At 70.8% G+C, this 54426-nt stretch carries 59 protein-coding genes (2 of these 59 running past the window's edge); 21 read left to right on the top strand and 38 right to left on the bottom strand.

Annotation, left to right across the window (positions count from 1 at the left end):
* On the bottom strand, nucleotides 1-56 hold the 5' portion of the coding sequence (locus BM272_RS09055) for a molybdopterin oxidoreductase family protein (RefSeq protein WP_093428468.1). 2866 nt of this gene lie to the left of the window's left edge; 56 of the gene's 2922 nt are visible here — the first part of the coding sequence; its start codon is at nucleotides 54-56; its stop codon lies beyond the left edge, outside the window.
* A gap of 231 nt (nucleotides 57-287) precedes the next feature.
* Here BM272_RS09055 and moaA point away from each other — a divergent pair, with 231 nt between their 5' ends.
* A complete protein-coding gene (gene moaA, locus BM272_RS09060) occupies nucleotides 288-1283 on the top strand; it encodes a GTP 3',8-cyclase MoaA (protein WP_093428469.1) in 996 nt (331 codons plus the stop codon).
* Nucleotides 1284-1287: 4 nt separating this feature from the next.
* Here the strand turns inward: moaA and BM272_RS09065 are convergent, their stop codons facing one another.
* From BM272_RS09065 to BM272_RS09080, 4 genes are read right to left on the bottom strand one after another with little or no spacing between them, the layout of a single operon-like run.
* The gene (locus BM272_RS09065) at nucleotides 1288-2313 is read right to left on the bottom strand and encodes an LPP20 family lipoprotein (RefSeq protein ID WP_093428470.1); all 1026 of its coding nucleotides are present in this window, start codon (nucleotides 2311-2313) and stop codon (nucleotides 1288-1290) included.
* On the bottom strand, nucleotides 2270-3607 hold the full coding sequence (locus tag BM272_RS09070; RefSeq protein ID WP_093428471.1) for a COG3014 family protein: 1338 nt from the start codon (nucleotides 3605-3607) through the stop codon (nucleotides 2270-2272). Before BM272_RS09070 ends, BM272_RS09065 begins: the two co-directional genes overlap by 44 nt.
* 25 nt (nucleotides 3608-3632) lie before the next feature.
* On the bottom strand, nucleotides 3633-4250 hold the full coding sequence (locus BM272_RS09075; protein ID WP_240308082.1) for a penicillin-binding protein activator LpoB: 618 nt from the start codon (nucleotides 4248-4250) through the stop codon (nucleotides 3633-3635).
* A gap of 9 nt (nucleotides 4251-4259) precedes the next feature.
* Nucleotides 4260-4832, bottom strand: coding sequence for a hypothetical protein (locus BM272_RS09080; protein ID WP_093428472.1), 573 nt, complete (start codon nucleotides 4830-4832; stop codon nucleotides 4260-4262).
* A gap of 165 nt (nucleotides 4833-4997) precedes the next feature.
* On the opposite strand from BM272_RS09080, the gene ppa reads away from it, so the two are divergent.
* Nucleotides 4998-5525, top strand: a complete 528-nt coding sequence (gene ppa / locus BM272_RS09085) for an inorganic diphosphatase (protein ID WP_093428473.1) — start codon at nucleotides 4998-5000, stop codon at nucleotides 5523-5525.
* Nucleotides 5526-5707: 182 nt separating this feature from the next.
* Here the strand turns inward: ppa and BM272_RS09090 are convergent, their stop codons facing one another.
* The 3 genes from BM272_RS09090 to BM272_RS09100 form a co-directional block, all read right to left on the bottom strand.
* Nucleotides 5708-6109 carry a TraR/DksA family transcriptional regulator gene (locus tag BM272_RS09090; RefSeq protein WP_093428474.1) on the bottom strand — a complete coding sequence of 134 codons (402 nt, stop codon included), beginning with the start codon at nucleotides 6107-6109 and terminating at the stop codon, nucleotides 5708-5710.
* Nucleotides 6110-6181: 72 nt separating this feature from the next.
* Complete coding sequence (locus BM272_RS09095) at nucleotides 6182-6631, bottom strand: molybdenum cofactor biosynthesis protein MoaE (protein ID WP_093428475.1); 450 nt, start codon at nucleotides 6629-6631, stop codon at nucleotides 6182-6184.
* 4 nt (nucleotides 6632-6635) lie between these two features.
* The gene (locus BM272_RS09100; RefSeq protein WP_093428476.1) at nucleotides 6636-6863 is read right to left on the bottom strand and encodes a MoaD/ThiS family protein; all 228 of its coding nucleotides are present in this window, start codon (nucleotides 6861-6863) and stop codon (nucleotides 6636-6638) included.
* Nucleotides 6864-6935: 72 nt separating this feature from the next.
* Here BM272_RS09100 and moaC point away from each other — a divergent pair, with 72 nt between their 5' ends.
* The gene (moaC, locus tag BM272_RS09105; protein WP_093428477.1) at nucleotides 6936-7412 is read left to right on the top strand and encodes a cyclic pyranopterin monophosphate synthase MoaC; all 477 of its coding nucleotides are present in this window, start codon (nucleotides 6936-6938) and stop codon (nucleotides 7410-7412) included.
* Between the two features lie 355 nt (nucleotides 7413-7767).
* Here the strand turns inward: moaC and BM272_RS09110 are convergent, their stop codons facing one another.
* A complete protein-coding gene (locus BM272_RS09110) occupies nucleotides 7768-8052 on the bottom strand; it encodes a hypothetical protein (RefSeq protein ID WP_093428478.1) in 285 nt (94 codons plus the stop codon).
* A 97-nt stretch (nucleotides 8053-8149) separates the two neighbouring features.
* Between BM272_RS09110 and BM272_RS09115 the strand changes: the two genes are divergently transcribed.
* Nucleotides 8150-8455 (top strand): hypothetical protein, encoded by a 306-nt coding sequence (locus BM272_RS09115; protein ID WP_093428479.1) that lies wholly within the window; start codon nucleotides 8150-8152, stop codon nucleotides 8453-8455.
* Nucleotides 8456-8486: 31 nt separating this feature from the next.
* Nucleotides 8487-9152: a DNA mismatch repair endonuclease MutH gene (gene mutH, locus BM272_RS09120; protein WP_093428623.1), complete on the top strand. Its 666-nt coding sequence runs from the start codon at nucleotides 8487-8489 to the stop codon at nucleotides 9150-9152.
* A 7-nt stretch (nucleotides 9153-9159) separates the two neighbouring features.
* On the opposite strand, the gene hemE is transcribed toward mutH, so the two are convergent.
* The 12 genes from hemE to pilM all read right to left on the bottom strand — a co-directional run bounded on the left by hemE (nucleotide 9160) and on the right by pilM (nucleotide 25870).
* Nucleotides 9160-10224, bottom strand: a complete 1065-nt coding sequence (hemE, locus tag BM272_RS09125; RefSeq protein WP_093428480.1) for a uroporphyrinogen decarboxylase — start codon at nucleotides 10222-10224, stop codon at nucleotides 9160-9162.
* 384 nt (nucleotides 10225-10608) lie between these two features.
* A complete protein-coding gene (locus tag BM272_RS09130) occupies nucleotides 10609-12015 on the bottom strand; it encodes an FAD-dependent oxidoreductase (RefSeq protein ID WP_093428481.1) in 1407 nt (468 codons plus the stop codon).
* Nucleotides 12016-12034: 19 nt separating this feature from the next.
* A complete protein-coding gene (gene gltB / locus BM272_RS09135; RefSeq protein WP_093428482.1) occupies nucleotides 12035-16504 on the bottom strand; it encodes a glutamate synthase large subunit in 4470 nt (1489 codons plus the stop codon).
* Nucleotides 16505-16751: 247 nt separating this feature from the next.
* Nucleotides 16752-18929: an AAA family ATPase gene (locus tag BM272_RS09140; protein ID WP_093428483.1), complete on the bottom strand. Its 2178-nt coding sequence runs from the start codon at nucleotides 18927-18929 to the stop codon at nucleotides 16752-16754.
* On the bottom strand, nucleotides 18929-19180 hold the full coding sequence (locus BM272_RS09145; RefSeq protein WP_093428484.1) for a WGR domain-containing protein: 252 nt from the start codon (nucleotides 19178-19180) through the stop codon (nucleotides 18929-18931). Before BM272_RS09145 ends, BM272_RS09140 begins: the two co-directional genes overlap by 1 nt.
* A gap of 127 nt (nucleotides 19181-19307) precedes the next feature.
* Complete coding sequence (aroB, locus tag BM272_RS09150) at nucleotides 19308-20414, bottom strand: 3-dehydroquinate synthase (protein WP_093428485.1); 1107 nt, start codon at nucleotides 20412-20414, stop codon at nucleotides 19308-19310.
* A gap of 76 nt (nucleotides 20415-20490) precedes the next feature.
* Complete coding sequence (gene aroK, locus BM272_RS09155) at nucleotides 20491-21009, bottom strand: shikimate kinase AroK (RefSeq protein ID WP_093428486.1); 519 nt, start codon at nucleotides 21007-21009, stop codon at nucleotides 20491-20493.
* Between the two features lie 59 nt (nucleotides 21010-21068).
* Nucleotides 21069-23183 (bottom strand): type IV pilus secretin PilQ, encoded by a 2115-nt coding sequence (gene pilQ / locus BM272_RS09160; RefSeq protein WP_093428487.1) that lies wholly within the window; start codon nucleotides 23181-23183, stop codon nucleotides 21069-21071.
* A 12-nt stretch (nucleotides 23184-23195) separates the two neighbouring features.
* The gene (locus BM272_RS09165; protein WP_093428488.1) at nucleotides 23196-23729 is read right to left on the bottom strand and encodes a pilus assembly protein PilP; all 534 of its coding nucleotides are present in this window, start codon (nucleotides 23727-23729) and stop codon (nucleotides 23196-23198) included.
* On the bottom strand, nucleotides 23726-24322 hold the full coding sequence (pilO, locus tag BM272_RS09170; protein WP_159433054.1) for a type IV pilus inner membrane component PilO: 597 nt from the start codon (nucleotides 24320-24322) through the stop codon (nucleotides 23726-23728). Before pilO ends, BM272_RS09165 begins: the two co-directional genes overlap by 4 nt.
* Entirely contained in the window at nucleotides 24309-24878 is a 570-nt protein-coding gene (locus tag BM272_RS09175) for a PilN domain-containing protein (protein WP_093428490.1), read from the bottom strand. Before BM272_RS09175 ends, pilO begins: the two co-directional genes overlap by 14 nt.
* On the bottom strand, nucleotides 24875-25870 hold the full coding sequence (gene pilM, locus BM272_RS09180; protein ID WP_159433055.1) for a type IV pilus assembly protein PilM: 996 nt from the start codon (nucleotides 25868-25870) through the stop codon (nucleotides 24875-24877). Before pilM ends, BM272_RS09175 begins: the two co-directional genes overlap by 4 nt.
* Before the next feature lie 145 nt (nucleotides 25871-26015).
* Between pilM and BM272_RS09185 the strand changes: the two genes are divergently transcribed.
* Both BM272_RS09185 and BM272_RS09190 read left to right on the top strand, forming a co-directional pair.
* Nucleotides 26016-28511, top strand: coding sequence for a penicillin-binding protein 1A (locus BM272_RS09185; protein ID WP_093428492.1), 2496 nt, complete (start codon nucleotides 26016-26018; stop codon nucleotides 28509-28511).
* Nucleotides 28512-28522: 11 nt separating this feature from the next.
* On the top strand, nucleotides 28523-29158 hold the full coding sequence (locus tag BM272_RS09190) for a hypothetical protein (protein ID WP_143613217.1): 636 nt from the start codon (nucleotides 28523-28525) through the stop codon (nucleotides 29156-29158).
* A gap of 6 nt (nucleotides 29159-29164) precedes the next feature.
* Here the strand turns inward: BM272_RS09190 and rpmE are convergent, their stop codons facing one another.
* The 7 genes from rpmE to BM272_RS09225 form a co-directional block, all read right to left on the bottom strand.
* Complete coding sequence (gene rpmE / locus BM272_RS09195; RefSeq protein ID WP_093428494.1) at nucleotides 29165-29365, bottom strand: 50S ribosomal protein L31; 201 nt, start codon at nucleotides 29363-29365, stop codon at nucleotides 29165-29167.
* 116 nt (nucleotides 29366-29481) lie between these two features.
* Entirely contained in the window at nucleotides 29482-30738 is a 1257-nt protein-coding gene (gene rho / locus BM272_RS09200) for a transcription termination factor Rho (RefSeq protein WP_240308094.1), read from the bottom strand.
* A gap of 260 nt (nucleotides 30739-30998) precedes the next feature.
* Nucleotides 30999-31325, bottom strand: a complete 327-nt coding sequence (gene trxA, locus BM272_RS09205; protein WP_093428496.1) for a thioredoxin TrxA — start codon at nucleotides 31323-31325, stop codon at nucleotides 30999-31001.
* A 57-nt stretch (nucleotides 31326-31382) separates the two neighbouring features.
* The gene (locus BM272_RS09210) at nucleotides 31383-33734 is read right to left on the bottom strand and encodes an ATP-binding protein (RefSeq protein ID WP_093428497.1); all 2352 of its coding nucleotides are present in this window, start codon (nucleotides 33732-33734) and stop codon (nucleotides 31383-31385) included.
* A complete protein-coding gene (locus BM272_RS09215) occupies nucleotides 33731-34681 on the bottom strand; it encodes an ABC transporter substrate-binding protein (protein ID WP_159433056.1) in 951 nt (316 codons plus the stop codon). The genes BM272_RS09210 and BM272_RS09215 overlap by 4 nt, the downstream gene beginning before the upstream one ends.
* Nucleotides 34682-34703: 22 nt before the next feature.
* Nucleotides 34704-36764 (bottom strand): TonB-dependent receptor plug domain-containing protein, encoded by a 2061-nt coding sequence (locus tag BM272_RS09220; RefSeq protein WP_159433057.1) that lies wholly within the window; start codon nucleotides 36762-36764, stop codon nucleotides 34704-34706.
* 17 nt (nucleotides 36765-36781) lie between these two features.
* Nucleotides 36782-37480, bottom strand: a complete 699-nt coding sequence (locus BM272_RS09225; RefSeq protein ID WP_240308083.1) for an HAD-IA family hydrolase — start codon at nucleotides 37478-37480, stop codon at nucleotides 36782-36784.
* Between the two features lie 134 nt (nucleotides 37481-37614).
* On the opposite strand from BM272_RS09225, the gene nudE reads away from it, so the two are divergent.
* A complete protein-coding gene (nudE, locus tag BM272_RS09230; protein WP_093428500.1) occupies nucleotides 37615-38166 on the top strand; it encodes an ADP compounds hydrolase NudE in 552 nt (183 codons plus the stop codon).
* Nucleotides 38167-38226: 60 nt separating this feature from the next.
* Here the strand turns inward: nudE and BM272_RS09235 are convergent, their stop codons facing one another.
* A complete protein-coding gene (locus BM272_RS09235) occupies nucleotides 38227-38367 on the bottom strand; it encodes a DUF3149 domain-containing protein (RefSeq protein ID WP_093428501.1) in 141 nt (46 codons plus the stop codon).
* A 99-nt stretch (nucleotides 38368-38466) separates the two neighbouring features.
* The gene (fnr, locus tag BM272_RS09240) at nucleotides 38467-39231 is read right to left on the bottom strand and encodes a fumarate/nitrate reduction transcriptional regulator Fnr (RefSeq protein WP_093428502.1); all 765 of its coding nucleotides are present in this window, start codon (nucleotides 39229-39231) and stop codon (nucleotides 38467-38469) included.
* A gap of 145 nt (nucleotides 39232-39376) precedes the next feature.
* Here fnr and hisB point away from each other — a divergent pair, with 145 nt between their 5' ends.
* The 10 genes from hisB to BM272_RS09290 are packed head-to-tail and all read left to right on the top strand — an operon-like array spanning nucleotide 39377 to nucleotide 45607.
* A complete protein-coding gene (gene hisB / locus BM272_RS09245) occupies nucleotides 39377-39967 on the top strand; it encodes an imidazoleglycerol-phosphate dehydratase HisB (protein ID WP_093428503.1) in 591 nt (196 codons plus the stop codon).
* A gap of 3 nt (nucleotides 39968-39970) precedes the next feature.
* Nucleotides 39971-40621 carry an imidazole glycerol phosphate synthase subunit HisH gene (hisH, locus tag BM272_RS09250; protein ID WP_093428504.1) on the top strand — a complete coding sequence of 217 codons (651 nt, stop codon included), beginning with the start codon at nucleotides 39971-39973 and terminating at the stop codon, nucleotides 40619-40621.
* A 23-nt stretch (nucleotides 40622-40644) separates the two neighbouring features.
* On the top strand, nucleotides 40645-41394 hold the full coding sequence (gene hisA, locus BM272_RS09255) for a 1-(5-phosphoribosyl)-5-[(5-phosphoribosylamino)methylideneamino]imidazole-4-carboxamide isomerase (RefSeq protein WP_093428505.1): 750 nt from the start codon (nucleotides 40645-40647) through the stop codon (nucleotides 41392-41394).
* On the top strand, nucleotides 41391-42152 hold the full coding sequence (gene hisF, locus BM272_RS09260) for an imidazole glycerol phosphate synthase subunit HisF (RefSeq protein WP_093428506.1): 762 nt from the start codon (nucleotides 41391-41393) through the stop codon (nucleotides 42150-42152). The genes hisA and hisF overlap by 4 nt, the downstream gene beginning before the upstream one ends.
* A gap of 19 nt (nucleotides 42153-42171) precedes the next feature.
* Nucleotides 42172-42573, top strand: coding sequence for a phosphoribosyl-AMP cyclohydrolase (gene hisI, locus BM272_RS09265; protein ID WP_093428507.1), 402 nt, complete (start codon nucleotides 42172-42174; stop codon nucleotides 42571-42573).
* Nucleotides 42566-42913, top strand: coding sequence for a phosphoribosyl-ATP diphosphatase (locus tag BM272_RS09270; protein ID WP_093428508.1), 348 nt, complete (start codon nucleotides 42566-42568; stop codon nucleotides 42911-42913). Before hisI ends, BM272_RS09270 begins: the two co-directional genes overlap by 8 nt.
* A gap of 3 nt (nucleotides 42914-42916) precedes the next feature.
* A complete protein-coding gene (gene tatA, locus BM272_RS09275) occupies nucleotides 42917-43189 on the top strand; it encodes a twin-arginine translocase TatA/TatE family subunit (protein ID WP_093428509.1) in 273 nt (90 codons plus the stop codon).
* Nucleotides 43190-43198: 9 nt separating this feature from the next.
* The gene (gene tatB, locus BM272_RS09280) at nucleotides 43199-43630 is read left to right on the top strand and encodes a Sec-independent protein translocase protein TatB (RefSeq protein ID WP_093428510.1); all 432 of its coding nucleotides are present in this window, start codon (nucleotides 43199-43201) and stop codon (nucleotides 43628-43630) included.
* The gene (gene tatC, locus BM272_RS09285; protein WP_093428511.1) at nucleotides 43627-44538 is read left to right on the top strand and encodes a twin-arginine translocase subunit TatC; all 912 of its coding nucleotides are present in this window, start codon (nucleotides 43627-43629) and stop codon (nucleotides 44536-44538) included. Before tatB ends, tatC begins: the two co-directional genes overlap by 4 nt.
* Nucleotides 44539-44551: 13 nt before the next feature.
* Nucleotides 44552-45607 (top strand): hypothetical protein, encoded by a 1056-nt coding sequence (locus BM272_RS09290; RefSeq protein WP_143613219.1) that lies wholly within the window; start codon nucleotides 44552-44554, stop codon nucleotides 45605-45607.
* On the opposite strand, the gene BM272_RS09295 is transcribed toward BM272_RS09290, so the two are convergent.
* Entirely contained in the window at nucleotides 45544-46164 is a 621-nt protein-coding gene (locus tag BM272_RS09295; RefSeq protein WP_093428513.1) for an MBL fold metallo-hydrolase, read from the bottom strand. The two genes, BM272_RS09290 and BM272_RS09295, sit on opposite strands and share 64 nt — an antisense overlap.
* Nucleotides 46164-46865, bottom strand: coding sequence for a class I SAM-dependent methyltransferase (locus BM272_RS09300; protein ID WP_093428514.1), 702 nt, complete (start codon nucleotides 46863-46865; stop codon nucleotides 46164-46166). Before BM272_RS09300 ends, BM272_RS09295 begins: the two co-directional genes overlap by 1 nt.
* 247 nt (nucleotides 46866-47112) lie before the next feature.
* Here BM272_RS09300 and BM272_RS09305 point away from each other — a divergent pair, with 247 nt between their 5' ends.
* Complete coding sequence (locus BM272_RS09305; protein WP_093428515.1) at nucleotides 47113-47775, top strand: glutathione S-transferase family protein; 663 nt, start codon at nucleotides 47113-47115, stop codon at nucleotides 47773-47775.
* A gap of 19 nt (nucleotides 47776-47794) precedes the next feature.
* Here the strand turns inward: BM272_RS09305 and BM272_RS09310 are convergent, their stop codons facing one another.
* The 6 genes from BM272_RS09310 to lptM form a co-directional block, all read right to left on the bottom strand.
* Entirely contained in the window at nucleotides 47795-48364 is a 570-nt protein-coding gene (locus tag BM272_RS09310; protein ID WP_093428516.1) for a TIGR04211 family SH3 domain-containing protein, read from the bottom strand.
* An 88-nt stretch (nucleotides 48365-48452) separates the two neighbouring features.
* Complete coding sequence (locus BM272_RS09315) at nucleotides 48453-49376, bottom strand: AEC family transporter (RefSeq protein ID WP_093428517.1); 924 nt, start codon at nucleotides 49374-49376, stop codon at nucleotides 48453-48455.
* The gene (locus BM272_RS09320) at nucleotides 49377-49790 is read right to left on the bottom strand and encodes a secondary thiamine-phosphate synthase enzyme YjbQ (protein WP_093428518.1); all 414 of its coding nucleotides are present in this window, start codon (nucleotides 49788-49790) and stop codon (nucleotides 49377-49379) included.
* Nucleotides 49791-49975: 185 nt separating this feature from the next.
* Nucleotides 49976-50773 (bottom strand): exodeoxyribonuclease III, encoded by a 798-nt coding sequence (gene xth, locus BM272_RS09325; RefSeq protein ID WP_093428624.1) that lies wholly within the window; start codon nucleotides 50771-50773, stop codon nucleotides 49976-49978.
* A gap of 39 nt (nucleotides 50774-50812) precedes the next feature.
* The gene (lysA, locus tag BM272_RS09330; RefSeq protein WP_093428519.1) at nucleotides 50813-52057 is read right to left on the bottom strand and encodes a diaminopimelate decarboxylase; all 1245 of its coding nucleotides are present in this window, start codon (nucleotides 52055-52057) and stop codon (nucleotides 50813-50815) included.
* Between the two features lie 5 nt (nucleotides 52058-52062).
* The gene (gene lptM / locus BM272_RS09335; protein WP_093428520.1) at nucleotides 52063-52200 is read right to left on the bottom strand and encodes an LPS translocon maturation chaperone LptM; all 138 of its coding nucleotides are present in this window, start codon (nucleotides 52198-52200) and stop codon (nucleotides 52063-52065) included.
* A gap of 71 nt (nucleotides 52201-52271) precedes the next feature.
* Here lptM and BM272_RS09340 point away from each other — a divergent pair, with 71 nt between their 5' ends.
* Together BM272_RS09340 and BM272_RS09345 are read left to right on the top strand one after the other, a co-directional pair.
* Nucleotides 52272-54194, top strand: coding sequence for a sensor histidine kinase (locus tag BM272_RS09340; RefSeq protein WP_143613221.1), 1923 nt, complete (start codon nucleotides 52272-52274; stop codon nucleotides 54192-54194).
* Nucleotides 54187-54426, top strand: partial view of a sigma-54-dependent transcriptional regulator gene (locus tag BM272_RS09345; RefSeq protein WP_093428522.1) — the 5' portion only. It continues 1116 nt past the right edge of the window; the window shows 240 of its 1356 coding nt (coding positions 1-240); it begins with the start codon at nucleotides 54187-54189; its stop codon lies off the right edge, out of view. Before BM272_RS09340 ends, BM272_RS09345 begins: the two co-directional genes overlap by 8 nt.

Genomic DNA, 54426 nt, shown 5'->3' on the forward strand with positions numbered 1-54426 from the left:
TCCTCGAACTTCGGGAGGTCCTTGGCATGTACGGGGATCTCGGACAGCGAACTCATGGACGCACCTCTTCAGGGGGTTCGGGCGTCAGCCCGGACATGGATTAACGACGCAATTCTGGACGCTGCCGGCCCGATTCTCAATAAGATTCTTCTAATTCAGAGATAGAAGAAACTTATGCTTGAAAAGTGGGTTCGCCCACCCTCGGGATCGGTTTTCTCGGCAGCGCGGCTGCGCTAGGATTCGCTATGTTTCCTCATGCAGAGCGCGACCCGGTCGCGGAGATCCCCATGGAACAAGCGCAATCCCCCGCCCTCATCGACCCCTTCGGCCGGCGCATCGAGTACCTGCGGGTCTCCGTCACCGACCGCTGCGATCTGCGCTGCAACTACTGCATGCCGCGCGGCTTCCGGGACTTCGAGGTCCCGGAGCACTGGCTGACCACGGCGGAGCTGGAGCGCATAGTGGGGGCCTTCGCCCGGCTGGGTACGCGCCGGGTACGGCTAACCGGCGGGGAGCCCCTGGTGCGCAAGGAGCTCCCCGACATGGCCCGGGCCATCGCCAGCCTGCCGGGGATCCGCGACCTGTCCCTGTCCACCAACGCCACCCGGCTGCGCCGCCACGCGGAGGAGCTGCACGCGGCCGGGGTGGACCGGCTCAATGTCAGCCTGGACACCCTGGACCCGGAGCGCTTCAAGGCCATCACCGGCGGTCGGCTGGACAAGGTCCTGGACGGGCTGGAGGCGGCACGGGACGCCGGTCTGGGGCCGGTGAAGATCAATACCGTGGTCCAGCGCGGCACCAACGACGACGAGCTGGACGGCCTGGTGGACTACTGCATCGAACGCGGCTTCACCCTGCGCTTCATCGAGACCATGCCGGTGGGCGATACCGGCCGCGAGGCCACCGACGACTACGTGGACCTGGCGGAGGTCCGGCGCGGCCTGGAGCAGCGCTTCGACCTGCTCCCGGCGGCCATGCCCGGCGGCGGGCCGGCCCGCTACGTCCAGGTGGCGGGGACCGACGTGAAGATCGGCTTCATCACCCCGCTCTCCCAGCACTTCTGCGACACCTGTAATCGTGTCCGGCTGGGCGTCGACGGCACCCTCTACCTCTGCCTGGGGGACGAGGCGACCTACGACCTGCGCACCCCGGTCCGCGAGGGGGCCAGCGATGCCGAGCTGGAGGCCCACATCCACGCCGCCATTGCCCACAAGCCGGAGCGCCACGAGTTCAACGACCGGCCGGAGAAGGTGGTCCGCTTCATGTCCATGACCGGGGGGTGAGCCCTCACTCCCCGCCGGTGACCATCTCCAGCACCCGGGGCCGGACCTCGGCCTCCAGCCGCTCGGCGAGCTTGTCCAGCAGGCGCTGACGGGCGGTAGGCTCATCGGTGGCCGCGGCGCGCTCGGAGAGGGTCGCCCGGCCCCGGACCTCGCCGGCGGCATCCGCCAGGCTCAGCCCCAGGCGGCCCTCGTACCAGTGCCACCCCTCGCGCCGACCGCGGTCGGTGAGTACCAGCTCCGCCCGGAGGGTGTACTCCCCGTCCGCCGAGGTGGTGAAGCCGGCATTGCCCAGGGCGCCGCGCAGGGCGGCATCCATGCGGGCCGCCTCGTCCCCGGTCGCCACCGGGGTCAGGGTAACCGCCGCCAGGGCCTCGCGGTGGCGCGCCGCCAGCTCCGCCGTGCTCCAGGGGGAATCGACCCCGCGCCCGGTAGCCCCGACCACCCGCAGGTGGGCCTGAAGCCCCTCCCGCGCCCGCTGGCGCTCCAGGGCCCGGCCCAGGGCGGCGACCCGCTCCAGGGAGTCCCGGGCGGCTTCCGCCGCCTCGACGTGCCGGCGGATGGCGCGGTCCAGGTCGCCGATCTCGCGGCGCAGGCGCAGGGCCGCCCGATTGCGGTCCAGAACCGCCAGGGCGTGATAGGCCCCCTCTTCCGGCGCGCGCCAGGTCTCGGCGATGGTCACCCCGGTGAGGACCTCCTCGCTGCGGGTCCGGATCCGGCTCTCCGCCTCCTGCTCCAGCTCCCCGGCCTCCAGCCGGGTCACGTCACGACTCTCCGACTCCACCCGGACCCGGAAGGATCGCGCCAGCTCGGCACGGGCCCGATCCCGGGCGGCCGCCAGGCTGTCGGCGCGGCCCGTCCCGGTGAGATAGGCCTCCCGCGGATAGTCGGCGGGCTCGCCGCCATCCACCCAGCCGGGCCGCGCCTGCGGGTCGGGCCCGGAGGCACAGCCCGCGACCACCGACAGCAGCAGCGCGAGTGACCACCCGCTAACGCGAGCCGGGTTCAGCCGGCTTCTCCGCTTTGTCCCCATGTTGCATCCCTCCCACGCTCCCGGTTCCGGGGGCGATCCAGTGGTCGATAAGGAAGTAATACTCCCCCGCTCGCAGGCGGATATTCTCCACGGTCCGGCCCTCACGCCCGCCGAAGGTAGCGGTCAGGTCGTAGCGCCCCGGCGGCAGATCCAGCCAGGCCAGCCGGTAGCGCGCCGGCAGGGTCCGCCAGCTGCGCAGGTCGGCGCGCTCGCTGGCAAAACCGGCAATATTGACCGCCAGACCGGCCAGGGGGTGGGCCTCAGCGGCCTCGTCCACCGCGGCGTTCTTGGCCACGGAGCGGGCCAGGGCGCGGGCCGTGATGGCGCCCATGCGCTCCTCCAGCACCGTCCGGGCAATGGCGTCGACATCGGCGACCACCGCCGCCGGCGCTTGCTCCTCCCCGGCGGCGAGGGCGGCGCTCTCCAGCCGCCAGGGCCGGGAGCGATAGGCCGGCAGCGCGATCCGGTGGAGCTTGCCCTGGGCGTCCTGAACGTTGAGGGCGTTCTCCACCTTCACCGGCGCCAGCCCCTCCCCGGTGACGAGGATCACGTGGGCCCGGCGGGCCTGCTCCGCCATGGTCCGCCAGTCGATGTCCCCGAAGGTCCGGCGATAGCCGGCATGCTCGTCGTCCAGGCCCAGGGCGTCGGTGAGCCGCAGCAGTGCCGCCTTCAGGCTCGGCGGCGGGTGGACCCCGATGGCGGCCTCCTGGCGCCGGTAGGCACGGTAGGCCTTGCGGTAGGCGATGAGGGCATCGGAGCGCTCCCCCAGGGCCTCGAAGAGGATCCCGGAGAGGTAGCGGGCAAAGGGGTCGGCGTCGTAGACGGAGCCCTCCGCCTCCGCCGCCAGCACCTGCAGTCGCAGGTCCACCTGTAGGGCCTCCACCCGCGCGGCGTCCCGCTGGCCCAGGTCGAGGTAGTTGAAGGCCTTCACCAGATGCAGCAGCACCTGCTCGTGGGGGGCGCCGACGTAGCTGGTCACCCCCTCGGCCATGGTGAGGCTGCCCAGGGTCTCGCTGACGCTGGTCACCCCCAGCTCCTCCATGAGCCCCTTGGCCCGCTCCAGGTCGGCATTGCTGCCGCGGTAGTCGCCGGTCATCCGCCGGAGCATGCCGCGCTCCAGGTGGTAGAGGATGGTGTCGGCCTCGCGCCCGCCCAGGGCTCCGTCTACCGCCTCCAGGGCCTGTTCCGGCTCGCCGGCGAGCAGGGCCTCTTCCACGGGCCCAAAGCGATCCGAGTGGGTCGCGCAGCCGCCGATGAACAGGACCGCCGCCAGCAGCCAGGGCACCAGCCCCATCGAGCTCGAGGGCCGCACGGCGCGCTCAGGGCCGAAGGGCAGCGCCCTCGATGTACTTCTTGATCTTCTTCTGGCCCATCCAGACCTTGCGATTGTCGGCCAGGCTGATCATCTCCAGGTCCACCTGGTAGAAGCGGACCTGCTCCCGCCCCTCCCGGTCGATGATGGTGTTGATGGAGCCCAGGAGCATGTAGTCGGCCCCCAGTTCCTCGCCCATGGCCTTGCGGGTGTCGGGACTGGCGTGGAGGTCCTGGTCGGCGCGCTCCTCGCGGATGGACTCGCGCTGCTCGGCCGAGGCAACGAACTCCACCCGACCACTGTTGATGAGCTCGCGCTGGAGGTCGTTGATGAAGGTCCGGGTGTTGATGTGCTCGTGGCTGAGGTTGCGGACCTCGCCGACGATGACGGTGGGCCGCTCGCCGGTCTCCTGACGGTGGTTCGCCAGCCAGGGCCGGGCCAGGGCATCGGCCACCATCTCCTCGGCCACCAGGCGGGAATCGGTATCGTTCCAGCGGCCGGAGAGGTCCCGGGTCTCGTCGGTGTCGATGCGCTCGACGGTCTTGCCGCAGCCCCCGACGGTGAGCAGCAGCGTCAGGGTCAGTAGCAGGGACAGGGTTGCCCGGGTTGCGGTCACGGTAGACACGGTTTCTCCTTATTCCTCTTTCTGGACAGTACGGTCGAACAGGCGCCCGCCCCGCTCCTGCAGGTGGTCGCGCAGGCCGGGGGCCATGGCCTCCACTCCCGCCGTGGTATCGGCTACCTCCTGCAGGCGCAGCTCGGCCAGGGCGTAGACCGTATCGGTCTCGGGGTTCCGCCAGCGGCCGATGATGCGGGCGCCGGCGAGGTTTAGCTCCGTCACGGCCTCGATCTGGCGGCTGATGCTGGCCTCGTCCACGGCGCGCTCGCCCTCGCCAGCGCGGGCACGGTAGTCGCTGGAGACCACCTCCATGTAGGCGGAGAGGGCGCGCGCGAGCTTGGCCCGAGCACGGTTGTCGGCGGTCTCGATCTGCAAGGAGCGATCGCCCATGGCCGGGGCCTGCCCCACGCCGTGGAAGAGGCGGCTGTCGCCGTCACGAAGCGGGCCAGTGCCCTGATTCACCCAACCCGGTGCCCCTTCGATTCCCAGGTCACTCTCCACCGAGCGCATGCTTCCGCAGGCGGCCACGGCCAGCGCCAGCAGGGCCACGAGGCCGGTTCGCAGGTGGTGCTGTAGGGCGTGCTGCATGACTTCCCTCCCCTCCGGGACCTGTCCCGATAATTGGGTCTCGGTCGTCCATTTGCAACAAGGAGGGACACCGTATCGTCGGGCCGTTGGGTGGCGCCTCCCCGACCGCTATAATGCGCTTTTCCAGTATCGCCGCAACCGCCCAACCAGCAACGGGAGCAACCCATGAATCTGGACAATCTGCCCGCCGGCAAGTCGGTGCCGGACGACGTCAACGTGGTCATCGAGATCCCGGCCGACAGCGCGCCGGTGAAGTACGAGGTGGACAAGGACTTCGGCGGCCTCATGGTGGACCGGCTCATGCCCACCGCCATGTTCTACCCGGCCAACTACGGCTTCATCCCCCACACCCTGGCCGATGACGGCGACCCCGTGGACATGCTGGTGGTTACCCCCCATCCGCTGGTCCACGGCTCGGTGATCCGCGCGCGGCCGGTGGGCGTGCTCAAGATGAGCGACGAGGAGGGCGAGGATGCCAAGCTCATCGGTGTGCCGGTTAGCAAGCTCTCCCCCCTGTACGACCACGTCCAGTCCCCCGACGACCTGCCGCAGCTCCTGCGCGACCAGCTGGTCCACTTCTTCGAGCACTACAAGGATCTGGAGAAGGGCAAGTGGGTGCGAGTGGACGGCTGGGAGGGCCTGGACTCCGCCCGGGCCGAGATCGAGGCCTCGGTGAAGCGCGCCCAGGGTTGATTCAGCAGCAGCTGATCCAGCCGCGGTTGATCGAGCCGCCCACCGGGTCGCTGGTCAGTCGCTGACGACTGGCTGGTGTTCCACCGGGGCCCGCCGGGCCCCGTATGCAGACAGGGCCCGCCACCGGAGCGAGGATTCGACTTCCGGTGGCGGGCCCTCTGCGTTCCGGCCCCCGGGGGGATTCAGAGGTTGCCGGGGGCGCCGGCGCCCTCGTGATTGCGCTCGTACTCCGCCTGGTGCTCCAGGCAGCGGGTGGCGGTGGGCTGCGCCTTCAGGCGGGCTACCTCGATGGGCTCGTCACAGACCTGGCAGTGGCCGTAGCGCCCCTCACGGATCCGCTGCAGCGACGCCTCGATGGCCCGCATCTCCTCCACCTGCCGGTCGACGATCCCGTACTGGAGGTCGCTGAGCATGTCGGCTACCGACTCGTCCCCGGAGTCGTGGACGTTGCCGGCCAGGTCGCTGTAGTGCTCGTTCTCCATGCGCTGGAGCTCGTCGCGGATCTCGCCGCGCAGGTACTCGCGGCGATCGCGCAGCTGCTGCTCCAGCTCGCGGACCTGTTCGCTGGTGAGTTCTTCGGCCATGGGTACTCCTGACTGTGATAGCGGTGTTTCCGGCCACGTTGGGCCCGGCTGCGATTCGATTCAAGGGGCCGTTCAGGGGGAGGCGTAGCCATCCGTGTTGCGTTCGACCCAGTGCTCGCCGTCAGGACCCAGCTCCTTCTTCCAGAAGGGGGCGCGCGCCTTGAGGCCCTCGGTGATGTAGCGGCAGGCCTCCAGGGCGTCTCCCCGGTGCTCCGCCCAGGTGGCCACCAGGACGATGGGCTCCCCCGGCTCCAGCACGCCGCTGCGGTGGAGGACCAGGGCGTCCTGGATGGCCCAGCGCTCGGCGGCCTCGTCCCCGATGGCCCGGATCTGGCCCTCGGTCATGCCGGGGTAGTGCTCCAGGCTCATCCGGGTCACCGGCCGCCCCTCGTTGGCACCGCGCATGGTGCCGACGAAGACCGCGGTGCCGCCGTAGCGACCGGCCAGGTCGGTCCGCCGGGCCTGGCGGGAGGAGAGCTCGCACCAGGGGTCGAAGGGGGCGTCGAGGATCACGACCTCCATGGCGTCAGCCCCCCGTCACCGGCGGGAAGAAGGCCACCTCGTCGCCGTCGGCCACCGGGCTGTCCCAGTCGGCGTAGGCCATGTTCACCGCCGCCAGGGCATTCGCCGGCGGCTCGGCGCCCTCGGTGGCGGCGGCCCAGACGCCGGCGACGTCCGCCGCCCCGGAAACGACGGTCTGCTCCCGACCCTGCTGTTCGCGGAGGCTGGCAAAGAAGCGTACCTGGATACTCATGGCAACCTGCCGAGTTTGGACCCAATCCCGAGGCAGCCTATCATGGCCCCGCAGCCATCGGGAGCCCGTGTCATGAGCGAACTCACCCATTTCAACGCCGCCGGCGAGGCCCACATGGTCGACGTGGGCGACAAGGCGGAGACCGAGCGCGTGGCCGTGGCCGAAGGCCGCATCCGCATGGCGGCGGAGACCCTGGAGCGGATCCGCGCCGGCGACCACGCCAAGGGCGACGTCCTGGGCATCGCCCGGGTGGCGGGGATCATGGGCTCCAAGCGCACCGCCGACCTCATCCCGCTCTGCCATCCCCTCCCCCTTACCGCCCTGGAGGTGGACCTCACGCCGGAAGACGACCTGGCCGCCGTCCGCGTGGAGGCGACTGCTCGGACCACGGGGCGCACCGGCGTGGAGATGGAGGCGCTCACCGCCGTCCAGGTAGCCCTGCTCACCATCTACGACATGTGCAAGGCGGTGGACCGCGGCATGGTCATGGACGGCGTGCGACTGCTGGAGAAGCGCGGCGGCAAGTCGGGGACCTGGCGGGCGGAGTAGACCCGACGCAGGAGGACAGTCGGGAGATTCCCGGGAGGGGTGTTCCCGGGAGGAAGCGGTACCGGTTGCCGGACGCATGGGCTCCCACCGACCCGGAATGCTGACCGGATGGGCCACCGATGGTCGTTAGAGGGTGGGGTGGCGGTAGCCGGACGTGTGTAACGCACCGAGCAGCGCAGCCCGAAAGGGAAAAGGAAGCGCGCTTGTCTGAGCGACAGCGAGTTTGCGCGCTTCCCCCTTTCGGGCGAGCCGCGCAGGGCACCCGAAGGGTGCGTTACCCCCTCGTCCGGCTGCCGGTACCCCACCCTCTCAACCACTGCAGTTGCCCGCACCGTATACCGCCTTCGTTTCGGCCCTACTCGCCCGGCGCGGTGGTCCCCTCGCTCCGGGCGAGCAGGCGCATGCCGCCGGCCAGGCCGTCGATGCGGCGGATGAGGCCGTCGCGGTCGGTCTCCGGCCAATGGAGGCAGCGGACCCCCTCGGGGGCCGGGTCATCGGCCTCCCCCAGCCGGATAACCAGGTCGAAGGGCGGCTCGCCCACCGGCTTCACCCACTCCGGCGCCCGCTCCCGCGCCAGGTCGGCGGCGACCTCGGCCGACTGGCCGAGAAAGAGCAGGCGGGCGCGGCGCTTGTAGCCCATACTTCCTCCCGGGCGGGTTGAAATGCCGCCCCCTCGCTGCCATGCGGAGGGGACGGGCTGGCACGGCCCGCGAATGATACAACGAGGAGGAGCCACCATGAGCATCAGCCAGGCAGACCTCGACGCCCGGGTCCGCGGCCGCGAGGCCGTCGACCGCAAGCTCCAGGAACTCGGCATGAGCCGCGGCGTGACGATCGGCCGCGTGGACTGGCGGCCCAACCCGGAGCTGGAGACGCCGGAGAAGGCCGCCGACAGTTACTACATGACCGTGGCCTCCGACTCCAAGCAGGCCCACCACACCTTCTCCGCCGAGGAGCTGGCGAACCCCCACATCGACGAGGACAACGCCCTCCACGAGGCCATGGAGCAGATCATCGCCGGGCTGGTCCCCGACATGACCTGAGAGGGGACGCCGGGTGCGGTACCATGACCCCATGGTGACCGCCCCCCGCGACGAGGAAGAGCTCCACCACCGCGCCACGGCGCTGGCCGGGTCCACCCTGGGCGCCGTGGCGGGGCGGTGCGGGCTCGCCGTTCCGACGGACCTGCGCCGTTCCAAGGGCTGGGCGGGGCGGGTAATGGAGACCGCCCTGGGGGCCGACGGCGGCTCCCGGGCGGTTCACGACTTCGCCCACCTCGGGGTGGAGCTCAAGACCCTCCCCCTCCAGGGGCCCACCGAGCCCCGGGAGACCACCTACGTCTGCACCGCCGACCTGACCTCGCTGGGGGAGTCCTGGGAGGCCTCCTGGGTCGGCCGGAAGCTCGCCCGCGTGCTCTGGGTCCCGGTGGAGGGCGACCCGGCCATCCCGCCGGGGGAACGACGGGTGGGCACACCCTGGCTCTGGTCCCCCACGGCGGAGCAGACGGCCACCCTGCGCTCGGACTGGGAGGCCTTCCGGGAGCGGCTGACCCTGGAGGGAGCGGCCGGGCTCACCGCCCACGCCGGGACCTGGCTCCAGGTCCGGCCCAAGGCCGCCCACGGCCGGGCGCGTACCGCCGCCTTCGACGCCGAGGGCCGCCGGATCACCGTCAACCCGCGCGGCTTCTACCTGCGGACCGCCTTCACCCGCGCCCTGCTCGCCGAGGCCTTCGGCGAGTAGGGCCCGCTCAGGTGTGGTAGGCCGGGGAGAGCTCGTGGACGGCGTCGATGAAGGCGCGGGCGTGCTCGGGGTCGACGTCGGGGGTGATCCCGTGGCCGAGGTTGAAGACGTGGCCGGAGCCACGACCGTAGCTCTCCAGGATGGTGGCCACCTCCTCGCGGATCCGCTCCGGGCGGGCGTGGAGCATCATGGGGTCCATGTTGCCCTGCAGCGCCACCCGGTCGCCCACCCGCGCCCGGGCATCGCCCAGGTCGGTGGTCCAGTCCAGTCCCAGGCAGTCGCAGCCGGTCTCCGCCATGGACTCCAGCCACTGGCCGCCGTTCTTGGTGAACAGCGTCACCGGCACCCGCCGGCCGTCGGCGTGGCGGTCCAGGCCGTTGATGATGCGCTGCATGTAGGCCAGCGAGAAGGTCCGGTAGTCCCGGGGGGTAAGCACGCCGCCCCAGGTATCGAAGATCATCACCGCCTGCGCCCCCGCCGCGATCTGGGCGTTGAGGTAGGCGGTGACGGAATCGGCGGTGACCGCCAGCAGGTGGTGGGCCAGCTCCGGGCGGTCGTAGATGAGGGTCTTCAGTCGGGCGTAGTCCTTGCTGGAGCCGCCCTCCACCATGTAGGTGGCCAGGGTCCAGGGGCTGCCGGCGAAGCCGATGAGCGGGACCCGGCCGGCCAGCTCCCGGCGGATGAGGGAGACCGCATCGGGGACGTACTTGAGCTCCGCGTGGGGGTCGACCACCGGCAGGTTGCGGATGGCGGCCTCGTCACGCACCGGGTTATCGAAGCTCGGCCCCTCGCCGGGGGTGAAGCGCAGGCCCAGGCCCATGGCATCCGGGACGGTGAGGATGTCCGAGAAGAGGATGGCGGCATCCAGGTCGAACCGCTCCAGGGGCTGGAGGGTGACCTCGCAGGCCATCTCCGGGTTCTGGGCCAGGCCGGTGAAGCTGCCGGCGCGCTCGCGCACGGCGCGATACTCCGGCAGGTAGCGGCCGGCCTGGCGCATCATCCAGACGGGGGTGGCGTCCACCGGCTCGCCGGCGATGGCGCGCAGGAGGCGGTCGTTGCGCAACTCGGTCATGTTCTCTCCCGGATGGGGCCGGCCTGCCGCCGGCGGTAATCACTGTTCGCCATGGTAGCGCAACGCCCCGGACAAGTGGGCCCTGGCAGCCCGTGCGGAACGGCCGGCCCGGCCTGGATACGCGGCTCGGATAGACCCTGGAGCGGTCAGTGGCGGCCGGGGCGGGTGACCCTTACCGAACGTGCGGGGGAATGCACCCTTCGGGTGCCCTGCGCGGCTCGCCCGAAAGGGGGAAGCGCGCAAACTCGCTTCGCTCAGACAAGCGCGCTTCCTTTTCCCTTTCGGGCTGCGCTGCTCGGTGCATTCCACACGTTCGGTAAGGGTCACCCGCCCCGACCAGTCCACTCGGGCCGCTACCCCCCGGCCCCGAACTAGCTAAACCCCTCAGACCTCCAGGAAGTCGAGGATCCCCTCGGCGGCCTGACGGCCCTCGTACACGGCGGTGACCACCAGGTCGGAGCCGCGGACCATATCGCCCCCGGCGAAGACCTTGGGGTTGGTGGTCTGATGGTGGCAGGCCTGCTCGGCGGGGGCGCGGACCCGGCCGCGCTCGTCCACCTCGATGCCGAAATCGGTGAACCAGGGCTGCGGGTCGGGGCGGAAGCCGAAGGCCACCAGCACCCGGTCGGCGGGGATGATCTCCTCGGAGCCGGGGACCGGCTGGGGGCTGCGGCGGCCGCGCTCGTCGGGCTCGCCCAGCTCGGTGGTGACCACCTTCACGCCCTCCACGCGGCCGTCGCCCACCACCTCCACCGGCTGGCGGTTGAAGAGGAAGTTCACACCCTCCTCCTTGGCGTTGGCGACCTCCTTCTTGGAGCCGGGCATGTTGGACTCGTCCCGGCGGTAGGCGCAGGTCACCGAGCGGGCGCCCTGGCGGATGGAGGTGCGGTTGCAGTCCATGGCGGTGTCGCCACCGCCTAGGACCACCACCCGCTGACCGGCCATGTCGATGAAGTCCTCCCCCGGCTCCTGGAGGCCCAGGCAGTGGCGGACGTTGGAGACCAGGAAGGGCAGGGCATCCACCACGCCGGGCAGGTCCTCGCCGGGGAAGCCGCCCTTCATGTAGGTGTAGGTCCCCATACCCAGGAAGACGGCGTCGTACTCCGCCTCGATGGCATCGAAGGTAATGTCGGTGCCGACGTCGACCCCCAGCCGGAACTCCACCCCCATCTCCTCCATGATCTGGCGACGGGTGCGGATGACCTCCTTCTCCAGCTTGAACTCCGGGATGCCGAAGGTGAGCAGGCCGCCGATCTCGGGATAGCGGTCGAAGACTACCGGGGTGACGCCGTTGCGCACCAGGATATCCGCCGCGCCGAGGCCGGCCGGGCCGGCACCGATGACCGCCACCCGCTTGCCGGTGTCCACCACGCCGGACATGTCCGGCCGCCAGCCCTGCTTGAAGGCCTCGTCGGAGATGTACTTCTCCACCGAGCCGATGGTCACCGCACCGAAGCCGTCGTTGAGGGTACAGGCCCCCTCGCAGAGGCGATCCTGGGGACAGACCCGGCCGCAGATCTCGGGGAGGCTGTTGGTCTTGTGGGAGAGCTCGGCGGCCTCGAACAGATTCCCCTCGCTGACCAGCTTCAGCCAGTTGGGGATGTAGTTGTGCACCGGGCACTTCCACTCGCAGTACGGGTTGCCGCACTCCAGGCAGCGATCGGCCTGGGAGGCGGCGGTCTCGGCATCGAACTCGCCGTAGATCTCGCTGAATTCTTTGATCCGCACCTCGGCCGGCTGCTTCTCCGGATCGACGCGCGGGACCTGGAGGAACTGGAAGTTGTTGGCCATGCTTTCGTGTCCTGTCCGTTCAGGCGGCGCGGCGCCGCAGGTCATCCAGGAGCTCAGCGAGCTCCACGGCCTTGGGCTTGACCAGCCAGAACCGCTCCACGCAATCGGCGAAATGGTCGAGGATCCACTGGCCACGCTCGCTGCCGGTGGCGCCGACGAATTCGCCGATGAGGTCGCGCAGGTGGTTGCGGTAGGCCTCGGTGGCCTCGGTGCCGATGCGCTGGATCTCGATGAGTTCGTGGTTGTAGCGGTCCACGAAGGTGTTGTCCTCGTCGTAGACGAAGGCGAAGCCGCCGGTCATGCCGGCGCCGAAGTTCACCCCGGTCTCGCCGAGGACAGCCACCATGCCGCCGGTCATGTATTCGCAGGCGTGGTCGCCGGCCCCCTCCACCACCGCCGTGGCCCCGGAGTTGCGCACGCCGAAGCGCTCGCCGGCGGTGCCGGCGGCGAAGAGCCGGCCACCGGTGGCCCCGTAGAGGCAGGTATTGCCGATGATGGCGGTGCGGTGGCTGGCGAAGGTCGAACCCTGCGGCGGGTAGAGCACCAGCTCGCCGCCGGCCATGCCCTTGCCCACGTAGTCGTTAGCATCCCCCTCCAGGACCATGTTGAGCCCGCTGGCGTTCCAGACGCCGAAGCTCTGCCCGGCGGTACCGGTGAGCCGCAGCGTGATGGGGGCCTCGCTCATGCCGTAGTCGCCGTGGCGCACGGCGATCTCGCCGGAGATCCGGGCGCCAATGGAGCGGTTGACGTTCTTCACGTCGTAGTGGAACTCGCCCCCCGACTTCGCCTCGATGGCCGGCAGGAGGTCGGCGACCATCTGCTCGGCCAGCTCGCCCTGGTCGTAGGGCTCGTTCCTCGACTGCAGGCAGTGGCGCGGCTTGTCCGCCGGCACGCCGCCATCGCCGAGCAGCCCGGAGAGGTCCAGGTGGGCCTGCTGCCGGGTCTCGGCCTCCTTCTCCACCAGCAGGTCGGCGCGGCCGATGAGCTCGTCCAGGCTGCGCACGCCCAGGCGGCTCATGAGCTCACGGACCTCCTGGGCGACGAAGCGGAAGTAGTTCTCCACCATGTCGACCTTGCCGATGAAGTGGTCCATCCGCAGGACCTTGTCCTGGGTAGCGACCCCCGTGGCGCAGTTGTTCAGGTGGCAGATCCGCAGGTACTTGCAGCCCATGGCGACCATGGGACCGGTGCCGAAGCCGAAGGACTCGGCGCCGAGGATGGCCGCCTTGATCACGTCCAGGCCGGTCTTGAGGCCGCCGTCGGTCTGCAGCCGCACCTTGTCCCGCAGGTCGTTGGCGCGCAGGGCCTGGTGGGTCTCGGTGAGCCCCAGCTCCCACGGGGAGCCGGCGTACTTCACCGAGGTGGCCGGGCTGGCGCCGGTGCCGCCGTCGTGGCCGGCGATGGTGATGAGGTCGGCGTAGGCCTTGGCCACGCCGGCGGCCACGGTACCCACGCCGGCCTCGGAGACCAGCTTCACCGAGACCAGCCCCTGGGGATTGACCTGCTTGAGGTCGAAGATGAGCTGGGCCAGGTCCTCGATGGAGTAGATGTCGTGGTGCGGCGGCGGCGAGATCAGCGACACCCCCGGCTTGCAGTAGCGCAGCCGGGCAATGAGGTCGTTGACCTTGTGGCCGGGGAGCTGGCCGCCCTCGCCGGGCTTGGCCCCCTGGGCCACCTTGATCTGCATGACCTCCGCCGAGCGCAGGTAGGCCGGCGTGACGCCGAAGCGGCCGGAGGCCACCTGCTTGATCTTGGAGCGGCGGTCGGTGCCGTAGCGGTCCGGGTCCTCGCCGCCCTCGCCGGAGTTGGAGCGCCCGCCCAGCCGGTTCATCGCCTGGGCAAGGGTCTCGTGGGCCTCCGGGGAGAGGGCGCCCAGGGACATGGCGGCGGTATCGAAGCGGCGGACGATGGACTCCATGGGCTCCACCTCCTCCAGCGGGATGGAGTCGGTGCCCTCGCGCAGCGCCAGGCGGTCGCGGAAGGCCAGGGTCGGCCGCTCGTTGACCAGGCGGGCGTACTCGTCGTACTTCGACCGGTCGCCGGTCTTCACCGCATCCTGGAGGGCGTGGACCACGTCCGGGTTGTAGGCGTGGTCCTCGCCGCCGTGGATGTACTTGAGCAGGCCGCCCTGGTCGATGGGCTTGCGCGGGTTCCAGGCGACCTTCGCCAGCGCCTGCTGGCCGGTGGCCAGGTCCTGGAAGTCGGTGCCCTGGACGCGGTTGGTCGTCCCCACGAAGCACAGATCCACCACCTCGTCATTGAGGCCCACGGACTCGAACAGCTGGGCGCCCCGATAGCTGTGGATGGTGGAGATCCCCATCTTGGAGAGGATCTTGTAGAGCCCCTTGTTCACGCCCTTGCGGTAGTCGTGGAAGAGCTTTGCCGTGTCCTGCTCGCGGATCTCGCCGGTGGCCTGGAGATCGCGGATGCACTGGTAGGCCAGATACGGGTGCACGGCGGTGGCGCCGTAGCCGATGAGCACCGCCAGGTGGTGGGAGTCCCGGGCGGTGCCGGTCTCCACCACGATGTTGGCGTCGCAGCGCAGCCCCTCGCGGATGAGGCGATGGTGGACGGCGCCGGTGGCCAGAAGGGCGTGGATGGGCAGCCGTTCCCGGGCCAGGTCGCGGTCGGACAGGACCAGGACCACCGTGCCCTCGCGCACGGCCGCCACGGCCTGGTCGCAGACCGCCTCGATGGCCGTGCGCAGGTCGCCGCTGGCGGCGTCGTTGCCCAGATCGATGCGGGTATGGGCGTAGTCCCCGCCGGTAGCCAGCAGGCGCTGGAACTTGGACGGCGACAGCACCGGGGAGTCGATGCACAGCCGCGCGGCGTGCTCCGCAGACTCCTCGAAGACGTTCTGCTCGCGGCCGAAGCAGGTCTCCAGGGACATGACCATCTGCTCCCGGATGGGGTCGATGGCCGGGTTGGTCACCTGGGCGAACTGCTGGCGGAAATAGTCGTAGAGCGGCCGCACCCGCCGGGAGAGCACCGGCAGCGGGGTGTCGTCACCCATGGACATTACCGCTTCCTGGCCGCCCTCGGCGAGGATGCGCAGGACCTGGTCACGCTCCTCGAAGGTAACCTGGTACATCTTCTGGTGGACGTTGAGCGCCGCCTGATCCAGGGGCCGGAAGGCGTCCAGCTCCTCCTCCAGGCTCGCCTCCAGCCGCCGGGCGTGCCGGGCCATCCACTCCTTGTAGGGCTGGCGGCGCTTGAGGCGGTCGTCGATGGCCTCCGGCAGCAACAGCTCCCCGGTGTGGGTATCGGCGGCGATCATCTGGCCCGGCTTGAGGCGGCCCTTGGCCTCCACGTCGGCGGGATCGTAGTCCCAGACGCCGATCTCCGAGGCCAGGGTGATGTGGCGGTCCTTGGTGACCACCCAGCGCGCCGGGCGCAGGCCGTTGCGGTCCATGCCGCAGGCGGCGTGGCGGCCGTCGGTGAGGACGATGCCGGCGGGCCCGTCCCACGGCTCCATGTGCATGGCGCTGTATTCGTAGAAGGCGCGCAGCTCCGGGTCCATGGTCTCCAGGTTCTGCCACGCCGGCGGGATGAGCAGGCGCATGGCCTGGAAGATATCCAGGCCGCCGGCCACCAGCGCCTCGAGCATGTTGTCCAGGCTGCTGGAGTCGGAGCCGGAGAGGCCCACCAGCGGCCGGATCTCGTCGAAGGGGACGAGGTCCGAGGCGAACTTGTGGGCGCGCGCCACCGACCAGTTGCGATTGCCCTGGATGGTGTTGATCTCGCCGTTGTGGGCGAGGTACCGGAAGGGCTGGGCCAGGCGCCAGCGCGGCCAGGTGTTGGTGGAGAAGCGCTGATGGAAGACCGCCATGGAGCTGGCCATGCCGCCCTCGCCCAGGTCCTGGAAGAAGGTGGGCAGATAGGCCGGCATCACCAGCCCCTTGTAGGCGATGACCTGGCTGGCGAGGCTGGGGACGTAGAAGGTCTCGTCCTCCGGCTCCAGCGTCTGTTCGGCCTTGCGCCGGGCGACGAAGAGCTCGCGATCGAAGGCGGACTCGTCCATGCCCGCGGGGGCGTTGACGAAGACCTGCTCGATGCGCGGCAGGCTGTTCAGCGCCTCCTGGCCGCAGGCGGAGGGGTCCGTGGGGACCTCGCGCCAGCCGGCAACGGTGAGCCCGCGCGCCTCCAGCTCCGCATTCAGCGTGGAGCGGGCGCGATCGGCGGCGGCCTCGTCGGTGCTCAGGAAGACCATGCCCACGGCGTAGGGGTCGGCCAGCTCGAAGCCCTTTTCGGCGGCAACCTCGCGGAAGAAGGCGTCGGGCTTCTTCAGCAGGAGGCCGCAGCCGTCGCCGGTCTTGCCGTCGGCGGCGATGGCGCCGCGGTGGGTCATGCGGGCCAGGGCGTCAATGGCCGTGGACACCAGCCAGTGGCTCGCCTCGCCGTCCATCTGGGCGATGAGGCCGAAGCCGCAGTTGTCCCGTTCGAATTCGGGGCGATACAGGCCCCGGGATGTGCGCTCGGTCGCGTTCATGCTGCGTGCCTCTTGAGGAAGTCTTCCGCCGGCGGGTCGGGCGGCGCGCGCTCGCCGGCCCGCGGGGTGCAAACCAGGCAACCCGGGGCCGGCGGCGGTGGCTTCGGGCAAAATGGCCGGAAAGTATACTAATCCTCCCCACCGCATTGCCAGCCTCCGGGCCGCCGCAAGGACCAGCCGGCGCCCAGCGGGCCGCTCTCAGGATAGCGGCCCGCGGCGGCGAGGCATCAACACGCGGGGCAGGGGATCACTCGGAGCCGGCCCGGGACTCGGCGAGTTCGTCCACGGGGCGGGGCCACGGCCCCAGGTCGCGCACCTCGGCGGGGAGGTCGTCCACGGCGGCGCGGGCGGTTTCACGATCCGGCCAGGCCCCGGTAACTACCAGGTACCACGGCGTGCCCTCACGCTCCACGGCCACCAGGCGGGTCTCGAGGTCGCTCTCCTCGCGGAAGGCCTGGGCGCGCTCCCGTTCCCGGGTGGCGAAGAGCTGGAGGGTCACCTGACCGGCCTGCTCGCGCAGCCACGCGGCCCCCTCGGCCTCTGCGGTGGACTCGGTGGATTCCTCCGGCACCGGGGCGTTCCCGGGAAGGCGTCCCTGGATGGCGGAGAAGGGCCGCTGCCAGGGCTCCAGATCGGTGCGCTCCGCCAGCGCCGCGGCGGCCGATTGCGCCGCCTCGGCATCGGCATAGTCGCCGTGGAGGAGCAGGTACCAGCCATCGGCGGTGAGCACGGTGGCCACGGGATCGGGCCAGTCGCGCCCCTCGGCGGCGCGCTGGACCACCTCCTCGCGGTGGCTGGCCAGCAGCTGCAAGGTGCGATGGTCGCCGGGGCGCTGGCGAACCCAGTCGCTGCCGTGGGGGCCGCCGGTCTCCTCGGCCGCCGCGGGCTCGGCCGGCTGAAGGCTCTCCGTCGTCTCTGGCTCCGGCTCTTCCGGCTCGGGTGCCGCCGGTGCGGTGTCTTCCCGGGCAGACTCGGGCGTCTCGTCGGCCGTGGGCTCGGGCTCCGTGGCGCCGGCCGCAGCGGAATCCGCTACGCCGGACTCCTCCTGCTCGGGCGGCTCGGCGGTGGGCTCTTCGGGTTCCGGTTCCGATTCCGGTGCCGGCTCGGGTTCGGGGTCGGGGGCGACCACCCGGAAGCTTGCGGTCCCGGTCCCCTGCCCTTCCGGCGTGGACACGCGGGCGGTCCAGGTGTCGGCGGCCCCCCCAGGGTCGAAGGTCACGGCCAGCCGCTGCCCGTCCAGCCGCTCCACGGCGTCGGCCGGGATGTCCCGGGCACCGCCGGTATAACCCAGCCGCACGCGACTCCCCTCGGGGAAGCCGTCACCGTGGAGGACCAGGCGCTGCTCGCCCTCCCCGGCCGGGACCTCATCGGGCTCCACGCGTTCCAGGGTCGGGCCACCCTCCGCGTCGGCGGGCCAGCCCTTGAGACGGGGCCGCTCGTCCGCCATGCCTTCCGGGCTCGTGGGGGATCCGCCGGACGACGGCTCCTCCTCCGAGGCCGGCTCGGCCTGCCCTGCCTCCTCGGGCAGTTCCAGGGCCAGCGGCTCCAGCTCCTTCTCCTCCGAACCGTCGCCGCCCCAGATGGGCAGCAGGGCCACCAGGCCGAGACCGGCGGCGCCGCCCAGGGCGTAGATCACTCGGCGGTCGGGAGCGAGGGCCAGGCGGGGGCCGCTGCCACGGCCGGCCTTGGCCAGCAGGCTCTTGTGGGCGAGTTCGTTGATCCGCGCCGGGTTGCCCCGGGCGGTGCGCTGGATCCGCCGCGCCACCTTGGCCGGGAAGGGGTCCTGCTGGCCGTCAAAGCCGGCCACGCGCAGGCGGTGGTGGAGATAGGCCGCCGTCTGCGCCGCGGTGAGCCCGGGGATCTGGAGGGTGTGGGTGATCCGCTCGCGCAGGGGGGCGAGTTCGCCGTCGGCCAGGGTCTCCTCGATGGCCGGCTCGCAGAAGAGGATGACGCGGACCACCGGCCCGCTGTCCTCCTCGCTGTCGGCCAGGTCGAGGATGAGCCGCAGGGCCTCCGCCCCCAGCCGGTGGGCATCGTCGACGACCAGCAGGGGCGTCCCGCCATGGCCGGCCTGGCGGAGTTGCCGGGTCAGCTCGGCCGGCGTGGAGCCAGGGCCCAGGCCGAAGGCCTGGCCGATCCGGCCGGCCAGGGAGTCGGCGTCCAGGGCCTCGTCCACCTCCACCTGGCCGATCTGCAGCTCGTTGCGGTTCTCGGCCACGAACTGCTGGCGCAGGCTGGTCTTGCCGGCCCCGGCGGGGCCGATGATCATCAGCAGCAGGTCGCCGTAGCGGGCCAGGTGGGCGAGCATGTCCAGCCGCTGACCCAGCTCGGCGTCCCGATAGAAGAAGTCGGGGTCGGGTTCCGGGGCGAAGGGGGGCCGATCCAGGCCCAGCATCTCCAGGTAGGGGATCTCGCCGGTGGGCATCAGGGCTGCTCCTCGCCGCGGGTGAAGACGACCCGGTAGCCACGCTTGGCCTGGTCGTCCCGGCGGCGCTGCAGCGCCGCCTCGGCCTCCTCGCGGGTGTTGAAGTGCTCGCTGCGGACCTGCCCGCGCCCGCCCTGGGGGCCGGACTCCCGGACCAGGTTCCAGCCCCCGAGCAGGTCGGGCTGCAGAAGCAGCTGGTAGAAACGGGGGTTCTTACCCTCGACGGGCGGCGTCTGCATATAGATCCGCATGGGCTGTCACCGGCTCCCCCGATGGCTCGATCCGATCAATGTACCAGCGCCGGGCGTGCGGGGACCACCGCGACGCATTGCCACTGGAGTCCTTGCTTCCGCCGGGACGGGGGTATGGGTACCCTGCCTATCCACGCGATACGGAGCGGGCCGGCAGGGCGTGGTGTTCGTCCAGGGTGGCGGCCAGGGCCTCCGGATCGTAGTCGGCGGTCACCGTCGCGTTCCCGATGGCGGTGGGCAGGACCAGCCGGATCTCGCCGCCCCGGGCCTTCTTGTCCACTCGCATGAGTTCCAGGAAGCGCGCCCGGGAGAGATCCGCCGGGGCCCGGGTGGGCAGGCCGGCGCGCACGGTGAGCGCCTCGATGCGGTGGACCTCTTCGTCGCTCAGCCAGCCCAGGCGCCGGGCCAGCTCGGCGGCCATCAGGCTGCCCACGGCCACCGCCTCGCCGTGGAGCCAGCGGCCGTAGCCGATCCCGGTCTCGATGGCGTGGCCGAAGGTGTGGCCGAGATTCAGGAGGGCGCGCTGGCCGCCCTCACGCTCGTCGGCGGCGACGATGGCCGCCTTGGCCTCGCAGGAGCGGCGGATAGCGGTGGTGAGCGCCGCCGGGTCGCGCTCGGTGAGCGCCCCCATGTGCTCCTCCAGCCAGGCGAAGAAGTCGGCGTCACCGATGACGCCGTACTTGATGACCTCCGCCAGGCCGGCGGCGAACTGGCGCTCGTCCAGGGTGGCGAGGGTGTCGGTATCGATGACCACGGCCCGGGGCTGGTGGAAGGCGCCGATCATGTTCTTGCCCAGACGGTGGTTGACCCCGGTCTTGCCGCCCACCGAGGAGTCCACCTGGGCGAGCAGGGTGGTGGGCACCTGGACGAAGGGGACGCCGCGCTGGTAGCAGGCGGCGGCAAAGCCGGCCATGTCCCCCACCACGCCGCCCCCCAGGGCGACGATGGTGGCACCGCGCTCGAAGCCGCGCTCCAGCAGGCGGGTGAAGACGGGGTCCAGCTGGTCCAAGGTCTTGTAGGCCTCGCCGTCGGGGAGTTCCACCCGCTCCACCTCCAGCCCCGCCAGCGCCTGCTCCACCCGTTCGGCATAGAGCGGGCCCACGGTGGTATTGGTCACCACCAGCGCCTGGTGGCCCCGGATCCCGGCGCGCACCCGCTCCCCGTGCTCCAGCAGGCCGGGGCCGATGTGGATGGGGTAGCTGCGTTCGCCGAGGTCGACTTCCAGTTGTTCCATGGTCATCCGGGTCCAGGGGTCGGGGTGGGCGCTGGTTCGTCCACTGATTCTACTACCATCCGGGCCCGGCGTGGGCTCACTCCTCGCGCCAGGGGCGGATGATCTCGCGGACCACGGCCCGCGCCGGCCGGTTCCCGGTCTCCACCACGCGATGGGCCGTTTCGCGATAGAGGGGATCGCGCTCGGCCATGAGTGCCTCCAGGCGGGCGCGGGGGTCCTCGGTCTGGAGCAGGGGGCGGTTGCGGTCGTAACGGGTCCGCTCGTAGAGGTGGCCCGCCGGGGCGTAGAGATAGATGACATAACCCCGCTCGGCCAGCTTCCGGCGGGTATCGGGATCGAGGACGGCGCCGCCGCCGGTGGCGAGCACCAGCTCGGGCTCCCGGGTCAGCTCGTCGAGGATCCCGCGCTCGCGGCTGCGAAAGCCCTCCTCGCCCTCGATGTCGAAGATCCAGGGGATACTGGCCCCGGTCCGCTCCTCGATGGCGCGATCGGCATCCTGGAAGGGCCGATTCAGGGCGCGGGCGAGCTGCCGCCCCACGGTGGTCTTGCCCACGCCCATGGGGCCCACGAGGATGATTCGATCGGGTGCTTGCATCCACTCATGTTACGGCAGCCCGACGGAGCGCGGTCAAGCAGCGAGGTCCGCGGGGGTTCTCAGAGGTCCAGCCGCTGGTCGGCCACCGGCTCCCGGGTGGGCTCCCCCTCCAGCAGTCTCGGCGTGACGAAGATCAGCAGCTCCGCCTTGGCGTTGACCTCCCGGGTATGGCGAAAGAGGCGGCCCAGCAACGGCAGGTCCCCCAGCAGCGGGACCTTCTCCACCTCGCGACTCTGCTCGGTCTCGTAGATCCCGCCGAGAACGACGGTCTCGCCGTTGGTTACTAGGGCCTGGGTGGTAACCTCGCGGGTATCCACGCTGGGTACGCCGTTGAAGACCTCGCCCACGCTGTCCTTGCTGATCTCCAGATCCATGATGATACGGCCATCCGGGGTGATCTGCGGCGTCACCCCGAGGCTCAGAACCGCCTTCTTGAAGGAGACGGAGGTGGCACCGCTGGAGCTCGCCTCCTGGTAGGGGATCTCCACGCCCTGCTCGATGACCGCCTCGTGCTGGTTGGCCGTGATCACCCGAGGGTTGGAGACGATCTCCCCCTCGTTCTCCGCCTGGAGGGCGGAGAGCTCCAGATCCAGGAGGGTATCGCCGTCGAGTACCGAGACGGCGAGCTGGCCGGCGGGATTGCTCACCGGCAGGTCCACGGCCATTCGATCGCCCCCGCCTATACTGGTAACGGCATCATTACCACCGGTATTGTTCTCACCAATAGCGCTGCCCGTGCCCGAAGCACTCCCGGAAATGGCGGTGGAAACACCACCGTTCGTGTCACTGACATGGCTGGCACCGAAACGGGTTCCCAGGTCCTCGCTGAAGTCGTCGTTGGCGATGACGATCCGGGTCTCGATCATGACCTGCTGCACCGGCACATCCAGCTCTTCCACCAGCTCCCGGGCGGAGCGGAGGTTGGCCGGGGTATCCCGGATCAGGATCTTGTTGGTCCGCTCATCCACCCGGACCGAGCCGCGCTCCGAGAGCATGCCGCCCTCCTCGGAGCGCAGCGTGGAGGCGATATCGGCGGCCTTGGCGTAGTTGACCTGGAGGGTGGTCTTCTCCAGCGGTACCAGCTCGTCCCGCCGCTGCTCCGCTTTCAGACGTTTGCTCTCGGTATCGAGCAGCTCCTGCTGCGGGGCGATAATCCGGACATCGCCGTCCTGACGCATGCCCAGACCCTTGAGGGTGAGGATGTGGTCCAGTGCCTGGTCCCAGGGGACATTCTCCAGGTGCATGGTCAACTTGCCCTGCACGGAGTCACTGACCACCATGTTCAGCCCGGTGAACTCGCCGATCCGGAAGAGCAGGCTGCGGATATCGGCATCCCGGACGTCGAAGGACAGGTGGTCCCCGGTATAGGCCGCCTCCCCGTCTTCCTCCGCCTGCGCTGGCTCCTCGTCGGCCCGAGGAGAGACCGCCAGGGTCAGCTCCCCGTCCAGGCGATGGAGGCGGTGTTCGGTCTCGCCCTCGGCGTGGACGAGCAGGTGGGCTCCGCCCTGGCGCTGGCGCACATCCACCCGCTCTACCGGCGTGGCGAAATCGCGTACGTCGTAGCGCCGCCGCTGGCCCTCGGGGACCTCGGCACCGTCGATGAAGAGGCGGTAGCCGGCCTCGTGACGGCGGATATCGACTTCGCCGCCGGGACCGGAAAGCGCCAGTTTCAACTCCCCCGCCCCTGCCTCGCCACGACGGAAGTCGACCCCCTCCAGCCGGGCCTCGGCAGTGGACGGTCCCGCCTCGTCGGCATTGGATTCGCCAGCGGCCGATGTCCCGATATCCGTATCCCCGGTTTCGGGTTCCCCGGGGCCGGGGTCCTGGCCGACCCGGCCCAGGGCGAGCCGGACCCCCTCCTCGGTGGTGCGCAGACGGTGGGCGTGGGGCCCTGGCAGGGTCGCGATGACCCGGGTCCGCCCGCCGGCCTCGATGACCCGCAGATCGCGGACCGTACCTTCCGCGACCTCCGGATGCCGCTGGACACTGCTGCCGGTCCCCGGCAGGTCCACCACCACCCGATGGGGGTCGGCCAGGGTGAAGGAGGTGGGCTCCGCCGACCCGTCGAGAGCGAGATGGAGTCCCTCGTCCGTCGCCCGGACGCCGGTCAGCTCCGCGGCCTGGCTCGCGCCCGCGCCGAGCAGCGCCAGGGATGTCAGGATGGCTCGCCGCATCTTTTCCTCCGCTCAGGGTTCCTGACCGTTACGCGCGTGGTCGCGCGTAACGGTGTTGTTCCGTTGCTGCCAGCCGTCACTGGCCTCTTCCCATTCGCGCAACTCGATGGTGGTGGCGGTGATCCGCTCCACGCGGCCGTGATTCCGCCCCATGTAATCACCCTCGGCCACCGAGTGGAGCCGGCCCTCGGGGTCCTCCACCAGGGCGACCCGCCGTTCACCGGAACCCATGGTCCCCACCATTCGCAGACCCTCCAGGCTGTAGCTCTCCAGGGGATCCGGCTTGCGCCCATCCTCGGGGCCCGGCCCCTCGGCGCCATCGGGAGTAGCCGCCTCGCTCCCGCCGGGGCGCTCCATGGGATTGCGCCCCTCGGTGGCGAAGGCGGGCGGGTCGGGCTCGTTCAGGGTCGGCAGCGGGGCCACCTCGCCCCGCGCCTCGCTCTCCATGCTGGCCATGCGGGCCTCCAGCTCCTCGAGATCGGGATCGGCGCAGGCGCCGAGCAACAGGACCACCAGCGCTGCCAGGATCGAACGGTACCGGGTCACGTCTCTTCCTCCCCGCCACGGTAGCGATAGGTTCGCGCGGTCATCTCGATAGTGACCCCTTCCCCCTCCTCGTTGGTCTCGATAGTGACGTCACCGATGGTGACCACCCGCGGCAGCTCCACCAGCGCCTGGACGAAATGGCCGAACTCGGTGAAGGTCCCGCTCAGGCGGAGCCGGACCGGCGCCTCGGCGTAGAACTCGTCCGGCACCTCGGGGAGGGGTTCGAAGCGCTCGAAGCGCAGGCCGGCGGACCGGCCGGCCTCGGAGATCCGGGTGAGGAGGCGGGCCATCTCGCTGCCCCTGGGGAGGCGCTCGAGGAGATCGCGGTAGAGGTCGCGGATGGCCTCCATGCGCTGCCGGTGGCGCGGCAGATCCGCCGCCAGCGCCCGCCGGTCGGCGTAGCGCTCCAGCAGCTTTTCCTCCCGGGCCTCGGCGGCGGTGAGATCCGACCAGGCCGGCCGCAACAGGAAGAGGCCGGCGAGCACCAGGACCACGGCGGTCCCCATCCCGGCCAGCAGCAGCCGGACACCGCGGGGCCAGCGGTGCGCCGTCGCCAGGTCGATCTCGATATTATTCAGGTCACTCAGGGCCATCCGTGCCCTCCCCGGTTCCGGTGGTCCCCCTGAGGGGGACATGCAGACGAAAACGGTAGGCGTCCTCCCCGGTCTCCTCGATGAACTCCAGCCTCGGCGCGCGGAAGGCCGCCGCCCGTTCGAGGCTGTTCATGAAGAGGGAGATGGCGTCGTTGGCACGGGCCTCGCCCACTACCTCCATGGCGCCCTGGTGCACGCGCAGGGAATCGATGACCACGGCCTCGGGCACCGCATCGACCAGGCCATTGAGCCACCGCAGGGGCTGCGCACGCCGAACCACCAGGCCTTCCAGGACCGCCATCCGTTGCTCGATGCGCTCGCGCTCCTCGCGCAGGCGGGTCACCTCGTCCAGACGCTCTTCCACCTCTCCGATGGCGCGCTCCAGGTAGTCATTCCGCTCGGCCTGGGCGGACTGCCAGGCCGCCAGTTGCAACCAGGCGCCCCCGGCTACAAGCGCCGCCAGCAGTGGGGCCCCGGCGATCAGGAGGAGTACGCGCAGCCGTTCGCGCCGACGGCGTTCCGCCCGCCAGGGGAGAAGGTTCACCGCGTGCGTCATAGGGGCCTCCGTCGTCCCAGGGCAGCGGCCACGGCCAGGGCCGGCTCCATCCCGCGCAGGCCGGCGGGGGCCTCGTCCCCCTTCCGGGAGAGGGGCCGCGCCAGGGCCACGGGGAGGTCGAGGGCATCCCGGAGCGCGGCGGCGATCCCGGGAGTCAACGCACCGCCGCCGGCGAGGAGCAGGCGATCCGCGCCACGGCCGGCCTGGTCGGCAGCCAGCGGGAGGAGGCGATTGAGCTGGGCGGCTACCGCCTCGACAAAGGGGGTGACCAAATCGTCTGCGGGCACCTCTCCCTGGCGCAGGGCGTTTTCGGCCTCGACGCGGGTCATGCCGCGGGCACTGGACAGGGCCGTCGCCAGAGGAGTCCCGGAAAGGGCCTGGGACCGGCTGAAGTGGTGTCCGCCGCCTCCGGCCAGGGCGAGGGTCATGCTGGTGGCCCCGATGTCGGCCACCGCCACGGCTTCCCCCTCCCCGGCCATGGCGGCGGCGGACTGCTCCAGGGCGAAGGATTCCAGGTCCACCAGCAAGGGGCGCAAACCGGCCTCACGGGCGGCGGCGAGGCGGCCGTCTACCTGGTCGGCCCGCGAGGCCGCCAGCAGGACCTGGCACAGGCCGGCATCGTCGGGATCGGGCCCGAGCACCTGGAAGTCGAGGTAGACGCTGGCCGGGTCGAAGGGGAGGGCACTCGCCGCCTCCTCCCGGACCCGCGCCTCCAGCTCCTCCTCCTCCAGATTGGCGGGGAGGCGCCATTCGCGAGTCATCACCGCCGCCCCGCCCACGGCCAGGGCGGCCCGGCGAGGGGGGCGGCCGAGTTCGCCCAGCGCGGTCCGCAGCGCAGTGGCGACCGCCTCCGGCTGCTGAACCTGTTTCTCGCTGACGACGCCGTCGGGGAGGGGGACGACGGACCAGCGCGGCGAATGACGGCGCGGCAGCGCCACCACCTTGACCGCACTGGTCCCGATATCGACCCCCAGAAGGGGGGTAGAGCCCATCCCTGTTCTCTTCATTGCGCGAAGTCCGTATCACGCGGGTTTTATTCATCTTCGCGCCAACAGCCGCCACCGTCAACGGCAAGCATTCCCCTGGCCAGGCCCGGCGCCGTATACTGGACGCCTGTTCCGGCAACATCGCGCCCCCATGTCCTCTCTGGTCCGCTATTCCCGTCGCCTGGTCCTCGGCCTGGCCCTCCTCTACGTCGCCGCCGTGGCCGCCGGCTTCGCCGCCTATGCGCACCTCGCGCCCGGGCTGCCCGCCCATGCCGAGCTGCAGGACATCGAGCTCCAGGTGCCCCTGCGCGTCTACAGCCGCGACGGCGTCCTCATGGCGGAGTACGGCAGTCAGCGCCGGATCCCGCTGGAACGCGACGAGATCCCCCCGCTCATGATCCGGGCGGTCATGGCCGCCGAGGACAACCGCTTCTACGAGCATCCCGGGGTGGACTACCTGGGCCTGCTCCGGGCGGCGGCCAACCTCGCCGCCACCGGGGAGAAGAGCCAGGGGGGCAGCACCATCACCATGCAGGTGGCGCGCAACTTCTTCCTGACGCGGGAGAAGACCTACCTGCGCAAGTTCCGGGAGATCCTGCTCGCCTTCAAGATGGAGCGGGAGCTGGACAAGGGGACCATCCTCGAGCTCTACCTCAACAAGATCTACCTGGGTAACCGCGCCTACGGGGTCGGGGCGGCGGCGGAGGTCTACTACGGCCTCGGCGTGGACGAACTCAACCCGGCACAGATGGCGATGATCGCCGGACTGCCCAAGGCGCCCTCCCGCTACAACCCGCTCACCGGGAGCGAGCGGGCACTCATCCGGCGCAATTACGTCCTCGACCGCATGCACGCCCTGGGCTACCTGCCGACCAATCGCTGGCAGGAGGCGCGCGCCTTCCGCGACAACGCCAGGTATCACGGCGCGGAAGCGAGCCTGCACGCCCCCTGGGTGGCCGAGCTCGCCCGCCGGGAGATGGTGGCGCGCCACGGCGAGGGCGCCTACACCGGCGGCTACCGCGTCTACACCACGGTGGAGAGCCGGCTCCAGGAGGCGGCCAACCAGGCCCTGTCCAACGGCATCCACGACTATTCCTTCCGCCACGGCTACCGGGGTCCGGTGGAGCGGCGCGAGCTGCAGCTGGATGGTCCGCTACGGTACTGGCTGGCCACCGCCGACAGCCCCGGCCCGCTGGAGCTGCGCCCGCCGCAGCTCCAGCAGTGGCGCGACTGGCTGGACGAGATCCGCCTGCCCCGGGATCTCGAACCGGGACTGGTGCTGGCGGTGGAAGAGCGCTCGGCGCGGGTCCTCACCCGGGAAGGCAACCTGGATACCATCCCGTGGCGAGGCCTAGCCTGGGCGCGCCCCTACCGCGATACCAACAGCACCGGGCCGGCCCCGGACACCGCGGCGGACGTCGTGGCGGTGGGCGATATCGTTCGCCTGCGCCCGCTGGGTGAGGGCCGCTGGCATCTGGCCAACAGGCCCGAGGTCCAGGGAGCCCTGGTCTCCCTGCACCCGGACGACGGCAGCGTCCTGGCCCTGACCGGCGGCTACGACTTCAGCCGCAGCAAGTACAACCGGGTGACCCAGGCGCGCCGGCAGCCGGGCTCCAACTTCAAGCCCTTCATCTACTCCGCGGCGCTGGAGCACGGCTTCACTCCCGCGAGCATCATCAACGATGCGCCGGTGGTCCTGGAGGACTCGGCCCTGGAGGGGGTCTGGGCGCCGGAGAACTACAGCGGCCGCTTCTTCGGCCCCACCCGGCTGCGTACCGGTCTGGTCAAATCGCGCAACCTCATCTCCATCCGCCTGCTGCGCGCCATGGGGATCCGCTACGCCATCAACCACGCCACCCGTTTCGGCTTCGACCGCGAGCGCCTGCCCCGGGACCTGACCCTGGCCCTGGGCAGCGGCGCCATAACCCCGCTCGAACTGGCCACCGGTTTCACGGTCTTCGCCAACGGCGGCTACCGGGTGGACGCCCACTTCCTCCAGCGTATCGAGGACCGCGACGGGCGCATCCTCTACGAGGCCAACCCGGAGCGGGTCTGCCCCGACTGCGACGAGGCCGTCCCCGACGGTCTGCGAGGGGCGGAGCACCTGGTCGCCCGGATCGGCCTGCCGGGACTGCCGGTCCCCGAGCCCCGGGCCGAACGGCCCGCCGAACGGGTGCTGCCGCCGGGGAACGTCTACCAGATGAATGCCATGCTGCGGGATGTGGTCAAGGAGGGGACCGGCCAAGGGGCGCTGGCCCTGGGCCGTGACGACCTGGCCGGCAAGACCGGGACCACCAACCAGCAGGTGGACGCCTGGTTCACCGGCTTCAACCACGCCGTGGCGACCACCGCATGGGTGGGCTTCGACAGCCCCCGCCCGCTGGGTCGGCGCGAGACCGGCGCCCGGGCCGCGCTGCCCATGTGGCGGGACTACATGCGGGTCGCCCTGGCCGGGGTCCCGGAGAAGGAGCTGGAGCGCCCCTCGGGCATGGTCACGGTGCGCATCGACCCGGAGACCGGTCAGCTGGCCGGTCCGGACAACGAGGAGGCGATCTTCGAGACCTTCCGCCCGGGCCACGTCCCGGAGCCGAGCAGCGAGGGCAATGGCTCCAATTCTGACGACGACGTCCAGCGTTCGCTCTTCTAGGGGACCCGCCCATGGCATCGACTCCCCGGCGACACGACCAGGCCATGCGCCAGAGCATCGCCACCGAGGCGGCGCGACTCATGAGCGACGGCGCCCTCACCGATTTCCACCACGCCAAGCGCAAGGCGGCGGCACGGCTGGGGGCGGCGGACACCCGGAACCTGCCGCGCAACGAGGAGATCGAGGCCGCCCTGCGGGAACATCAGCGGCTCTTCGAGGCGGACCACCAGCCCCGGGAGCTGGCGCGGCTGCGCCGGGTGGCGCTGGAGGTCATGGCGGCCTTCGAGGACTTCCGGCCGCGCCTGGTGGGGCCGGTCCTCACGGGGACGGCGGGGAGCTACAGCCGGGTGACGCTGCACCTGTTCAGCGACACCCCGGAGGCCATCGCCTTCCGGCTCATGGACCACCACCATCCCTTCGACGAGGGCGAGGTGGAACTACGGATGGGCGAGACCGAGCAGCGACTGCCCAGCTTCCGCTTTCCCTGGGGTGAGGAGGAGAATCCCCCCGAGGTGGAGGTGGTGGTCTTCCCGGAACGGGGGATCCGACAGGCACCGGCGTCGCCGGTGGACGGCCAGCCCATGGCACGGGCCAGCCGCGAGGCGGTGGCCGAACTGCTGGCCGGCGAGGGGGAGTCGCCGGCCTGACGGCCCTTACATGCCGTACTTCTGGCGGAACTTGTCCACGCGCCCGGCGGTGTCCACCAGCCGCTGCTTGCCGGTGTAGAAGGGGTGGCACTCGGCGCAGACGTCCACGTGGAGGTCCTCCGAAGCCGTGGAGCGGGTCTTGAAGCTGTTGCCGCAGCTGCAGCTCACATTGATTTCCTGATACCGGGGATGGATATCCGCTTTCATCGCTACCTACCTCGCGTTGGACCCTGAAGCGCCCTCTCCCTCGGGACGCCGCGAACAAGCCGGCCATCTTACGCCAGCGCGCCGCCCCCCGGCAAGGGGAGCCGGCGCCGTCGCGGTCAGCGCTTCATCGAGTCGAAGAACTGGTCGTTGGTCTTGGTGGCCTTGAGCTTGTCGTGGAGGAATTCCATGGCCGCCACCTCGTCCATGGGATTGAGCAGCTTGCGCAGCACCCACATCTTCTGCAGCTCGTCCGGCTTGGTGAGCAGCTCCTCGCGCCGGGTGCCGGAGCGGTTGATGTTGATGGCCGGGAAGATCCGCTTCTCGGCGATGCGCCGGTCCAGGTGCAGCTCCAGGTTACCGGTGCCCTTGAACTCCTCGAAGATGACCTCGTCCATGCGCGACCCGGTCTCCACCAGGGCGGTGGCGAGGATGCTCAGGCTGCCGCCCTCCTCGATGTTCCGCGCCGCGCCGAAGAAGCGCTTGGGCCGGTGCAGGGCGTTGGCGTCCACGCCGCCGGTAAGCACCTTGCCCGAGGAGGGGATCGTGGTGTTGTAGGCCCGCGCCAGACGGGTAATGGAGTCCAGCAGGATGACCACGTCGGTCTTGTGCTCCACCAGCCGCTTGGCCCGCTCGATGACCATCTCCGCCACCTGCACGTGGCGGGTCGCCGGCTCGTCGAAGGTGGAGGAGACCACCTCGCCGCGCACCGACCGCTCCATCTCCGTGACCTCCTCGGGCCGCTCGTCGATGAGCAGGACGATGAGGAATACCTCGGGGTGGTTCTGCGTGATGGACTGGGCGATCTGCTGCAGCATCAGGGTCTTGCCCGCCTTGGGCGGAGAGACCACCAGGCCGCGCTGGCCCTTGCCGATGGGAGCGATGAGGTCGATGACCCGGGGGGTAATGTCCTCGGTGGAGCCGTTTCCCACCTCCATCTGCATGCGCTCCGTGGCGTGCAGTGGAGTCAGATTCTCGAACAGGACCTTGTTCTTGGAGTGCTCCGGCCGCTCGAAGTTGATCTCCTCGACCTTGAGCAGGGCGAAGTAGCGCTCCCCCTCCTTGGGCGGCCGGATCTTGCCGGCGATGTTGTCCCCCGTGCGCAGGTTGAAGCGCCGGATCTGGCTGGGGGAAACGTAGATGTCGTCCGGCCCCGCCAGGTAGGAGCCGTCCGCCGAGCGGAGGAAGCCGAACCCGTCCTGGAGGATCTCCAGCACCCCGTCGCCGTAGATGTCCTCGCCGCGCTCGGCGTGCGCCTTGAGCATGGCGACGATGACGTCCTGCTTGCGGGCCCGGGAGAGCCCCTCCAGGTTCATCTCCTCGGCCTGCTTGATGAGCTCGGCCGCGGTGGTGCGCTTGAGTTCGGTCAGATTCATGGTCTTGTCGCTGTTTTGATCGGATGATTCGGGCATGGGGATTCCGGCGGGTACGGGAACGACTCCGCGGAGACTCCACCGATCGGCGGCCACACGCCAGGAGGGAGGGTCCGTTTCCGGGATCGGGAGTTCGGGGCGAGAGTCCTGAAAAACGAAAAGGTCGCGCCGCAGGGGGCAAGCGCGTAAGGGAAGCTACCACGAAGGTGGACCGGGGTCCACCCTCGACCGGCGGCCACCCGCGGGCGGCCGCCGGTCAGCGGCTACAGGTTGCTGTCGACGAAGGCCGAGAGCTGCGACTTGGAGACCGCGCCCACCTTGGTGGCCTCCACGTTGCCGTCCTTGAACAGCATCAGCGTCGGGATCCCGCGGATACCGAACTTCGGCGGAGTCCCCGGATTCTCGTCGATGTTGAGCTTGGCGATCTTGAGCTTGCCGGAGTACTCCTCGGCCAGCTCGTCGAGGATGGGTGCGATCATCTTGCAGGGCCCGCACCAGTCGGCCCAGTAGTCGACGAGCACGGCCCCGTCGGTGTTCAGGACTTCGTCCTCGAAGGTGCTGTCCGTCACATGGACGATATTATCGCTCAATGTCCTGCCTCCGCTTGTCACCGTATTCCGTCCGGTGCCGTCCGGCACCGGTTCTTGCTAACCGTTACCACCATTTGAGCCGAAAGCGCCGGTGTTTTCAAGGCCCGTCAGCCGGCCTATGAGTTCATCCAGCTCGGCGGAACTCACCGGCTTGGTGAGGAATCCGTCCATCCCGGCGTCCGCGCAGGCCGCGCGGTCCGCCTCGGTGGCGTTGGCCGTCAGCGCCACCAGGGGCACCCAGCCCTCCCCCTCCTCGGCCCGCCAGCGACGGGCCACCTCGATACCATCCAGTCCCGGCATGCGCAGGTCCAGCAGGGCGATATCCACGGGCACGTTCTCCAGGTGGGCCAGGGCGGCGTCGCCGTCGCCGACCACCGTGACCTGATGGCCGGCCTGCTCCAGGAAGGTCCGGATCACCCGGGCGTTGATGGCGTTGTCCTCGGCCACCAGTACGCGAATGGCCACTCCCTCGGCCGGAGGACCCTGCGACCGGAGCTCCCGTTCCTCGCCCACCAGGCATCGGGCCAGCTGCCGCCACAGCACGGGAGCGCGAAGGTGTACCGGGCACCGGTTCCGGGTGGGCCCCTCCCCCAGCGGGAACAGACAGATGAGTCGGGTCCCTCCGGCAATGGCCGCCAGTTGCTCGTCCCGGGGGGCCTCCTCGCCGGGTGCCCGGCTGATCACGATGATGTCGAAGGCCTCGGCGGTCACCTCGCTCTCGCTGGCGGGCAGCGCCGGCCACCCCGTCACGACTCCGCCCAGGGCGATGATATAGGCCTCCAGTGTGCGACGCTCGCTCTCCCGACCGCTGACCACCAGAACCCGCTCCCCGGTGAGGCGCGGCAGGGCCTCCTCCTCGCCCGGCGCCAGCCGCCAGGGGAGCCGGAACCAGAAGAGCGACCCCTGACCCGGCTCGCTCTCCAGCCCGATCTCGCCCCCCATGAGCTCCACGAACTCCCGGGCGATGGTGGTCCCCAGGCCGGTGCCGGGAACCGGCTCGCCCTCGTCCACCCGGGCGAAGCTCTCGAAGATGCGGGCCTGGGCATCCGGGGCGATACCCACGCCGGTATCACGCACCCGGAAGCCGAGCCACTGGTCCGCATCGGCGGACCCGCGTTCCGCGGTGACCTCCAGCACCACCTCGCCCGACTCGGTGTACTTGATGGCGTTGATGGCGAGGTTGGTGAGGATCTGCTTGAGCTTCTGGGCATCCCCCACGACTTGGGGGTGGATCCCGGGCTCCACGAAGCAGACCAGGTCCAGCCCCTTGGCGTGGGCGCTGGGGGCGAGCATCCGGGCCACGGACTCCACCGCCTCGCGCAGGTCGAAGGGCCGGTGCTGGAGGCGCACCTTGCCGGCCTCGATCTTCGCCAGGTCCAGGACATCGTCCAGCAGGACGTGGAGACTGTCGGCCGCCATCCGCAGGGCGTCGACATAATCCCGCTGGGACGGGTCCAGCGGCGTCCGTCCCAGGAGTTCGGCCATGCCGATGATGCCGCTCATGGGGGTCCGGATCTCGTGGGACATGTTGGCCAGGAAGCGGGTCTTGGCCTCGTTGGCCGCCTGGGCATTGCGGCGCTGGGTCTCCAGGGCCCGGTTCTTGCGCTCCAGCTCCTCCAGGACGTTGAGCAGCTCGCCCGTGGCCTCCTCGATCCGTCCCTGCATCTGGTCGTGGGTGGACTTGAGTTCGGCGATCATGTGGTTGAAGCCGCTCTGGAGAACCGCCAGCTCGCCCCCCGCCGTCTCCGGCACCTGGCGCTCCAGCTCCCCGCGACCGGCCGCGCGCAGGGCTTCGGCGAGTTCCCCCAGGGGCTGACCGATGGAGCGCCCCGCCCGTGCGGCCACCAGGCCGCCCAGCAGGAGCACCGCCAGGGTGATCCCGGTGGCCCGCAGGATCGCGGCGTTGCGCCGCTCGCGCAGCGGCACCACGGACATCTCCACGTAGACCCGGCCCACCACCTCGGGCAGCACCCGGGCCGGACCGCCGAAGTCCTCCACCGGCAGCCGGGTCCGCTGGATGGGGGCACAGAAGAGCACCCGCTCGCGACCGCGGGCACACTCCCGGGCGCTCCCGCCCTCCCGATCCATGCGCAGCTCCGTGGCGTGCTCGAAGTCGCCCTGATGCCAGATGACCTCGCCATCCGAGTCCACGACGGCGATGCCGGCCACCTCGCGGTCGCCCCAGGCGGCGGCCACCACCCGCCGCAGCAGGGGGCGATTCTCGGTGACCACGCCGTATTCCGCGGCCGGGGCCAGCTGCTCCGCCAGGGTCCGGCCCTGTTCCTCCAGGGCATCGTCGAGCAACTGCATCTGCTCGCTGACGAAATAGCCGAACAGCAGGACGGCGGTGACCAGGGCCGGCAGCAGGGCCACCACCAGCAGGGTGCGCCGGATCCCCGCCGGCATCATGGCCGCCCCTCCTGCAGTTGCCGGTACAGCTCTCCCTCCGGTGGCACGGCCAGCCCCAGGGCGCGGGCAACGCCGTAATTGACCACGACCCGGAATGCCCGGGGGTGGCGATGGCCGGCGGGTGCCGACCCCGTGAGGGCGGCGTACACGTCGCCGGCGGCCTCGCGCCCCAGCTCGGCGGGATCGGTATGCAGGGCCATGAGCGCCCCCGCGCGAACGCTGGAGCGCCCGGGCCCGAGGAGGGGGACGCCGCGCAGATAGGCTCCCTGGATGAGGGGCACGGCGGTGCGGCGATTGATAACCAGCGGATCGGCGGGGACGATGAGCGCCTGGCTCTCGGTAAAGAGCTCCTCCACCCGCGCCTCCACCCCGGCCTCATCCTCCACCTGGCGGACTGCCGGCTCCCGGCCGGCCTCCTCGAGGGCCGAGCGCAGCCGACGACCGTAGTGGCGGGAAGAGGGGCCCAGCAGGAGGCCCACGCGGCGCGCCTCGGGCAGAATGTCGACCAGCAGGGCCACGACCCGTCGAGGGGGCTGTTCCACGACCCGGGCCGCCGCCCGGGGATCCCCCTGCAGCCACTCCCGGGCGGCCCCCCAGGAGACCAGGCCGTAGAGGCGCCAGTCCCCGCTACGCTGCTCGGCCACGGCGGCCCCGGCCCGCTCGCCCACGGCGATCACCAGGCTCGCGGGGTCGATCCGGTCCAGCTCCGCCGGTGAACGCCGTTCCAGCGCCGCCCGGCCCTCCCGCCGATCCTCCAACCGATTCTGGAGCCCCTGGATGAAGGCCTGCTGGTGGGCGCTCTCCGGGTCGGCAACCACCACCACCGGCGGCGGTGCAGCGCCGACCGGCAGCGCCAGCAGGGCGAGGAGGAGGAAGGGGAGCCACCAGGCCCGGCGGCCACCCGCGAGCGCCGGACCTCTGCTCCTGGCCGCGTCACTCCCTGGCACGGTCGTCTCCATGGCGGGCGGGCTAGAAGGTCACCGAGGCGTGGGCGTAGAGGCGCCGGTCACGCCGATACTCGTCGTGGAAATCGGCGTACTCCCCCGGGGCATCCAGGGCGGCGACGGCCAGGCGGCCGTCGCCGAAGCCGAGGTCCAGGTCGCGCGCCACCGTCACGTCCAGGGTGGTCCAGCCGTCCAGTTCATCGCTCATGATCCACTGCATGGCGGAGACGTGGTAGGCCGCCGCGGAAAACCGCCAGGCCCCCAGACGCTGGCTGCCCCAGAGCGCCGCCGTGTGCTCGGGGATGGTGCTGTCAGCGCTCTGCGTACTCTCAAGGAGGGGGTGATCCGGGACTGCGGTGTCCAGCTCCCCCTCCGCGGTACCCCAGGCGTAGGCCAGCCCCAGGCGGCTGCCCCGGGCCGGTTGCCAGTCCAGCTGCAGCTCCGCCCCGCGGGTCCGGATGGTCTCGCTGTTCTGCTGCAGACGGACGTGGCTGGCCAGATAGGCACAGGGACGCCCATACGGGTCCTCCGGGCACTGGCCTCGATAGTCGGAATAGGGCTCGCCGGTGGTGGCGGGATAGGTATCGACCCCCACAATGAGATCCCGGAAGGTCCGCTGGAAGAGCTTGAACTCGTAGTTGAAGGCCTCTCCGCCCCCCACCAGCGCCAGCTCCACGCTGTCCACGCGCTCGGGCTCCAGGTCGCGGTCGCCGCGCATCATCAGATCGACGAGCTCGTTGTTCCCCGCCTGGCGCAGGCCCCAGTTCCCCTGGGCCTCCAGCAGGGAGGGCGCCCGCCGGGCGCGGGTGGCGCTCAGGCGCACGGCATGGCCGGGATGGTAGTGCCAGTTGGCGCCCAGCCGGGGGGCTGCATGGGTCCCGGTATAGGGCTCATCCTCCACGCCGACGCCGGCGTGGAGGGTCCAGCGCGCGCCGGGGCGCCACTCGGTGTGGAGGAAGGCGCGCCGGGTGTTCAGGACCACCGGCTCCTCGTCACCCACGTAGCCGGGGGCGATGAGCTCATCGTGGCGACCGTGGAGACCCCACGCCAGCCGCAGGCCCGGCAGGGGGCGGGAGTGGTGCTCCAGCTCGGCGGCGGTGCGCCGGACGTCGGTGGAGGGGTCGTTGGTCAGGGGGGCATCCCCGGGAAAATCCTCGATCCCGTCCAGTGCATCGCCGCCGTCCCGTTCGGTATAGGGCGGCACCTCCATGCGGTCGTCGACATCGGCCCGTTCGTGGCTGAGATGGACTCGCCAGTCCTCGTGGGAGGAGCGCAGCCACTGCCACTGGACCTGGCCGAAGTAGCGCTCCACCTCCCGGTCGTGGGCCGGTTCGTGGTAGGAGCCATCGCTGCCGCGGCCGGTATAGCCGGCATTCACGCCCGCATCCACGTCGAGGATGGTATTCACCCCCGGCCGGTGGCGGCTGCGATAGCGGACCCGGTGGCGCCGCTGGTCGTGGCGAGTGCCGGCCTTCCCGGTGTAGCCGTCGTCCCGGCGGCGCTCCCAGGTCAGCCGCTGGCTGCTGCTGCCATCGCGGGTCCCCATCCGGACCAGGCTGCGGCGGTAGCCATCGCCGCCGACCTCGGTGAGGATTCGGGTGCCTTCGGTCTCCTCCGGCGGCCGGGTGCGGATGTGGATGGCGCCGACGAAGGCGTTGACGCCGTAGCTGGCGCCGTTGGGCCCGCGAGTCACCTCGATGCGGTCGATGTTCTCCAGGGAGACGGGCAGGTCGTACCAGGCCACGCCCGAGGTGGCCGGGGTGTAGACCACCCGGCCGTCCACCAGGACCTGCATCTTGCGCGAGAACTCGTCGGCCAGCCCCTGCTGGGTCACGGTAGCCTTGGCGCCGCTGAAGTGGCCCACCTGGACGCCGGCCACCAGTCGCAGCAGGTCCGGCAGGTCGGTAGCGCCGCTGGCGGTGATGGCCTCTCGGTCGATGACGGTCACCGAGGCGGGAACCCGCGTGCGCGGCTGCTCCAGGCGGCCGGCGGTGACCACCGTGGGGAGGTCCCCGTAGTAGGCCGCCTCCCCCGACTGCGCCAGCGCGCCGGGCGCGGTGGCCACCAGCAGCGCAACTCCGGTCATCGATGTCGCCGTGCGCCTCATGCACTACCTCGCTGTGCCTCTTCCAGGGGGTGCAGCCCGTCGACGATGGTTGCCAGATCCGGGGCACCGGGACCGACCGCCGGACGCTCCTCCGCGGTAGTATCGGGCCGCCGGATCTGGTGGCAGTGCCGGATCCCCCAGGCACGCGCGGCGGCGAGGACGTCGGGGTTGTCGTCCACCAGCAGGGTCGTGGCGGGATCCAGGGGCTCGCGCTGGGCGAGGGCCGCCCAGAAGGCCGCCTCCTCCTTGGCTGCGCCGAACTCGTGGCTGGTATGCACCGCCTCCACCCGGCTCAGCAGGCCGGTCACCTCCTCCTTGAGCGCCAGCCCGGCGCCGTGGGAGTTGGTCACCACCACCCGCCGCAGGCCCAGCTCGCCGAGCCGCGCCAGGGCCGCCTCGACCCCCGGCAGCCAGGCGATGCGCTCGGCGGCACCGGCCTTCAGGGCGAGGACGTCCAGCCCCAGTTCCCGGGCCCAGTAGTCCAGGCAGTACCAGTCCAGGGTCCCCTCCACGGCGCGAAAGCGCGGAGCCAGCTCCGCCCGGGCCGCCGCGGCGTCCAGGCCGCGCTGGGCACCCCAGGTGGCGGGCAGGACCTCGCCCCAGAAGTAGTTGTCGAAGTGGAGGTCCAGCAGGGTCCCGTCCATGTCCAGCAGGACGGTCTCCACCGGCTCGCCATCCAGGCTGGCCCGATTCATGCCCTTCCCCGGGTTGATGTGATTCGGAGATTCGGTGTGAGCCGGGGATCATGCCGTCTGCCGCCCGGGCACGCCAGCCCCTCGCCGGGACCGGGCCGCCGCAGGTACCATGACGCCACCACACGGAGTCCGCCATGCCCCGCAAACCGACCATCCGCCAGACCGAGACCGTCGCCCGCAGTCGACTCTTCCGGATCGAGGCGCTGGAGCTGGAATTCACCAACGGCACCGTCACCCACTACGAGCGGTTGGCCGGGTCGGGCCGCGGTGCGGTGCTCATCGTGCCGGTGACCGAGGCCGGGGAGGTCCTGCTGGTCCGGGAGTACGCCGCCGGGGTCCACCGTTACGAGCTGGGCCTGCCCAAGGGGCGCATCGAGGGGGAAGAGCCGCTGCTGGAGGCGGCCAATCGGGAGATCATGGAGGAGGTCGGCTTCGCGGCCAACCGGCTGGAGGAGCTGACCAGCCTGACCCTGGCGCCGGGCTATCTGGGGCATACCACGCACGTGGTGATCGCGCGGGACCTCTATCCCCGCCGCGAACCCGGCGACGAGCCGGAGGAGCTGGAGGTGGTTCCGTGGCCGCTGGCGGATATCGGTGAGCTGGCCGCGCGCCCGGACGTCACCGAGGCGCGCACCATCGCCGCCCTCTACCTCACCCGGGACCGGCTCGCCACGGAAGAGGGCTGAGGCCGGTGCCCTGCCGGCCGGGGAAGGGCCCCGACCGGCGTTCTCGTACCCGGCCCGGGCTCAGTGGTGGTGTTCCTCGGCGCGGTGGACGTTCTTCACCGCCCACACCCCGAGGAAGATGATCATCCCGATGGCGAAGACCACCGTGAAGACCGAGAGCAGGCCGATCCAGCTACCGAAGAGCAGTTCCAGCGCGGGCATGGGTCATCTCCTTAATACTTGCAGCCCCGCCGACCCCGTGCCGACGGGCGATCCGGCCCCACTATTCCGCGAGGGGCCTCCCACAAGCATTGATCAGGATCAGTTTCCCGCAAGGGTCGTGGGGTGACCGCCAGCCTCCAGGGCCTCGTTCCCGGCCGCCCGGGCCAGGGCCGCGGCATCGTGGATGACCACGTGCTTGCGCTCGGCGGTGAGGATGCCCTCCTCCTGGAAGCGGGTGAAGGTCCGGCTCACCGTCTCCACCGCCAGCCCCAGGTAGTTGCCGATATCCCCCCGGGACATGGAAAGATGGAATTCGGTAGCGGAGAAGCCGCGCCGGCGGAGGCGCTCGGCCAGGTCCATGAGATAGGCCGCCAGGCGCTCGTCGGCCCCGCGGCGGCCCAGCAGGAGCAGGTGGCTCTCCTCCTGGAGGAGTTCCCGGCTCATGAGCCGGAAGATCTGCTGGCGCAGGGCGGGGATGCGCCCGCCCAGGGACTCCAGTAGTTCGTAGGGGATCTCGCAGACGCTGGCGGTCTCCAGGGCGCGGGCGCCGCAGGGGTGGTCGCCGTTACTGATGGCGTCCAGCCCCAGCAGCTCGCCGGGCAGGTGGAAGCCGGTGATCTGCTCCCGCCCGTCCACCGAGGGCGCGTAGGTCTTCACGGAGCCCGAGCGGACGACGTAGAGGGACTCGAACTGGTCCCCCACGCGGAAGAGGTGCTCACCGCGCCGCAGGGGGCGGCGCTGATGGATGATGCGGTCGAGCTCGGAGAGTTCCTCCGCCTCCACCCCTACCGGCAGGCAGACCTGATAGAGACTGCAGTCCCTGCAGGCCACCCGCGGCTGACTGCCCCTGTTTCCCTGGGTCATCGAACGCTCTCCTCTATTCCCCCAATTGGCATAATGCCATGGTCCACGCCATGCGCCCAAGCAGGCGAAAGGGAGAGGCCCGACTGCCAAGGGCCCCGGCCTCATGTGTATAATACGGGGCGAAATCCACGAGGTAGCCCGAGCCATGAGCCGACAGGCAGAAGTCCGGCGCCAGACGCTGGAAACCGACATCCGCGTGGCCCTGGACCTGGACGGGTCCGGCCGCGCCACTCTGGACACCGGGGTCCCCTTCCTGGACCACATGCTCGAGCAGGTGGCCCGCCACGGCCAGGTGGACCTGGAGGTGGGTGCGGTGGGCGACCTCGATATCGATGCCCACCACACCGTGGAGGATGTCGGCATCACCCTGGGTCAGGCCCTGGCCCGGGCCCTGGGCGACAAGGCCGGGATCCAGCGCTACGGCCACGTCTACGTCCCGCTGGACGAGGCGCTCTCCCGCGTGGTGCTGGACTTCTCCGGCCGCCCCGGGCTGGTCTGGAACGTCGCCTTCCCGCGCCAGTGGGTGGGCGAGTTCGATACCGACCTCTTCCACGAGTTCTTCCAGGGGCTGGTGAACCACGCCTGGATGACCCTGCACGTGGACAACCTGCGCGGCGACAACTCGCACCACGTGGCCGAGACCGCCTTCAAGGCCTTCGGCCGGGCCCTGCGCGCCGCCGCGGAGCCCGACCCGCGCCTGGGCGGGGCGGCCGCCTCCACCAAGGGCAGCCTCTAGGCCATGGGGGGCAAGGTCACCGTCGTCGACTACGGCAGCGGCAACCTCCACTCCGTGGCCAAGGCCCTGGAGCGGGTGGGCGCCAGCCACGTGGAGGTCAGCGCCGATCCGGCCGCCATCCGCTCGGCGGAGCGCATCGTCTTCCCCGGCGTGGGGGCGCTGGGCGACTGCATGGCGGAGCTGCGCCGCCGCGAGCTGGACACCGCCATCACCGATGCCGTGGCCGCCGGGATCCCGCTGCTGGGGGTCTGCGTCGGCATGCAGGCGCTGTTCGAGCACGGCGAGGAGAGCGGCGGCACCGCCGGGCTGGGGCTGCTGCCCGGGCAGGTGCGCGCCTTCCCCGAGAACCTCCAGGACCTGACCACCGGCCAGCGGCTGAAGGTCCCGCACATGGGGTGGAACGAGGTCCACCAGGTCATCGAGCACCCGCTCTTCGCCGGCATCCCCCAGGATGCCCGCTTCTACTTCGTGCACAGCTACTACGCGGAGCCGGCCGGTCCGGACCCCATCGCCGCCTTCACCCTCTACCCCTATCCGGTAACGGCGGCGGTGGCGGCAGAGAATGTCTTCGGGGTGCAGTTCCACCCGGAGAAGAGCCAGGAGCACGGCCTGACGCTGTTCGCCAACTTCCTCACCTGGGATGGCCGCCCCTAGCGGCCGCCGGTAACGAGAACGCCATGGACATCATACCCGCCATCGACATCCAGGACGGCCGCTGCGTGCGCCTGCGCCAGGGCGACCTGGCCGACGCCACGGTCTACGGCGACGACCCGGCGGTCATGGCCGACCGCTGGGTGGACGAGGGCGCCCGCCGCCTCCACCTGGTGGACCTGGACGGCGCCGTCGCCGGCACGCCGCGCAATGCCGACATCATCCGCCGCATCCGCGCCAACCACCCGGAGCTGCCCACCCAGGTGGGCGGCGGGATCCGCGATGCCGAGACCGCCGCCGGCTATCTCGAGGCCGGCGTGGGCCGGGTAATCATCGGGACCCGCGCCGTGGCCGATCCCGACTTCGTCGGCGACCTCTGCCGCGACTTCCCCGGCCGGGTCATCGTCGGCCTGGATGCCCGGGACGGCCTGGTGGCCACCGACGGCTGGGAGCAGACCTCGCAGTGGTCGGTCATCGACCTGGCGCGGCGCTTCGAGGGCGACGGCGTGGCCGCCATCATCTACACCGACATCGGCCGGGACGGCATGCTCGCCGGCCTCGCCCTGGAAGAGACCGCCGCCCTGGCCCGGGCCACCGAGATCCCCATCATCGCCTCCGGCGGCGTCTCCTCCCTGGAGGACATCCGCGCCCTGTGCGGCGTGGCGGAGGACGGCATCGTCGGCGCCATCACCGGCCGCGCCATCTACGAGGGCACCCTGGACCTGGCCGCCGGCCAGCAGCTGGCCGACGAGCTGTGCCCGGAGGGCGCGGCATGAGCCTGGCCAAGCGCATCATCCCCTGCCTGGACGTGGAGGGCGGCCGGGTGGTCAAGGGGGTCCAGTTCGTCGACATCCGCGACGCCGGCGACCCGGTGGAGGCGGCCCAGCGCTACGACCAGCAGGGCGCCGACGAGCTCACCTTCCTGGACATCACCGCCAGCCACGAGGGTCGCGGCACCATCCTGGAGGTGGTCGAGGCGGTGGCCGGGCGGGTCTTCATCCCGCTCACCGTGGGCGGCGGCGTGCGCGCGGTGGAGGATGTGCGCGCCCTGCTCGCCGCCGGCGCCGACAAGGTCGCCATCAACACCGCCGCGGTGAACGACCCCGCCCTGGTCCGCGCCGCCGCCGACCGCTTCGGCCGCCAGTGCATCGTGGTGGCCATCGACGCCCGCCAGGTGGAGCCGGGCCGCTGGGAGATCTTCACCCACGGCGGCCGCACCCCCACCGGCCTGGACGCGGTGGAATGGGCGGCGCGCATGGAGGAGGAGGGGGCCGGCGAGCTGCTGGTGACCAGCATGGACCGCGACGGCACCCGGGACGGCTTCGACATCGACCTCACCCGCGCCATCGCCGACCGCGTGGGCGTGCCGGTCATCGCCTCCGGCGGCGTGGGCAACCTCGACCACCTGGCCGAGGGGCTGCGCGACGGCCACGCCGACGCCGTCCTGGCGGCGAGCATCTTCCACTTCGGCGAATACACCATCGGCGAGGCCAAGGCCCACCTCCACCGGGCCGGCCTGCCGGTCCGCCTCTGACCCCGAACCGGAGTTGACCATGAGCGAAGCCTGGCTGGACGCCATCGCCTTCGACGACCAGGGCCTGGTCCCGGTCATCGCCCAGGACCGCGACAGCGGCCGGGTGCTGATGTTCGCCTGGGCCGACCGCGAGGCCCTGAGGCGCACCGCCGCCGAGGGCCGCGCTGTCTACTACTCCCGCTCCCGGGGCAAGCTCTGGCCCAAGGGGGAGGAGTCCGGCAACGTCCAGGAGGTCCACGACATCCGCCTGGACTGCGACGGCGACGTGGTCCTGCTCTCCATTACGCAGCACGGCGGCGCCGCCTGCCACACCGGCCGGGAGAGCTGCTTCTTCCACCGCCTGGAGGGCGAGGAGTGGGTGGTCACCGACCCGGTGCTCACGGACCCGGAACAACTCTACGGGAGCCACCACCATGAATGACGACACCCTCGCCGAACTCGCCCGGGTCCTGGAGGCGCGCAAGGGCGCCGACCCGGATAGCTCCTACGTCGCCGGCCTCTACCACAAGGGGGTGGACGGCATCGCCAAGAAGGTGGGCGAGGAGGCCACCGAGACGGTGATGGCGGCCAAGGACGGCGACCCGGATGCGCTGGTGCACGAGGTCGCGGATCTGTGGTTTCATAGCCTGGTGCTGCTGGCCCAGCAGGGGCTCGGCCCCGAGGCGGTGCTCGCGGAGCTCCGCGGCCGCTTCGGCCTCTCCGGTCTGGAGGAGAAGGCGCGCCGGGGCGAGGGCCACCAATCCGACTCTTCAGGGGAATGACCTATGGGTATCAGTGTCTGGCAACTGCTCATCATCCTGGCCATCGTGCTGGTCCTCTTCGGCGCCAAGCGGCTGCGCAACGTCGGCGGTGACCTGGGCGCGGCGGTGAAGGGCTTCCGCTCCGCCGTCAGCGAGGAGGGGGGCGACAAGGACAAGGAGAAGAACGAGTCCGACGACCCCGAGAAGCTCCAGGCCGAGCAGGACGAGGAGGGCCACGTGATCAACGGCGAGGCGCGCGAGGAGTCCGAGAAGGCCGACGCCGAAAAGCGTAAGTAGCCTCGCCCCATGTTCGATCTCGGCTTCTGGGAGCTGCTGCTCATCGGGACCATCGCCCTGCTGGTGATCGGCCCCGAGCGCCTGCCCGAGGTGGCCCGCACCGTGGGCGGCTGGGTGGGCAAGCTGCGCCGCTACGTCAGCTCCGTGCGCTCGGATATCGATCGCGAGCTGCGCACCGAGGAGCTGCGCAAGATGATGGAATCCCAGCAGTCCGAGCTGAACAACCTCCGTCAACGCCTGGAGAAGACCCCCGAGGAGCTGGACCAGGATGCCGGCGGGGACGGCTCGCAGTACGCGGTGCGCGCCCGCGACGACGGGGGCTCCGCGGCAGCCGGCGAGGAGTCCTCGTCGGGCGAGGCCGCCGGCACGGAAGAGGCCCCGCGGGCCGACCGGACGGAACCCGCTGACCGGCCCGCCACCGGGGAGCGCAAGGGCGAATGAGCGAGCAGGAGCCGCAGGAACAGGGAACCGAGCCGGGGCCCGACGCCCGGGTGGAGGAGGAGCAGCCCTTCCTCACCCACCTGATGGAGCTGCGCGACCGCCTCATGAAGGTGGTCCTGGCCGTCATCGTCCTCTTCCTGGGGCTCTTCTACTTCGCCAACGACATCTACTCCTTCGTGGCGGCGCCGCTCATGGCGCACCTGCCCGAGGGCGCCGGGATGATCGCCACCGAGGTGGCCTCGCCCTTCCTGACCCCCTTCAAGCTGACCCTGGTGCTGGCCATCTTCCTGGCGGTGCCGGTGATCCTCCATCAGCTCTGGGCCTTCGTCGCCCCGGGGCTGTATCAGCACGAGAAGCGCCTGGCCCTGCCCCTGCTGGCCTCGAGCATCGCCCTCTTCTACGCCGGCATGGCCTTCGCTTACTACGTGGTCATGCCACTGGTCTTCGGCTTCTTCACCGCCACCGCCCCCGAGGGGGTCTCGGTGATGACCGATATCGCCCGGTATCTCGACTTCGTCCTCAAGATGTTCTTCGCCTTCGGACTGGCCTTCGAGGTGCCGGTGGCGACCATCCTGCTGGTCTGGGCAGGGATCACCAGCCCGAAGGCGCTGGCCTCCAAGCGGCCCTACGTCATCGTCGGCGCCTTCATCCTGGGCATGCTGCTCACGCCACCGGATGCCATCTCCCAGACCCTGCTGGCGGTACCGGTATGGCTGCTCTTCGAGCTGGGCCTGGTCCTCTCCCGTTTCTTCGTCCGCCAGCGGGAAGAGACCGACACCGACGCGGCCGAGGATGAGTGGCATCCCCTCTCCGAGGAGGAGATGGATGCCGAGCTGGACCGCGCCGAGGCCGACGAGGAGCCGTCCGGTGACCGGCCCGACGACGAACCGCCGCGCCGCGACGACTGACCGGCCACCGGCCTTGGCCACCCGTGTCCGTGCCCTCACCCCGTGCGGAGTCCTGGCCCTGGCACTGTTGCCGGGGCCGCTCCCCGCCCAGGATGTACCTCCCGCCTCCGAACCCGCCCGTATCGGGCTCCTGGCCGGCCTCCACAGCGGCACCTCCCGGGGCGTCACCGGCACCGCCGAGTGGCTGGACAGCTTCTTCATCGACGACCGTATCGAGGTGGAGGACAACCGCAGCCACCTCCTCCTGCGCAACGACAATCTCTGGCGCGAGGGCGAGACGGGGGCGCACACCCTGGACATCCGCGCCCGCCTGCGCCTGCCGGCTCTGGAAGAGCGGCTGGAGCTGGCCATCACCGGGGCCGACGAGGACGAGACCGGCCTACCCGCCGACGGGACCGCCACCACCGAGAGCGAGGAGGACGAGGCCGGGATCACCGATCTGACCCTGCGCTTCGTCCAGGACGTCTCCAAGCGGATGAATCTGCGCTACGAGAGTGGCGCCCGCTTCCAGGGGGTGGGTGTGCAGGCGTTCGTGGGCGTTCGCTACCGCCAGAACATCCCCATGCCGGGTGCATGGGCCGGCCGGTTCATCGAACGGTGGCGCTGGTACACGGACTCCGGCTGGGAATCCAGGGGGAGACTGCAGGTCGACCGACAGCTCGCGCCCGGCTACCTGGGCCGCTTCCAGGTCACCGCGGACGCCGACCAGCCCCGGGAGGGGTGGTTCTACAGCGCCGGCCCCCGCCTGTTTCAGGAGCTGTCCAGTAACCGGGTGATCCGCTACGAGATCCAGGGCTACTGGGCGATGGCCGAGGAGGCCAGCCACCGCCGGACGGTGGCCCGGCTCCACTACCGCCAGCGGTTATGGCAGAACTGGGTCTTCGCCGAGCTGACCCCGGCGGTATCGTGGCCACAGGAGGAGGGCTTCGAGCCCACGCCGCAGCTATTGCTGCGCCTGGACGCCTACTTCAGCGAGCGCCACGCCGAACCGCAGGCGCGGCTGCGTCAGTCGCCCTCCAGGACCCCGGAGATGGCGGCGTTCACCGCCTCCCCGGCCCCCGGCCCGTAGCGGGTCGTGGCCGGGTCGAAGGTATCCGTGAAGGCGTAGTCGAAGGTAACGTCCTGCAGCCCCAGGGCGCCGAAGAGGCGGGACTCGCTGCTGTCGTCGTCGTCGTGGAGGACCAGGGTGGGCCAGCCGTCCTCCCCGGGCTCCAGGATGGGGCCGAAGAAGATCGCCCCGGGCTTGTTCTTCAGCCGCAGGGCGCAGCTTCCGGCGGTCCGACCCGACATGGGCAGGAAGTCGATGGTCCGGGTGAGCTTGACCTTGCTGTTCAGCGGGGTGTCGATGCTGCCGTCGATGGCGGCGACCTCCGGCTCCCAGGCCAGGGTCTCCAGCCCCTCGCCCCGCCAGGCCTCCACATCCCGCACGCCGAAGCGGCTGGGCAGGAAGAGGTAGGTGGGCTCGGCGGCATCGCGCAGCGTCGCCGCCAGGGCGGTGGACCAGGTCGGGGCGTTGACCAGGATCCCGCCGGCGTCCTTGTCCGCGATGTAGTAGACCGCCGGGGCCGACTCCGTGGTCACCCGGTAGATGGTTCGGTCGCGCAGTTCCGCCAGGGTCTCGAGCATCAGGCGGCCCTCCGCGAGGCGATGACCCGGGCGAATCGCCCGCCCTTGAGGGGCTGGCTCTCCACCACGTCGAAGCCGCAGCGGCCCAGCATGTAGGCCAGGTCCTCGCGGGAGAAGCGGTTGTGCTCGGCGAAGTGCTCGAAGAGGTCCTCCAGGGTCTCCAGGGAGGTCTCGGCGCCGAAGACGGTGGCCTCGTCGGACTGGGTGGCGACGTAGTCGGCCAGGGGGGCGCGCACCCAGTCCAGGACGAAGAGGCGGCCCCCGGGCTTGAGGATGCGCGCCGCCTCCTGCAGTGCCCGCACCGGCTGGGTCATCTCGTGGAGGACCACGGAGGCCAGCACCGCATCGGCGCTACCCGTCTCCAGCGGCAGGGCGGGATTGTGCAGGTCCTGGCAGACCACCTCCGCCCCCTGGGGGAGCGGCTCCATGGCATCGAGCATCCAGGGGGCGCACTCCACCCCTACGGCGCGGGCGCCGGGGTAGCGCTCGACGATGCTCTTGAGGAAGAGGCCGGTGGCACTCCCCAGGTCCACGACCACCGGCTCCGCCGGGAGCACCTCCTCCATGTAGTCGGCCCAGTGTTCCCAGAAGTCGGCATCGAAGCGATCGGCGTGGGAGCGGGTCATGAGGTCGGCGAAGTGCTCGCCGTCCCGGTGGTGGCGCTGGAGCTGCTCTCGGGTCTGTTCCAGGTTCGCGGGCATGATGGACCTCTCGGGCGATGGGGCGGTTCGGGTGCCCCGGCGGGGCCTCCTCGGGTCGTTCCCTGACGGCGGAATTCCCTACTTTTCGAGTCGGGTGATTCTACTAGAATCTGGACTGAGTACAAATCCCGCGAACGGTCCGTCCCGGCCAATGGCCGGGCCACCGGCCGGCACGAATGGCCCGGGCTGGGCCGCGTCCCGCCCGGCGGGTTACAGTTCCCCCACACCCTGATTGGAGAGAGGCCCCTTGGAACTCATCAGCTTCCGGCTCTGCCCCTTTGTCCAGCGCTCGGTGATCACCCTTCAGGAGAAGGGCGCCGAGTTCGACATCACCTACATCGATCTGGCCGATCCGCCCTCCTGGTTCCTGGCCATCTCGCCCTTCGGCAAGGTCCCGGTGCTGCGAGTGGGCGATTCGGTGGTCTTCGAATCGGCGGTCATCAATGAGTACGTGGACGAGGTCACCCCGCCCTCGCTGCACCCGTCGGATCCGCTGATCCGGGCGGTGAACCGCGCCTGGATCGAATTCGGCTCCGATCTCATCTTCAAGCAGTACGGGCTCTACACCGCGGCGGACGAGGAGACCTTCGAGGCGAAGCGCCACGAGGTCCTCACCGGACTGCGCCAACTGGAGGATGTACTGGGAGAGGGGCCCTGGTTCAACGGCGCCGACTTCGCCCTGGTGGACACGGCCTACGCCCCGCTCTTCCAGCGCTTCGAGCTGCTGGAGCAGTGGCACGCCATGGACTTCTTCGAGGGGCTGCCGAAGGTCGCCGCCTGGCACCGCGCCCTGGTGGAGCGGCCCACCACGACCACCTCGGTGGCCGAGGACTTCGCCGACGACTTCCGTAACTACATCGCCAAGACGGAGGGTTACGCGGCCCGGCTCTACGCCGGCCGGACCGCCTAGGGAAACCGCCCCGCCGCGTCTACGGCATGAGGCCGTGGAGGCGGCGGACCACGTGGTGGCGGTACCAGGTCACACCCACGGAGAAGCCGAGGACCACCAGCCCCAGGGCGGCGGCCAGCCAGATCCACCAGGGGGTCTGGCTGCCCAGCTCGGCACGGGCATCCCGCAGCCGGCGGATCTCGCCTTCCAGCGCCTCGTGGCGCTGGTTCATCTTCTCCAGCTCCTGGGCCAGGGCCGCCTGCTGGTTACGGGCATCATCCAGCCGGCCGGTCAGATCCTCCACCTCGGCCGTGAGCTGATCGCGCTCCTCCTTGAGCCGCTCCACCCGGAGCTGCGCCGGGAGCTCGGTGGTGACATAGCTGGCGTTGACCCAGCCCTCTTCGCCCCCCTCGGTGCGGATGCGCAGATACTCCTCGCCGCGCTCCAGGACCTCCAGCTTCATGCCGCTGACGACAATGCTCTCGGCCGGGAGACTGCTGTCCGGCTCCTCGCGCACCCCCAGCCGCAGGGTGTCGCTGACATAGACGGTCTCCGCCGCGGCGACGCCACAGGCCAGCAGGCCGAGTACCGCAATGAGCAGTCGTTTCATCTCCCTCTCCTGACTTCATGCCCCCTCCGGGACATCCCGGGATGGTAGCACGGGGCCGCCGGAGTGTCCGACGCCGTGCCGGCCTGCCCTACAACCAGCCGCCCAGGGCGGTGAACCACAGGGGCAGGACCACGGCGGCCACCGCTGTGGACAGGGTCACGGCCTCGGCATAGAGGCGGGTATCCAGGCCGTAGCGCTCGGCGATGACCAGGCCGATGACCATGCTCGGCATCGCCGATTCAATCACCGTGGCCCGCCAGAGTTCGCCCTCCAGCCCCACCACGGCCGCGAACCAGGCCACCCCCAGCGGGATGAGCGCCAGGCGGATGGCCAGGACCGGCGTTACCTGCCCCAGCCGCTGCTGCCAACCGGCCACGCCCTGCAGGGCCAGACCGGTGCTGATGAGCATCAGGGGGACGACCCCGGCGGCCAGGGTCTCCAGCAGGCCGATGAGCCAGGCGAAGGTGGGCACGCCGCCGAGGTTCAGCGCCACGCCGGCCGCCGCCGCCCACAGGGCCGGGACCCGGGCCACCGCCGCCAGCGCCCCCTCACGGCGCTGGCCGTCACCGTGGGCGGCGGCGATGGCGACCCCCAGGGTGAGCAGCAGCGGCGTGGCGGCGAAGAGGTCGAACTGGATGGCCACCTCCCGCCCCCAGGCGCCGAAGCTCGCCTCCAGCAGCGGCAGGCCCAGGTAGGTGAAATTGCCGAAGCCGGCGGCGAGGATGAGCGCCCCCGCCGCGGCGGGCGGGATCCGGAGCAGGCGACAGGCGGCCCAGCCCAGGGCCAGCCCGGTCAGGACGCAGGCCGCCGCCACCACCGCCAGGCGGAGGGTATCCAGGCCGAGGTCCGACCCCCAGAGGACGGAGAGGACCAGGGCGGGCAGGAGGACGATGTAGACCAGACTGGTGAGGGCCGGGCGGAGGGCGTCGGCCTCCAGCCCCATGGGTCGCAGCCGTCGCCAGGCCACGCCGATGGCGATGAGGGCACCCGCCTGGGCGATGACGCCGTACACTCAGGCCCCCGTGTGGATGAGGATCTCGCGCCGCCCGGGACGGTGGCGGTGCTCCCAGAGGTAGAGCCCCTGCCAGGTCCCCAGCCCCGGCCGCCCGCCGACCACCGGGATACTGATGCTGGTGGCGGTGAGGGCGGCGCGGATGTGGGCCGGCATGTCGTCGGGGCCCTCGTCGGTGTGGGTGTAGAGGGAATCGCCCTCGGGCACTAGCCGGGCCAGCCACGCCTCCAGGTCGCGGCGCGCGGAGGGGTCGGCGTTCTCCTGGATGACCAGGCTCGCCGAGGTGTGGCGAACGAAGGCGGTGGTCAGCCCCTCGGCCACGCCGCTGTCAGCCACGGCGGCGACCAGCCGGTCGGTGAGGTCGTGGAGCCCGGGGCCGCCGGGCTGGAGGGTGATGCGCGCTACGCTGCCCATGGCTATTCCCTGTAAGACGTAAAACCGCGTTGCGACTGTCCGGGGATGCCTTTCGGGCCCGGGGGGCTCCCCTCAGGTACGCCGTACATACGTCCATGTAGGCTCCACGACGGCATCCCTGCCGTCGAGGACCTGAGGGGAGCCCCCCGGGCCCGAAAGGCATCAGGCCTGTTCAGCCCCTTCGGCTACGTTCCGCCTGCTGCTTCGGTCGATGCCGGCAAGTCGAAATCGGCCACCGCCGGGGCGTGGTCGGAGGGGCGCTCCCACCCCCGCGGCTCCGGGTCCACGGTGGAGCGGGTGCAGACCTTCGCCAGCGCCGGCGAGGCGAGGATGTGGTCGATGCGCAGCCCCATGCCGCGGCGGAAGAGGTTCATGCGGTAGTCCCACCAGCTGTAGACCCCCTCCGGCTGGTCGAAGAGGCGGAAGGTATCCGCCAGCCCCAGGTCCAGCAGCCGCTGGAAGGCGGCCCGCTCGGTCTCGCTGAAGAGCACCCGGCCCTCCCACGCCTCGGGGTCGTGGACGTCCGCCGCGGCCGGGGCGATGTTGAAGTCGCCCACCACCACCACCTGCTCGTGGCGGGCCAGCTCCTCGCCCAGGAAGTCGTTGAGCGCCTCCAGCCAGCGCAGCTTGTAGTCGAACTTCTCCGAGCCCACCTCGCTGCCGTTAGGGACGTAGAGATTGACCAGCCGCAGGTCGCCGTAGGTGGCCGCCAGCACGCGCCGCTGGGGATCCTCCAGGCCGGGGAGGTCGGTCACGATATCGTGCGCCTCGCCCCGGGCGAGGATGGCCACGCCGTTGTAGGTCTTCTGGCCGGCGTGGACCTCCTGCCAGCCGGCCTCCGCCAGTCTCTGCGAGGGGAAGCGTTCGTCGGCGAGCTTGGTCTCCTGCAGCGCCAGCAGGTCGGGGCACTGCTGCTCGGCCCACTCCAGCACCTGGGGCAGGCGGACGTTCAGGGAATTCACGTTCCAGCTGGCCACGCGCAGCATGGGACCTCCTCCGGGATCGGGATTACGGCATCGGGCTCAGGGGATCAGGTGCTCGCCGCGGTAGAGGTCGGCGATATGCTCACGCTGGCGGACCACGTGGACGGCCTCGCCGTCGACCATGAGCTCCGGCGGCCGCGGGCGGGTGTTGTAGTTGGAGGCCATGGCGAAGCCGTAGGCCCCGGCGGAGCGCACCGCCAGCAGGTCGCCCTCGGCCAGGGCCAGGGGACGGTCACGGCCGAGGAAGTCGCCGGTCTCGCAGACGGGGCCGACGATGTCCCAGGTCGCGATCTCCGCTCCGCCGCGGGGTCGCACCGGCTCAATGGCCTGCCAGGCGCCGTAGAGGGCGGGGCGCAGGAGGTCGTTCATGGCGGCGTCGACGATGGCGAAGTTGCGCCGCCCGGGCTTGAGGTACTCCACCCGGGTGAGCAGGACCCCGGCATTGCCGGCGATGGCCCGGCCCGGCTCCACCAGTAGCTCCAGGTCGCGGCCGGCTAGGACATCATCCAGGGCGGCGGCGTACTGCGCCGGCTCCGGCGGCGCCTCGTCGGCGTAGCGGATGCCGAGGCCACCGCCGATATCCAGGTGGTCCACCGTGATGCCGGCGCGCGCCAGCCGGTCCACCAGCGCCAGGACCCGCTCCAGGGCGGCGACGAAGGGGGCGGTATCGGTGAGCTGGGACCCGATGTGGCAGTCGACCCCGGTGACGGTGATCCCCTCCAGCTCGGCGGCCCGATGGTAGAGGGCCTCGGCCTCCTCCACCGGGATCCCGAACTTGTTCTCCGCCAGGCCGGTGGCGATGTAGGGGTGGGTCCCGGCATCGACGTCGGGATTGACCCGCAGGGAGACCGGCGCATCCACGCCCATCTCCCGGGCGTGGCCGGCGATCCGCTCCAGCTCCCCGGCCGACTCCACGTTGAAGCAGCGTATCCCCACCTCCAGGGCGCGCCGGATCTCGGCATCGCTCTTGCCAACACCGGAGAAGACCACCCGGTGGGGATCGCCACCGGCCTCCAGCACCCGCTCCAGCTCGCCGCCGGAGACGATGTCGAAGCCGGAGCCCAGCCGCGCCAGGAGATTCAGGACGCCGAGGTTGGCGTTGGCCTTCACGGCGTAGCAGACCAGGTGGGGCCGCCCGGCCAGCGCCTCGTCGAAGGCGCGCCAGTGGCGCTCCAGGGTGGCACGGGAGTAGACGTAGGCCGGGGTGCCGTGTTCGTTGGCGAGGGCGGTCAACGACACCTCTTCGGCGCAGAGTTCGCCGTCGCGATACTGGAAATGGTCCATGGGGATCAGTCCGATGATTCGGCGGGTGGGTTGTCTTCCGGCAGGTAGAGCTCGCCCTTCTGGCCGCAGCCGCCCAGCAGGGTCATCAGCGCCAGCACGACGACCATGGCGACAAACAGCAGGTACCCGGGGCACAGGCGCATGGGGCGGTCCTTGGCGTCGACAAAGGATGCAGTATAACGTGGTCCATCGGCCTGTCCCATGGTGGTCCCCGGTGCATCTGCGAACGCACATCTTCGTCTGGGTGGTGGTAGCCACCGTCATCCCCCTCACCGCGCTGGGTCTGGGGGCGACCTGGCTGGGCGAGCGCGCCCAGCGGGAGGAGACCGGCGCGGCCATCATCGACGCCCTGAACAACCTCACCGCCGAGATCGACCGCCAGCTGGAGGCGGAACGCGCCATGGTCGCCTCCCTGGCCGAGGCCCCCGGCATCCGCGATTTCCGCCCCGTGCTCGCCGCGGCCCGCGAGGGCCGGCGCCACCCGGAGCAGCCCCGGCGCGCGGCGGCGCTGGCGGACTTCCTCACCGTCTTCCAGCAGACCCTGCCGGGCTCCTACACCATCCGCCTGCTGGACCATCGCGGGAATACCGTCCTGAAAGTTCGCGACGGCGAGCGCCGCCCCGCCCCCTATGCCGGCCTGGGCCCGCTGCCCCTGGCCGAGCCGGAGGTCACCGACCCGACCTTCCGGGAGCGGCTGCGGGGGATCCAGGCCGGCGAGGTGCGCCACCTCCTGCTGCCCCAGTCCCGCCAGCGCCGGGACCGGCGGGTGGAGCCGGCCCTGCTGGACCAGGTCACCCCGCTGGGCGGCGACGGCGACTCGGCACCGGTGGGCTACCTGGCCGTGAGCCCCGATGGCAGCCGCGTCGAGCGGATCCTCGCCTACAAGACCTCGCTCCCCGCCGGAACCCTGGCGGTGGCCGAGGTCCAGCCCGGCGACCCGCGGCGCAACGGCATGATCCTCCACCACTCCGGCGACAACCAGCGCTTCGACCGCCTCCGCCGGACCCCTCGCCACCTGGAGGAGGCCGGCCTGGGGGCGCTGCGCACGGCGGTAATGCAGCGCCCCTACGGCCACCTGGCCGACCGCCCGCGGCTGCACTTCGTGGAGTACTACCCCTACCCCGGCCGACTGGTGAGCTGGGTGGTGGCCCTGGAGGTGGAGGAGGCGGTCTTCGCCGAGCCCTTCAAGCGCATCCGCGCGGCCATCGGGGTCTTTACCGGCATCGCCCTGGTGCTGGCGCTGCTGCTCATCCCGCTGGGCTCCCGGGTCATCGCCCGCCCGGTCTGCCACCTGGCCCGACGGCTGAAGGCCTACGCCGACGGCGACCACAGCGCCCGGGTCCAGCCTGCCGGCCCCACCGAGATCCGCGAGCTGGGCGAGGCCTTCAACTACATGGCGGATACCCTGGAGGCGGCCCGCGCCGAGCGCGACGAGGCGCAACAGCGCGCCCTGCAGAGCGCCCGCCTGGCCTCCATCGGCGAGATGGCCGCCGGCATCGGCCACGAGATCAACAACCCGTTGAACAACATCCTCTCCCTGACCAAGCTCATGAGCCGGGAGACCGACCGCCCCGAGCGGCTGGCCCGGGACCTGGAGGCGGTGCGCGAGGAGGCCCTGCGCGCCTCGGAGACGGTGCGCGGGATCCTCAACTTCGCCCGCCAGGTGCCGCCGGACTTCCATACCGTGGAGGTGGACGCCTGGCTGGCCGAGAGCACCCGCCTGGTGGCCGAGCGCGCCCGCACCGCCGGGGTCGGCATCGGCGTGGAGGTGCCGGCGGGGCTGCGGGTTCGCGGCGACCGCCACCTGCTGCAGCAGGCCCTGGCCAACCTGGTGGACAATGCGGTGGCCGCCAGCCCCGCCGGCGGCTCCGTGGAGGTCGCCGCCAGCGGCGAGGGGGAGGACGAGGTGGTGGTCACCGTCACCGACCAGGGGGCCGGTATCGACCCCGAGGGGCTGGACCGGGTCTTCGACCCCTTCTTCACCACCAAGGCGGTGGGCGAGGGCAGCGGTCTGGGGCTCTCGGTAACCCTGGGCATCGTGGAGCACCACGGCGGCCAGCTGGACATCCGCAACAACGCCGCCGGCGGCGTCACCGCCACCATCCGCCTGCCGCGCGCGGAGAGCGACCATGAGTGAGGCGACCCCGACCCTCTTCTACATCGACGACGACCCGCGGGCCGGGGAGATCATGGCCCGCTTCAGCGAGGATGCGCCCTACCACTGCCGGGTCTTCACCGAGCCGGAACAGGCCCTGGCCGCCGCGGAGACCGACCCGGTGGACCTGGTCATCACCGACCTGCGCATGCCGGGAATGGACGGCCTGGAGGTCCTGCAGCGGCTGCAGGCCCGGGACCCGGAACTGCCGGTA

Origin of the sequence: Thiohalospira halophila DSM 15071 (assembly GCF_900112605.1) — a bacterium.
In the GTDB taxonomy this organism is placed as follows: Bacteria; Pseudomonadota; Gammaproteobacteria; order Thiohalospirales; family Thiohalospiraceae; genus Thiohalospira; species Thiohalospira halophila.

Bases quoted from the DNA above. Each gene is read 5' to 3' on its own strand.
- moaA (WP_093428469.1), top strand. From the start codon at position 288: ATGGAACAAGCGCAATCCCCCGCCCTCATCGACCCCTTCGGCCGGCGC.
- BM272_RS09065 (WP_093428470.1), bottom strand. From the start codon at position 2,313: ATGGGGACAAAGCGGAGAAGCCGGCTGAACCCGGCTCGCGTTAGCGGG.
- BM272_RS09070 (WP_093428471.1), bottom strand. From the start codon at position 3,607: ATGGGGCTGGTGCCCTGGCTGCTGGCGGCGGTCCTGTTCATCGGCGGC.
- BM272_RS09080 (WP_093428472.1), bottom strand. From the start codon at position 4,832: ATGCAGCACGCCCTACAGCACCACCTGCGAACCGGCCTCGTGGCCCTG.
- ppa (WP_093428473.1), top strand. From the start codon at position 4,998: ATGAATCTGGACAATCTGCCCGCCGGCAAGTCGGTGCCGGACGACGTC.
- BM272_RS09090 (WP_093428474.1), bottom strand. From the start codon at position 6,109: ATGGCCGAAGAACTCACCAGCGAACAGGTCCGCGAGCTGGAGCAGCAG.
- BM272_RS09095 (WP_093428475.1), bottom strand. From the start codon at position 6,631: ATGGAGGTCGTGATCCTCGACGCCCCCTTCGACCCCTGGTGCGAGCTC.
- BM272_RS09100 (WP_093428476.1), bottom strand. From the start codon at position 6,863: ATGAGTATCCAGGTACGCTTCTTTGCCAGCCTCCGCGAACAGCAGGGT.
- moaC (WP_093428477.1), top strand. From the start codon at position 6,936: ATGAGCGAACTCACCCATTTCAACGCCGCCGGCGAGGCCCACATGGTC.
- BM272_RS09110 (WP_093428478.1), bottom strand. From the start codon at position 8,052: ATGGGCTACAAGCGCCGCGCCCGCCTGCTCTTTCTCGGCCAGTCGGCC.
- BM272_RS09115 (WP_093428479.1), top strand. From the start codon at position 8,150: ATGAGCATCAGCCAGGCAGACCTCGACGCCCGGGTCCGCGGCCGCGAG.
- mutH (WP_093428623.1), top strand. From the start codon at position 8,487: ATGGTGACCGCCCCCCGCGACGAGGAAGAGCTCCACCACCGCGCCACG.
- hemE (WP_093428480.1), bottom strand. From the start codon at position 10,224: ATGACCGAGTTGCGCAACGACCGCCTCCTGCGCGCCATCGCCGGCGAG.
- BM272_RS09130 (WP_093428481.1), bottom strand. From the start codon at position 12,015: ATGGCCAACAACTTCCAGTTCCTCCAGGTCCCGCGCGTCGATCCGGAG.
- gltB (WP_093428482.1), bottom strand. From the start codon at position 16,504: ATGAACGCGACCGAGCGCACATCCCGGGGCCTGTATCGCCCCGAATTC.
- BM272_RS09140 (WP_093428483.1), bottom strand. From the start codon at position 18,929: ATGCCCACCGGCGAGATCCCCTACCTGGAGATGCTGGGCCTGGATCGG.
- BM272_RS09145 (WP_093428484.1), bottom strand. From the start codon at position 19,180: ATGCGGATCTATATGCAGACGCCGCCCGTCGAGGGTAAGAACCCCCGT.
- aroB (WP_093428485.1), bottom strand. From the start codon at position 20,414: ATGGAACAACTGGAAGTCGACCTCGGCGAACGCAGCTACCCCATCCAC.
- aroK (WP_093428486.1), bottom strand. From the start codon at position 21,009: ATGCAAGCACCCGATCGAATCATCCTCGTGGGCCCCATGGGCGTGGGC.
- pilQ (WP_093428487.1), bottom strand. From the start codon at position 23,183: ATGCGGCGAGCCATCCTGACATCCCTGGCGCTGCTCGGCGCGGGCGCG.
- pilO (WP_159433054.1), bottom strand. From the start codon at position 24,322: ATGGCCCTGAGTGACCTGAATAATATCGAGATCGACCTGGCGACGGCG.
- BM272_RS09175 (WP_093428490.1), bottom strand. From the start codon at position 24,878: ATGACGCACGCGGTGAACCTTCTCCCCTGGCGGGCGGAACGCCGTCGG.
- pilM (WP_159433055.1), bottom strand. From the start codon at position 25,870: ATGGGCTCTACCCCCCTTCTGGGGGTCGATATCGGGACCAGTGCGGTC.
- BM272_RS09185 (WP_093428492.1), top strand. From the start codon at position 26,016: ATGTCCTCTCTGGTCCGCTATTCCCGTCGCCTGGTCCTCGGCCTGGCC.
- BM272_RS09190 (WP_143613217.1), top strand. From the start codon at position 28,523: ATGGCATCGACTCCCCGGCGACACGACCAGGCCATGCGCCAGAGCATC.
- rpmE (WP_093428494.1), bottom strand. From the start codon at position 29,365: ATGAAAGCGGATATCCATCCCCGGTATCAGGAAATCAATGTGAGCTGC.
- rho (WP_240308094.1), bottom strand. From the start codon at position 30,738: ATGAATCTGACCGAACTCAAGCGCACCACCGCGGCCGAGCTCATCAAG.
- BM272_RS09210 (WP_093428497.1), bottom strand. From the start codon at position 33,734: ATGATGCCGGCGGGGATCCGGCGCACCCTGCTGGTGGTGGCCCTGCTG.
- BM272_RS09220 (WP_159433057.1), bottom strand. From the start codon at position 36,764: ATGACCGGAGTTGCGCTGCTGGTGGCCACCGCGCCCGGCGCGCTGGCG.
- BM272_RS09225 (WP_240308083.1), bottom strand. From the start codon at position 37,480: ATGAATCGGGCCAGCCTGGATGGCGAGCCGGTGGAGACCGTCCTGCTG.
- nudE (WP_093428500.1), top strand. From the start codon at position 37,615: ATGCCCCGCAAACCGACCATCCGCCAGACCGAGACCGTCGCCCGCAGT.
- BM272_RS09235 (WP_093428501.1), bottom strand. From the start codon at position 38,367: ATGCCCGCGCTGGAACTGCTCTTCGGTAGCTGGATCGGCCTGCTCTCG.
- fnr (WP_093428502.1), bottom strand. From the start codon at position 39,231: ATGACCCAGGGAAACAGGGGCAGTCAGCCGCGGGTGGCCTGCAGGGAC.
- hisB (WP_093428503.1), top strand. From the start codon at position 39,377: ATGAGCCGACAGGCAGAAGTCCGGCGCCAGACGCTGGAAACCGACATC.
- hisH (WP_093428504.1), top strand. From the start codon at position 39,971: ATGGGGGGCAAGGTCACCGTCGTCGACTACGGCAGCGGCAACCTCCAC.
- hisA (WP_093428505.1), top strand. From the start codon at position 40,645: ATGGACATCATACCCGCCATCGACATCCAGGACGGCCGCTGCGTGCGC.
- hisF (WP_093428506.1), top strand. From the start codon at position 41,391: ATGAGCCTGGCCAAGCGCATCATCCCCTGCCTGGACGTGGAGGGCGGC.
- hisI (WP_093428507.1), top strand. From the start codon at position 42,172: ATGAGCGAAGCCTGGCTGGACGCCATCGCCTTCGACGACCAGGGCCTG.
- BM272_RS09270 (WP_093428508.1), top strand. From the start codon at position 42,566: ATGAATGACGACACCCTCGCCGAACTCGCCCGGGTCCTGGAGGCGCGC.
- tatA (WP_093428509.1), top strand. From the start codon at position 42,917: ATGGGTATCAGTGTCTGGCAACTGCTCATCATCCTGGCCATCGTGCTG.
- tatB (WP_093428510.1), top strand. From the start codon at position 43,199: ATGTTCGATCTCGGCTTCTGGGAGCTGCTGCTCATCGGGACCATCGCC.
- tatC (WP_093428511.1), top strand. From the start codon at position 43,627: ATGAGCGAGCAGGAGCCGCAGGAACAGGGAACCGAGCCGGGGCCCGAC.
- BM272_RS09295 (WP_093428513.1), bottom strand. From the start codon at position 46,164: ATGCTCGAGACCCTGGCGGAACTGCGCGACCGAACCATCTACCGGGTG.
- BM272_RS09300 (WP_093428514.1), bottom strand. From the start codon at position 46,865: ATGCCCGCGAACCTGGAACAGACCCGAGAGCAGCTCCAGCGCCACCAC.
- BM272_RS09310 (WP_093428516.1), bottom strand. From the start codon at position 48,364: ATGAAACGACTGCTCATTGCGGTACTCGGCCTGCTGGCCTGTGGCGTC.
- BM272_RS09320 (WP_093428518.1), bottom strand. From the start codon at position 49,790: ATGGGCAGCGTAGCGCGCATCACCCTCCAGCCCGGCGGCCCCGGGCTC.
- lysA (WP_093428519.1), bottom strand. From the start codon at position 52,057: ATGGACCATTTCCAGTATCGCGACGGCGAACTCTGCGCCGAAGAGGTG.
- lptM (WP_093428520.1), bottom strand. From the start codon at position 52,200: ATGCGCCTGTGCCCCGGGTACCTGCTGTTTGTCGCCATGGTCGTCGTG.